The organism is Amycolatopsis pittospori (genome assembly GCF_013870525.1).
GTDB classification, from domain to species: Bacteria; Actinomycetota; Actinomycetes; order Mycobacteriales; family Pseudonocardiaceae; genus Amycolatopsis; species Amycolatopsis pittospori.
This window is the reverse complement of record NZ_JACBXD010000044.1, coordinates 1-57,136: the sequence shown is the minus strand read 5'-3', so window position 1 is coordinate 57,136 and position 57,136 is coordinate 1. Positions and strand designations below refer to the sequence as shown.

General features: G+C 68.7%; 53 protein-coding genes, 1 pseudogene and 1 riboswitch (1 of these 55 cut by a window edge). Of the genes and pseudogenes, 16 read left to right on the top strand and 38 right to left on the bottom strand.

Translation table 11 applies throughout. The features are described from left to right. From H5J31_RS23800 to H5J31_RS23770, 7 genes are all read right to left on the bottom strand, one after another. Positions 1 to 267: the start of a CoA-transferase subunit beta gene (locus tag H5J31_RS23800; RefSeq protein WP_181774851.1), read on the bottom strand. Its footprint begins 489 nt before the window's first position; 267 of the gene's 756 nt are visible here — the first part of the coding sequence; its start codon is at positions 265 to 267; its stop codon lies beyond the left edge, outside the window. After that, positions 264 to 1,073, bottom strand: a complete 810-nt coding sequence (locus H5J31_RS23795; RefSeq protein ID WP_181774850.1) for a CoA transferase subunit A — start codon at positions 1,071 to 1,073, stop codon at positions 264 to 266. Before H5J31_RS23795 ends, H5J31_RS23800 begins: the two co-directional genes overlap by 4 nt. A gap of 500 nt (positions 1,074 to 1,573) precedes the next feature. Next, entirely contained in the window at positions 1,574 to 2,893 is a 1,320-nt protein-coding gene (locus H5J31_RS23790; RefSeq protein ID WP_236005348.1) for a glycoside hydrolase family 27 protein, read from the bottom strand. A 21-nt stretch (positions 2,894 to 2,914) separates the two neighbouring features. Continuing rightward, positions 2,915 to 3,772, bottom strand: a complete 858-nt coding sequence (locus H5J31_RS23785; RefSeq protein ID WP_181774849.1) for a carbohydrate ABC transporter permease — start codon at positions 3,770 to 3,772, stop codon at positions 2,915 to 2,917. A gap of 1 nt (position 3,773) precedes the next feature. Then, entirely contained in the window at positions 3,774 to 4,745 is a 972-nt protein-coding gene (locus tag H5J31_RS23780; protein ID WP_181774848.1) for a carbohydrate ABC transporter permease, read from the bottom strand. Next, entirely contained in the window at positions 4,742 to 6,022 is a 1,281-nt protein-coding gene (locus tag H5J31_RS23775) for an ABC transporter substrate-binding protein (RefSeq protein WP_207898606.1), read from the bottom strand. Before H5J31_RS23775 ends, H5J31_RS23780 begins: the two co-directional genes overlap by 4 nt. Before the next feature lie 9 nt (positions 6,023 to 6,031). Further along, entirely contained in the window at positions 6,032 to 7,201 is a 1,170-nt protein-coding gene (locus H5J31_RS23770; protein WP_207898604.1) for an ROK family transcriptional regulator, read from the bottom strand. A 76-nt stretch (positions 7,202 to 7,277) separates the two neighbouring features. Here H5J31_RS23770 and H5J31_RS23765 point away from each other — a divergent pair, with 76 nt between their 5' ends. Genes H5J31_RS23765 through H5J31_RS23755 form a run of 3 tightly spaced genes read left to right on the top strand, consistent with a single transcriptional unit; the run spans position 7,278 to position 11,544 of the window. Beyond that, positions 7,278 to 9,407 (top strand): alpha-galactosidase, encoded by a 2,130-nt coding sequence (locus H5J31_RS23765; protein ID WP_181774847.1) that lies wholly within the window; start codon positions 7,278 to 7,280, stop codon positions 9,405 to 9,407. A 50-nt stretch (positions 9,408 to 9,457) separates the two neighbouring features. Further along, a complete protein-coding gene (locus tag H5J31_RS23760; protein WP_181774846.1) occupies positions 9,458 to 10,423 on the top strand; it encodes a 2-hydroxyacid dehydrogenase in 966 nt (321 codons plus the stop codon). Next, positions 10,420 to 11,544 (top strand): glycerate kinase, encoded by a 1,125-nt coding sequence (locus tag H5J31_RS23755; protein WP_181774845.1) that lies wholly within the window; start codon positions 10,420 to 10,422, stop codon positions 11,542 to 11,544. Before H5J31_RS23760 ends, H5J31_RS23755 begins: the two co-directional genes overlap by 4 nt. Positions 11,545 to 11,667: 123 nt before the next feature. On the opposite strand, the gene H5J31_RS23750 is transcribed toward H5J31_RS23755, so the two are convergent. Beyond that, entirely contained in the window at positions 11,668 to 11,979 is a 312-nt protein-coding gene (locus H5J31_RS23750) for an iron-sulfur cluster biosynthesis protein (protein ID WP_181774844.1), read from the bottom strand. Between the two features lie 96 nt (positions 11,980 to 12,075). Continuing rightward, positions 12,076 to 12,276: pseudogene (locus H5J31_RS23745) on the bottom strand (hypothetical protein); the annotation flags it as partial. Between the two features lie 168 nt (positions 12,277 to 12,444). On the opposite strand from H5J31_RS23745, the gene H5J31_RS23740 reads away from it, so the two are divergent. The 4 genes from H5J31_RS23740 (at position 12,445) to shbA (ending at position 14,499) form a co-directional block, all read left to right on the top strand. Next, positions 12,445 to 12,900 (top strand): GtrA family protein, encoded by a 456-nt coding sequence (locus tag H5J31_RS23740; protein ID WP_181774842.1) that lies wholly within the window; start codon positions 12,445 to 12,447, stop codon positions 12,898 to 12,900. A 10-nt stretch (positions 12,901 to 12,910) separates the two neighbouring features. Beyond that, positions 12,911 to 13,264 carry a YidH family protein gene (locus tag H5J31_RS23735; RefSeq protein ID WP_181774841.1) on the top strand — a complete coding sequence of 118 codons (354 nt, stop codon included), beginning with the start codon at positions 12,911 to 12,913 and terminating at the stop codon, positions 13,262 to 13,264. 31 nt (positions 13,265 to 13,295) lie between these two features. Beyond that, positions 13,296 to 13,592 (top strand): DUF202 domain-containing protein, encoded by a 297-nt coding sequence (locus tag H5J31_RS23730; RefSeq protein WP_181774863.1) that lies wholly within the window; start codon positions 13,296 to 13,298, stop codon positions 13,590 to 13,592. Positions 13,593 to 13,842: 250 nt separating this feature from the next. After that, complete coding sequence (gene shbA, locus H5J31_RS23725; protein ID WP_181774840.1) at positions 13,843 to 14,499, top strand: RNA polymerase sigma factor ShbA; 657 nt, start codon at positions 13,843 to 13,845, stop codon at positions 14,497 to 14,499. A gap of 222 nt (positions 14,500 to 14,721) precedes the next feature. On the opposite strand, the gene H5J31_RS23720 is transcribed toward shbA, so the two are convergent. The 3 genes from H5J31_RS23720 to H5J31_RS23710 are packed head-to-tail and all read right to left on the bottom strand — an operon-like array spanning position 14,722 to position 16,822. After that, positions 14,722 to 15,555, bottom strand: coding sequence for an amidohydrolase family protein (locus H5J31_RS23720; protein WP_181774839.1), 834 nt, complete (start codon positions 15,553 to 15,555; stop codon positions 14,722 to 14,724). After that, a complete protein-coding gene (locus H5J31_RS23715; RefSeq protein WP_181774838.1) occupies positions 15,552 to 16,523 on the bottom strand; it encodes an aldo/keto reductase in 972 nt (323 codons plus the stop codon). Before H5J31_RS23715 ends, H5J31_RS23720 begins: the two co-directional genes overlap by 4 nt. Continuing rightward, entirely contained in the window at positions 16,520 to 16,822 is a 303-nt protein-coding gene (locus H5J31_RS23710) for an L-rhamnose mutarotase (protein ID WP_181774837.1), read from the bottom strand. Before H5J31_RS23710 ends, H5J31_RS23715 begins: the two co-directional genes overlap by 4 nt. Before the next feature lie 106 nt (positions 16,823 to 16,928). Between H5J31_RS23710 and H5J31_RS23705 the strand changes: the two genes are divergently transcribed. Beyond that, positions 16,929 to 17,639 carry a FadR/GntR family transcriptional regulator gene (locus H5J31_RS23705; RefSeq protein ID WP_181774836.1) on the top strand — a complete coding sequence of 237 codons (711 nt, stop codon included), beginning with the start codon at positions 16,929 to 16,931 and terminating at the stop codon, positions 17,637 to 17,639. Positions 17,640 to 17,721: 82 nt separating this feature from the next. Here the strand turns inward: H5J31_RS23705 and H5J31_RS23700 are convergent, their stop codons facing one another. From H5J31_RS23700 to H5J31_RS23675, 6 genes are read right to left on the bottom strand one after another with little or no spacing between them, the layout of a single operon-like run. Next, positions 17,722 to 18,741 (bottom strand): ABC transporter permease, encoded by a 1,020-nt coding sequence (locus H5J31_RS23700; RefSeq protein ID WP_181774835.1) that lies wholly within the window; start codon positions 18,739 to 18,741, stop codon positions 17,722 to 17,724. Then, on the bottom strand, positions 18,738 to 20,261 hold the full coding sequence (locus tag H5J31_RS23695) for a sugar ABC transporter ATP-binding protein (protein WP_181774834.1): 1,524 nt from the start codon (positions 20,259 to 20,261) through the stop codon (positions 18,738 to 18,740). The genes H5J31_RS23700 and H5J31_RS23695 overlap by 4 nt, the downstream gene beginning before the upstream one ends. Further along, positions 20,258 to 21,301 carry a sugar ABC transporter substrate-binding protein gene (locus H5J31_RS23690; protein ID WP_328701587.1) on the bottom strand — a complete coding sequence of 348 codons (1,044 nt, stop codon included), beginning with the start codon at positions 21,299 to 21,301 and terminating at the stop codon, positions 20,258 to 20,260. The genes H5J31_RS23695 and H5J31_RS23690 overlap by 4 nt, the downstream gene beginning before the upstream one ends. 28 nt (positions 21,302 to 21,329) lie before the next feature. Further along, positions 21,330 to 22,088: an SDR family NAD(P)-dependent oxidoreductase gene (locus tag H5J31_RS23685; RefSeq protein WP_181774833.1), complete on the bottom strand. Its 759-nt coding sequence runs from the start codon at positions 22,086 to 22,088 to the stop codon at positions 21,330 to 21,332. After that, complete coding sequence (locus H5J31_RS23680; protein WP_181774832.1) at positions 22,081 to 23,385, bottom strand: enolase C-terminal domain-like protein; 1,305 nt, start codon at positions 23,383 to 23,385, stop codon at positions 22,081 to 22,083. The genes H5J31_RS23685 and H5J31_RS23680 overlap by 8 nt, the downstream gene beginning before the upstream one ends. Next, entirely contained in the window at positions 23,385 to 24,245 is an 861-nt protein-coding gene (locus tag H5J31_RS23675) for a fumarylacetoacetate hydrolase family protein (protein WP_181774831.1), read from the bottom strand. The genes H5J31_RS23680 and H5J31_RS23675 overlap by 1 nt, the downstream gene beginning before the upstream one ends. Positions 24,246 to 24,475: 230 nt before the next feature. On the opposite strand from H5J31_RS23675, the gene H5J31_RS23670 reads away from it, so the two are divergent. Further along, positions 24,476 to 25,720, top strand: coding sequence for a Bcr/CflA family multidrug efflux MFS transporter (locus tag H5J31_RS23670; protein WP_181774830.1), 1,245 nt, complete (start codon positions 24,476 to 24,478; stop codon positions 25,718 to 25,720). Between the two features lie 77 nt (positions 25,721 to 25,797). Here H5J31_RS23670 and H5J31_RS23665 read toward each other — a convergent pair whose 3' ends face one another. After that, positions 25,798 to 27,021: an NAD(P)/FAD-dependent oxidoreductase gene (locus H5J31_RS23665; RefSeq protein WP_181774829.1), complete on the bottom strand. Its 1,224-nt coding sequence runs from the start codon at positions 27,019 to 27,021 to the stop codon at positions 25,798 to 25,800. 202 nt (positions 27,022 to 27,223) lie between these two features. Here H5J31_RS23665 and H5J31_RS23660 point away from each other — a divergent pair, with 202 nt between their 5' ends. From H5J31_RS23660 to H5J31_RS23650, 3 genes are all read left to right on the top strand, one after another. Further along, entirely contained in the window at positions 27,224 to 27,457 is a 234-nt protein-coding gene (locus H5J31_RS23660; protein ID WP_181774828.1) for a hypothetical protein, read from the top strand. 59 nt (positions 27,458 to 27,516) lie between these two features. Next, entirely contained in the window at positions 27,517 to 29,490 is a 1,974-nt protein-coding gene (locus tag H5J31_RS23655; RefSeq protein ID WP_181774827.1) for an SDR family oxidoreductase, read from the top strand. A gap of 112 nt (positions 29,491 to 29,602) precedes the next feature. Then, positions 29,603 to 31,411, top strand: coding sequence for a hypothetical protein (locus tag H5J31_RS23650; protein ID WP_181774826.1), 1,809 nt, complete (start codon positions 29,603 to 29,605; stop codon positions 31,409 to 31,411). 250 nt (positions 31,412 to 31,661) lie between these two features. Here H5J31_RS23650 and H5J31_RS23645 read toward each other — a convergent pair whose 3' ends face one another. Then, complete coding sequence (locus H5J31_RS23645; protein ID WP_181774825.1) at positions 31,662 to 32,990, bottom strand: aminotransferase-like domain-containing protein; 1,329 nt, start codon at positions 32,988 to 32,990, stop codon at positions 31,662 to 31,664. Positions 32,991 to 33,097: 107 nt separating this feature from the next. On the opposite strand from H5J31_RS23645, the gene H5J31_RS23640 reads away from it, so the two are divergent. The 3 genes from H5J31_RS23640 to H5J31_RS23630 are packed head-to-tail and all read left to right on the top strand — an operon-like array spanning position 33,098 to position 35,794. Continuing rightward, positions 33,098 to 33,925 carry an ABC transporter ATP-binding protein gene (locus H5J31_RS23640; RefSeq protein ID WP_181774824.1) on the top strand — a complete coding sequence of 276 codons (828 nt, stop codon included), beginning with the start codon at positions 33,098 to 33,100 and terminating at the stop codon, positions 33,923 to 33,925. A 28-nt stretch (positions 33,926 to 33,953) separates the two neighbouring features. Then, a complete protein-coding gene (locus tag H5J31_RS23635; RefSeq protein ID WP_181774823.1) occupies positions 33,954 to 34,610 on the top strand; it encodes an O-methyltransferase in 657 nt (218 codons plus the stop codon). After that, on the top strand, positions 34,610 to 35,794 hold the full coding sequence (locus tag H5J31_RS23630) for a serine hydrolase domain-containing protein (protein WP_181774822.1): 1,185 nt from the start codon (positions 34,610 to 34,612) through the stop codon (positions 35,792 to 35,794). The genes H5J31_RS23635 and H5J31_RS23630 overlap by 1 nt, the downstream gene beginning before the upstream one ends. A gap of 13 nt (positions 35,795 to 35,807) precedes the next feature. Here H5J31_RS23630 and H5J31_RS23625 read toward each other — a convergent pair whose 3' ends face one another. From H5J31_RS23625 to H5J31_RS23550, 16 genes are all read right to left on the bottom strand, one after another. Beyond that, positions 35,808 to 37,757 (bottom strand): transglycosylase domain-containing protein, encoded by a 1,950-nt coding sequence (locus tag H5J31_RS23625; RefSeq protein ID WP_181774821.1) that lies wholly within the window; start codon positions 37,755 to 37,757, stop codon positions 35,808 to 35,810. Positions 37,758 to 37,910: 153 nt separating this feature from the next. Further along, the gene (locus H5J31_RS23620; protein WP_181774820.1) at positions 37,911 to 38,633 is read right to left on the bottom strand and encodes a FadR/GntR family transcriptional regulator; all 723 of its coding nucleotides are present in this window, start codon (positions 38,631 to 38,633) and stop codon (positions 37,911 to 37,913) included. 44 nt (positions 38,634 to 38,677) lie between these two features. Then, positions 38,678 to 39,061, bottom strand: coding sequence for a peptidase inhibitor family I36 protein (locus H5J31_RS23615; RefSeq protein ID WP_181774819.1), 384 nt, complete (start codon positions 39,059 to 39,061; stop codon positions 38,678 to 38,680). 8 nt (positions 39,062 to 39,069) lie between these two features. Then, positions 39,070 to 39,933 carry a hypothetical protein gene (locus tag H5J31_RS23610; protein ID WP_181774818.1) on the bottom strand — a complete coding sequence of 288 codons (864 nt, stop codon included), beginning with the start codon at positions 39,931 to 39,933 and terminating at the stop codon, positions 39,070 to 39,072. Then, a complete protein-coding gene (locus H5J31_RS23605; protein WP_181774817.1) occupies positions 39,930 to 40,319 on the bottom strand; it encodes a peptidase inhibitor family I36 protein in 390 nt (129 codons plus the stop codon). The genes H5J31_RS23610 and H5J31_RS23605 overlap by 4 nt, the downstream gene beginning before the upstream one ends. 195 nt (positions 40,320 to 40,514) lie before the next feature. Beyond that, complete coding sequence (locus H5J31_RS23600; protein WP_181774816.1) at positions 40,515 to 41,888, bottom strand: L-serine ammonia-lyase; 1,374 nt, start codon at positions 41,886 to 41,888, stop codon at positions 40,515 to 40,517. Positions 41,889 to 41,904: 16 nt separating this feature from the next. After that, a complete protein-coding gene (gene lipA / locus H5J31_RS23595) occupies positions 41,905 to 42,906 on the bottom strand; it encodes a lipoyl synthase (RefSeq protein WP_181774815.1) in 1,002 nt (333 codons plus the stop codon). Further along, on the bottom strand, positions 42,903 to 44,171 hold the full coding sequence (glyA, locus tag H5J31_RS23590; RefSeq protein ID WP_181774814.1) for a serine hydroxymethyltransferase: 1,269 nt from the start codon (positions 44,169 to 44,171) through the stop codon (positions 42,903 to 42,905). Before glyA ends, lipA begins: the two co-directional genes overlap by 4 nt. A 1-nt stretch (position 44,172) precedes the next feature. Continuing rightward, a complete protein-coding gene (gene gcvH / locus H5J31_RS23585) occupies positions 44,173 to 44,550 on the bottom strand; it encodes a glycine cleavage system protein GcvH (RefSeq protein WP_101609772.1) in 378 nt (125 codons plus the stop codon). 17 nt (positions 44,551 to 44,567) lie between these two features. Next, complete coding sequence (gcvT, locus tag H5J31_RS23580) at positions 44,568 to 45,659, bottom strand: glycine cleavage system aminomethyltransferase GcvT (protein WP_181774813.1); 1,092 nt, start codon at positions 45,657 to 45,659, stop codon at positions 44,568 to 44,570. Between the two features lie 8 nt (positions 45,660 to 45,667). Beyond that, positions 45,668 to 48,499, bottom strand: coding sequence for an aminomethyl-transferring glycine dehydrogenase (gene gcvP, locus H5J31_RS23575; RefSeq protein ID WP_181774812.1), 2,832 nt, complete (start codon positions 48,497 to 48,499; stop codon positions 45,668 to 45,670). A gap of 43 nt (positions 48,500 to 48,542) precedes the next feature. Next, a riboswitch (glycine riboswitch) is annotated at positions 48,543 to 48,647 on the bottom strand. Between the two features lie 215 nt (positions 48,648 to 48,862). Next, a complete protein-coding gene (locus tag H5J31_RS23570) occupies positions 48,863 to 49,225 on the bottom strand; it encodes a hypothetical protein (protein WP_236005347.1) in 363 nt (120 codons plus the stop codon). A gap of 319 nt (positions 49,226 to 49,544) precedes the next feature. Beyond that, complete coding sequence (locus tag H5J31_RS23565; protein ID WP_093932918.1) at positions 49,545 to 50,312, bottom strand: 3-oxoacyl-ACP reductase; 768 nt, start codon at positions 50,310 to 50,312, stop codon at positions 49,545 to 49,547. Positions 50,313 to 50,355: 43 nt separating this feature from the next. Then, positions 50,356 to 51,756, bottom strand: coding sequence for an aldehyde dehydrogenase family protein (locus tag H5J31_RS23560; protein ID WP_181774810.1), 1,401 nt, complete (start codon positions 51,754 to 51,756; stop codon positions 50,356 to 50,358). Further along, the gene (locus H5J31_RS23555) at positions 51,753 to 52,466 is read right to left on the bottom strand and encodes a gamma-glutamyl-gamma-aminobutyrate hydrolase family protein (protein WP_181774809.1); all 714 of its coding nucleotides are present in this window, start codon (positions 52,464 to 52,466) and stop codon (positions 51,753 to 51,755) included. The genes H5J31_RS23560 and H5J31_RS23555 overlap by 4 nt, the downstream gene beginning before the upstream one ends. Next, on the bottom strand, positions 52,447 to 53,811 hold the full coding sequence (locus H5J31_RS23550; protein WP_181774808.1) for a glutamine synthetase family protein: 1,365 nt from the start codon (positions 53,809 to 53,811) through the stop codon (positions 52,447 to 52,449). The genes H5J31_RS23555 and H5J31_RS23550 overlap by 20 nt, the downstream gene beginning before the upstream one ends. Before the next feature lie 228 nt (positions 53,812 to 54,039). On the opposite strand from H5J31_RS23550, the gene H5J31_RS23545 reads away from it, so the two are divergent. Then, positions 54,040 to 54,564, top strand: a complete 525-nt coding sequence (locus H5J31_RS23545) for a general stress protein (RefSeq protein WP_181774807.1) — start codon at positions 54,040 to 54,042, stop codon at positions 54,562 to 54,564. An 87-nt stretch (positions 54,565 to 54,651) separates the two neighbouring features. Here H5J31_RS23545 and H5J31_RS23540 read toward each other — a convergent pair whose 3' ends face one another. Both H5J31_RS23540 and H5J31_RS23535 read right to left on the bottom strand, forming a co-directional pair. Beyond that, positions 54,652 to 55,587 carry a hypothetical protein gene (locus tag H5J31_RS23540; protein WP_181774806.1) on the bottom strand — a complete coding sequence of 312 codons (936 nt, stop codon included), beginning with the start codon at positions 55,585 to 55,587 and terminating at the stop codon, positions 54,652 to 54,654. 112 nt (positions 55,588 to 55,699) lie between these two features. After that, positions 55,700 to 57,136: helix-turn-helix transcriptional regulator (locus H5J31_RS23535; RefSeq protein WP_236005346.1), on the bottom strand; the 1,437-nt coding region annotated here is incomplete at its 5' end.

The window sequence follows — 57,136 nt, the reverse complement described above, 5'->3', positions numbered from 1 at the left end:
CAGCCAGTAGTTGAAGACCTCGGGGACACTGACCACGGCGTCCGCGGTGTCGGCCAGTTCGCCGTCTCCGATCGACAGCGGGAGCCGGGTCGGTTTGGCGCCGAGGCAGCCGGATTCGTAGATCAGCGTCAGATTCGGCGCGTGGCCACGGCGGGCCAGGTTCGCGGCCGTACTGGGCAGGCCGATGCCCACGAAACAGGACGTCCCGTCGCCGAGCGCACGAGCGGCGGCGACGCTCATCATCTCGTCGGAGGTGTACTCGGTCATGCCTTCACTCCCGTCAGCTCGTCGAGCCAGCGGGTGAAGCTCTCCCTGTCCCGGCCGATCGCGTCCCATGCCTGGTAGGCGTCGTTGTCCCGTTCGTAGTACCCGGCCGCGTAGGACGGGCTCGCCCCGCCGGGCACCTCGGCGACGGCCGTGACCGCCCACGACGGCAGCACGATCGCGCCCGGCCGCGGCTCCAGTTCGTCCACGACCTCCTCGACGGTGACCAGCGACCGCTTCGCCGCCAGCACCGCCTCCTTCTGAACGCCGGTGATACCCCAGATCTGGACGTTGCCCGCACGGTCGGCACGCTGCGCGTGCACGATCGTCACGTCCGGGTTCAGCGCGGGGACGGCGGCGAGCTGTTCACCGGTGAACGGGCAGGTGATGGGCTTGATCGTGTCCGTCCGCGAAGGCAGATCGGTGCCCGTGTAACCGCGAAGTACCGCGAACGGGAGACCCGACGCCCCGGCGACGTACCGGTTCGCCATCCCGGCGTGACTGTGTTCCTCTATCTCCAGCGGTACCGGCCACTCGTACTGGACCGCGTCGCGGAAACGGTGCAGCGAGCCGACACCGGGGTTACCGCCCCACGAGAAGATCAGCTTGCTCGCGCAGCCCGCGCCGATGAGCTGGTCGTAGACGATGTCCGGGGTCATCCGGACCAACGTCAGGCCGGTGCGGCGCTGACGGATGATCTCGTGGCCGGCGGCTACGGGAATGAGGTGCGTGAAGCCCTCGAGCGCGACGGTGTCCCCGTCGTGCACCAGCCGTGCCACGGCCTCCTTCAACGACAGCAGCTCCGCCATCCCCACTCCCGGCCTGTTCGTATCGCGCACACTTGTTCTTCATCTGAACATAGCACGGTTCGGGCGGCCGGGGCACTCCTTCTTTGGGGCGGTCGCGTTTAGCCGACTACTTGCGATCGCCGGCGCGAGTCGAGAAGGGCCCCTTCCAAGTACATATGGGCAAGCAGGGCGCCGGTATCGAGTCGGTACTTTCGCGTGACTGGGCGGACGGCACGTGTGATCAGACGGACGACACTCGGCGACGGCCGAGTCCTGCCGTGTCGTCCGTCCAGTCACGCTTGCCGTCCGTCCAGTCACGCGCGTCGTCCGTCTGATCACGTGTGTCGTCCCGCCAGCCACGCGAAACGCCCGACCGGTGGGTACCTGAGACACGGTTGGCCCTGACCCGAATCGCCACTCACGACGACCCGCACCGAACGCGATGAAGGGACCCCTCCTCACGAAGTTCGCGACGAAAGGCCCCTTCATCTCACCCCGCGGGCCGCCACCCGCGGGAAGACCTACCGCACCTGGATCAACCGCGACCCGTGCGCCGGAACCGCCGACGCTGTCCAGGAACCGGAGAACTTCCCGAGCTCCGAACGGGAAACCAGGTCTCGCACCTTCTTCTTCCCGTGCAGCCCGGCGTCGCCCCACTTCACGGTGATGTCGGCGGGCGAGGACCCCAGGTTGTAGACGGCCAGCGCCCAGCTGCCGTCGCGCAGTTTCTTCTTCCACACCTGCAGATCCCCGCCGGTCACCCGCGTCGGGTACGTGCCCGACTGGTCGACCGAGATGACTTCGGGGTTCGTGAGGATCGAGACGGCCTTGTCGTCCAGGAAGTAGATGTCGCCGCCGACGTACAGCGGCGCCGAAGCCATCGACCAGAACGTCATGACGCTTTGGCGCTCGACGTCGTCGATGCCGTCCTGGATGCCGTTGCCGACGTTGTTCGAGATCGGCATCGAGTCCAGGTCCGCACGGTAGTCGCGGCCGAAGATGCCGAGCCAGTTCGGCAGGTCCGCCCAGCGGGCCTTCACCGAGCTGTCCCAAGAGGACACCGTGTCGCAGTAGCACTCGATGTCGGTGTCGACGCGGACGCCGTTGACGTGCGGGGCGAGCCGCTCGCCGATCGAGCGCGGGACCGGCCAGGCGCTCGCGGTCAGCCACATCCCGCGGCCCGACCGGTCGATGGCCTTGGACCAGGCGGCGAGGTCGCCGACGTTGTCCTCGGTCGTCCCGTCGACCTTGATGAAGTCGACGCCCCACGAAGCGAACTTCGCGACGATCGAGTCGTAGTACTGCTGCGCGCAGGGGTTCCGGTAGTCGATCTTCCAGTTGCCGCCCCACATGTTCGACGGCGTCAACGGCCTGAAGGCGATGTCCTGCGCCCGGCAGGAAGTCCCCGCGATGGGCGCGTTCTTGTCGTAGACCTCTTTCTCCAGCCCTGTCACCGAGTACAGGCCGAGCTTCAACCCCTTGCCGTGCACGTGATCGGCCAAGGCCTTGATCCCGCTGGGGAACCGCGACGGCTCCGGATCCGGGATCCCGTTGGCGTCGGTGTGGAAGACCCAGTCGGCCGTGGCGTTCCAACCCGAGTCGATGTTGATGTGGTCGTACCCGGCCCGCTTCAGTTTGCCCGCCATCGCGTCGGCGGCGTCGCGGATGTGGTTCTCGTTGAGCCAGCCGGTGCCGTAGCCCGGCCTCGTCGACGACTGGACGCTCCAGCTGCTCCAGCCCATGAACGGTTTCACGAAAGCGGTCTTCGCCTCGGCGACCGGCACGGCGACGGCCGAGAAGATCACCAAAAGCGCGACGCAAAGACGGCGGAGAAAGCGCATGTCGTCTCCTCGTTGAGAGAACTACTCCTTGAGCCCGCTGGCGGTGATCCCGCGGACGATGAAGCGCTGCGCGACCAGGAACATCGCGACGAGTGGGGCGATGGTGACCAGTGCACCCGCGAACAGCGCGGGCAGGTTCACCGTCTGCGCGGTGAGGAACGTCGACAGCGCGATCTGCGCGGTCCACGACGCCGGGTCCTGCCCGATGACCAGCGGCCACAGGAAGGCGTTCCAGCTCTCGATGAACAACAGCGAGCCGAGCGACGCGAGCATCGCTCCCGAGTTGGGGAGCACGAGCCGCACGTACACGCCGAGGTACCCGAGTCCGTCGAGACGGCCGGCTTCCTCGATCTCGGCGGGGAACCGGAGATAGAAGTTGCGGAACAGGATCACCGCGAAGGCGTTGAAGAGGTTCGGCGCGATTATCCCCCATGGGGTGTTCACGCCGCCCATCGCGCCGACCACGACGAACGTCGGCACGAATGTCACCGACTGGGGGATCATCAGCGTCACCAGGACGAAGGTGAACACCGCCCGCCGTCCGGGCACCTCGATCCGGGCCAGTGCGTAGCCCGCCATCGAACCGAGCAGCGTCGCGATGGGCGCGGTGACGATCGCGATCAGGAACGAGTTCCCCAGCGAACTCGCCATCGGCACCGATTCGTCGGCGAACAGATCACCGAAGTTGGCCCAGCTCAACGGATCCGGCAGCCATTGCCAGTCCGCCGACGTCGCCTGGTCCGGGGTCACCAGCGCGTTGCGCACCATCAGGTAGAACGGCAGCAGGAAGATCAGTGAGAGCACAGTCGCCAGCGCGTAGCCGCCGACGTTCTTCTTACGGCGCACGCGGGCAGGCGCGGTGGAGGTCAGGACGGCCATGTCAGTCCTTCTTCCCGAAGCCGACGATCCGGCCCTGCAGCAACGTGACCGCCACGATGATCAGGGTCAGCACGAACGCGCCCGCCGAACCGAGCCCGTAGTTCTGGTCGCCGAGCGCGGAGTCGTAGAGGAACACCAGCGGCGGCCGCACCGGCGCGGTGGCGTTGCCCGTCTGCACCGAGCTGAACAGGTTGTAGAACTCGTCGAAGGCCTGGAACGCGGCGATCAGGATGAGCAGCAGGACAGCGACCGAGGTGTTCCTCAACTGCGGCAAGGTGATGTGCCGGAACGCCTGCCACCGCGAAGTCCCGTCCAGTTCCCCGGCCTCGTACAGCGACCGCGGGATCGCCTGCAGCCCGGCCAGGAACAGGATCATGTAGAGCCCGACCTGAAGCCACAGCCTCAGCGTCACCACCGCGATCCAGTACAGCGGTGGGCTCGTCTCGGAAAGCCACGCGACCGGCTCCATGCCGAAGAGGCCGCCGAGCGTGTTCGCGACACCGGTCGGGAGCCCGTTGAACAGCGCCATCCGCCACACCAGCGCGGCGACCACGTAGGAAACCGCGGCCGGGATGAGGAAGGCCGTCCGGAAGAACGCGCGGCCCTTGCCGATGCCGTTCACCAGTACCGCAAGCCCGAGCGACATCGCGAACGTCACCGGCACGATGAACAAGGTGAACAGGCCGATCGAAGTCAGCGAGGACAGGAAGGCCTCGTCGGCGAGCAGCGTGGTGTAGTTGTCCAGGCCGACCCATTCGCCGAGGTCGAGGGTGCCGCGCGCGTCGTTGAAGCTGAGCAGGAAGCTCCAGCCGATCGCGACGTATTTGAACAGGCCCAGGCCGAGCACCGTCGGCCCGGTGAGCACGGCGAACGCGCCGATCGCCCGCCAGTCCACCCGTTTCCTGACCCGCTTGGCCCGGGCCGCCCGTCCGGCGAGGCGGGCCCGGGCAGGCGGGGTCACGGTCGACGTCATGCCAGCTGCTTGTCGACTTCGGCCTGGACCTTCTTCGCCGCGTCCGCGAGTTCGGGGCCGGCGGCGGCCTCCCCGTTCGCGATCTTCACGACCGACTGCAGAAGCAGGTTCTGCGACGCCTTGTTCCACAACGCCGGGAAGGTGTGCCCGTTCTGCTGCGAGATGGCGACGGCGTCCTTGGCGGCGCCCTCGGCGAATTCCGTGGTCTGCGCCGCGATCGGCTTACGCGCCGGGATGTGGAAGCCGTACTTGACGCACCAGTCCTTCTGCAGTTCCTGCTGCTGGATCCACAGCCAGTTCACGTACTCCTTGGCCGCGTCCACATGGGACCCCTTGGCGTTAACGAGCTGCGACCAGCCGCCGACGCGAGCGGCCGGACGTCCCGCGTCGCCGAACTTCGGCCACGGCACCACGCCGAAGTCGTCGCCGAGCGACTTCTTGATCTGCGGCATCGCCCAGAGTCCGCACCACTGCATGGCGACGGCCTTGTCCTTGAACGCGCCGGGATCCGACCAGTCGGTGGTGTAACCCTTCAGCAGTCCGCCGGAATCGTGCAGCTGCTTGAGTCCTTCGATCGCGGCGACGGCCCGCGGACCGTCGAAGGCGACCTTCTCGCCACTCGCGTCGAACAGATCGACGCCCGCCGACCAGAGCAGCAGGTACGCCGAGTCACCGACGCCGTCGGTGCCGAGATACAGGCCGTTTTGCTTGTCGGCGTTGAGTTTCTTGGTCGCTTCGAGCAGCTCCGCGAACGTCTGGGGCGGCGCGATCCCGGCCGCCTGCAGGACACTCTTGCGGTAGAAGAGCATCATGACGTCGTCCATCATCTTGACGCCGTAAAGCTTCCCGTCGACGGTCACCATGTCCAGCGCCGCCTGACTGAATTCGCCGCGCACCGGCGCGACGATGTCGTCCAGCGGGGCGAGCAGGCCGTTCTTGACGTTCTGGTACCGGAAGTCGCCGAGTTCGAACAGATCCGGCGCCTGCGAGGTGAGCAGCGCGGAGTTCAGTTTGGTCTCGTAGTCGCCCGCGATCCAGGTGATGTTGACGGCGATGTCGGGGTTGGCCTTGGTGAATTCCCGCGCGTACCGCTTGACCGCTTCCTGCGTGCCGTCCTCGCCATAAGCGTGATACCACTGGTTCAACGTCACCTTGGCGCCGGAAGAGTTCCCGCCCTTGTTGAGCGGATCACCGGTGGCACAGGCGGAAACGACCGCACCGCCGGCGAAGAGCATCGAGCCGACAAGGAAATCGCGGCGGGAAATCGGAGCTGGCATGTCGAACTCCTAAAGGCGGTCGGGGACGAAAAGACCTTGTACGGCGACGGCGGCTGCGCCCCGCGCCCATTCCTCGAACGGCAGCGGCCGGATCACCAGACCGCACCGGCCCGCGCTGCCGAACGCCTGCACGGCGAAGGTCCGGCGGATCTGCTCTTCGAACAAGTCGTACGTGGCGACGCCTTCCCCGGAGACGACCACACGCTCCGGGCCGAAGAGGTTGACCAGCGCGGCCAGCCCGAGCCCGATCGCGTGACCCGCGCCGGCGAACACCTCGCGCAGGGACTCGTCTCCCCCGCGTGCCCTGGCGACGGCGTCGTCCATGGTCAACGCGGGTTCGCCCGCCGCCTCCCTCGCCGCGGTCAGTATCGCCTCGGTGGACGCGATCGCTTCCACGCAACCGGTTCCGCCGCAATGGCAGGCCGGTCCGCCGTCGGCGATGGGGACATGACCGATCTCGCCCGCCACCCCGTGTGCTCCGCTGACCAGCTGACCGTTGACCACCAGCGCGCTGCCGATGCCGGTCCCCACGGTGACCAGCGCGAACGACGACGCGCCGACGCCTTCGCCGAACCACTGCTCAGCGACGGCGAGCGCCTTGACGTCGTTCTCCAACGTCGTCTTCAGACCCGTCGCCTCGTCGAGGAGTTCGGCGAGCGGAACGTCTCGCCAGCCGAGGAAAGGCGAGTAGCGGACGAATCCGGTCACCCGGTCGACGTCACCGGAGATGGCGACGCCGAGGCTGTAGGCCCGGTCGCGGTAACCCTCGTCCAGGAGTTCGCCCACCAGATCCGCGAGCGCGGCCACGACGTGCTCGGCGTCGTGCTCGCGCAACGGATGGTGGCGGGAGGTCAGGATCCCGGCGCGAAGGTCGGTGACGACGCCGATGAGGTCGTCCGCGGTGATCTTCACGCCGACGAAGTACTCGCGGTCCGGCCGGATCGCGAGGGGGTTCGCCGGACGGCCCGCCCCCGGCCCGGTCCGTTCCTCCGACGCCAGTTCCTCCAGGTAACCGGCCTCGATGAACGGCCGCGCGGCCTTGGTGACGGCCGCCGAGGAGAGGCCCGTCCGGCGGGCCACGTCCACGCGGCTGACCGGCCCCTGCGTCAGGACCGTGGTGAACACGGTCGCCGCCGCGGGACTGGTGATCGGCGCCCTTGCCGGTGCACTGCGTGGCATGGCCGGTACGGTACGACGAATAAATTAACTTCGTCAAGAATTTATTTTTTCCCTGGTCAGCTCTACGCTCGGGTGCATGTCGAGGATCGAGTTCGACCCCGCCCAGCGCCTCTGGCTGCTCAGCACCCCGGGCACTTCGTACGCGTTGCGGCTCGACGCCGCCGACCGGCCGGGGCATGTGCACTGGGGTCCCCCGCTCACGCTCGAACAGGCGAAGTCGATCGCGGCCAGGCGGAGCCCGGCGGACAGCAGTTTCGACGAGCCCGGCGACGACCGGCCCGAACTCCCGGCCGAGGGCGGCGCGGCGTTCGGCGTCTCCGGTCTGCAGGTGCGATTCCAGGACGGGACCCAGGCGATCGAGTGGAGTTTCGCCGGCCACGAAAGCGAAAACGGGGAGCTGACCGTCCGCCTGCGCGACCGGCACTACCCGCTCGAAGTCGAGTTGCACTACCGCGTGCACGACGACTCCGACGTCATCGAGCGCTGGACGACGCTGCGGCACACCGGCGACGACGCCCCCATCACCTTGTCCCGCACCGATTCCGCCGCCTGGACACTGCCGCGACGCGCCGATTACCGGCTTTCGCACGTGTCCGGCGCGTGGAGCGCGGAGTTCGGCGTCCGCCGCGAACCGCTGTCCGTCGGCGAGACGACCTTGACCAGCAGGCGCGGGGTTTCCAGTCACCAGGCCAACCCCTGGCTGATGCTCGACGCGGGTGACGCCGTCGAGAACCACGGCGAGGTGTGGAGCACCGCGCTCGCGTGGAGCGGCAGCTGGCGGATCACCGCCGAGCGCTCGCACACCGACCGCGTCACCTGGACCGGCGGCGTCGGCCACGAGGGACTGACGCGGTATCTGCGGCCCGGCGAGACCTGGGAGACGCCGATGTTCGCCGGACTCTACGCGGCCGACGGCTTCGGCGGCACCAGCAGGCGTTGGCACGCCTACGTTTCCGGGCACGTCCTGCCGCATCCCGAGGAGCTGCGGCCGATCGTCTACAACTCGTGGGAGGCCACCGGCTGGGACGTCGACGAGGAGAAGCAGAAGGCGCTCGCCGTGGCCGCGGCCGAACTGGGCGCGGAGCTGTTCGTCATGGACGACGGCTGGTTCGGCGGACGCGTCGACGATTCCGCCGGGCTCGGCGACTGGACGGCCAACGCCGAACGCTTCCCGCACGGACTCGACCCGCTCATCGACGAGGTCCACCGGCTCGGCATGCGGTTCGGCATCTGGGTCGAGCCGGAGATGGTGAACCCCGACAGCGATCTCCACCGCGCGCATCCGGAGTGGGTGCTGCGTATGGACAATCGCGAGCGGACGACGTTGCGGAGCCAGCTCGTGCTGAACTTCGCGCGGCCGGAAGTGGCGGACTGGGCGCACAAATGGCTCGACAACCTGGTGGGCACACACGAGATCGACTTCCTCAAATGGGATATGAACCGCGCGTTCACCGAAGCGGGCTGGCCGGAACGCGGCGAGGACGCGTCGCGGTTGTGGATCGACCATGTCCGCGCGGTGTACGCGGTGATGGACCGGCTGCGCGCGGATCACCCGCGGCTGCGGATCGAATCCTGCGCGGGCGGTGGCGGCCGGGCCGACCTGGGCATCCTCGCCCGCACCGACGAAGTGTGGACGTCGGACAACACCGACGCCTTCGACCGGATCGGCATCCAGCACGGCTACAGCCAGCTCTACCCGGCGGGCACGATGGCCGCCTGGGTGACCGACAGCCCGAATCCGCTGACCGGACGGGCGATCCCGCTGCGGTTCCGGTTCCACGTCGCGATGGCCGGCGTACTCGGCCTCGGCGGCGACCTTCCACTGTGGACGTTCGAGGAACGGCGCGAGGCCGCCGCGCTCGTGGCGCTGTACAAGGAGATCCGCCCGGTCGTCCAGCACGGCGCGCAGTACCGGCTGGGCGAACCGGAGGACTCCCCCTTGACGGCGGTCCAGTATCTGTTCGAAGACCGCGTGGTCGTGCTCATCTGGCAACGGCCGGCGGAGTACGGCCGCGCGCTCGTCCCGCCGCGGCTCGCCGGCCTGGACCCGGACGCGCGATACCGCGACGCCGACACCGGCGAGATCCACCACGGGGCCGTGCTGCTCTCGCACGGGATCGACCCGAACCTGCCCGGAAAGGACTACGCGAGCGCCCTGATCCGCCTCACCCGGGTCCCCCGCGCAGGGGAAGAGCATCCCTCATGACGGGGATTCTCAGGTTTGGGATACCAACCGCCGGGCACTAGGCTGAGTGGGTGCCCTCGACGATCGCGGTGACCCGGTGGATTCCCGACGAAGCGGTGAAGGTGCTCGCCGAAGTCGGGGAGGTGAAACTGTCCCGCGCCGACAGGCCGCTCACGCCGGACGAACTCCGCGAGTTCGTCCGGGGCGCGTCCGCGGTCGTCGGCATGCTGCACGACCGGATCGACGGCGAGGTCGCCGAAGCGGCGGGCCCGGATCTGAAGGTCGTGGCGAACGTGGCCGTCGGCTACGACAACGTCGACGTCCCGGCGCTGGCCGAACGCGGCGTCACCGTCACCAACACACCCGGTGTGCTCACCGACGCCACCGCGGATCTGGCGTTCGGACTGCTCCTCGCGGTCACGCGCCGGCTCGGCGAGGGCGAACGGCTGATCCGCTCGCGCACGCCGTGGTCGTTCCATCTCGGCTTCCTGCTCGGCTCCGGCCTGCAGGACAAGACACTCGGCGTCGTCGGACTCGGCCAGATCGGGCAGGCGATGGCGCGACGGGCGCTCGGTTTCGGCATGCGGATCGTCTATTCAGGACGGTCTCGCTTGTCCGAAGAGGTCGAGAAGACCCTGGGCGCCGAGTACGTCTCCTTCACCGAACTGTTGGAACGTTCCGACGTCGTTTCACTGCATTGCCCGCTGACGCCGGAAACGCGGCACCTCATCGACGCGGACGCGCTGAAGACGATGAAACCGGGCGCCTACTTGATCAACACCACGCGCGGGCCGGTCGTCCACGAGGCGGCGCTGGCGGACGCGCTCGAAGCCGGTGAGATCGCCGGAGCCGGCCTCGACGTGTTCGAGGCGGAGCCCGAGGTCGAACCGCGACTGCTGGAACTCGAGAACGTCGTCTTGACGCCGCACCTCGGATCGGCGACGGTCGAGACCCGTACCGCCATGGCCGTGCTCGCGGCCGAAAACGTCGCGTCGGTGCTCACCGGCGGAAACCCGCTGACGGAGGTTCGTCCATGACTCGTGTGGTCATCGCGCCCGACAAGTTCAAGGGAAGCCTGACCGCGGTCGAGGCCGCGGAAGCGATCGCCCACGGCGTCCGCGACGCGTTGCCCGAGGCCGAGGTCTCGTCCTGCCCGGTGGCCGACGGCGGCGAAGGAACGCTCGACGTCCTCCTCGCGGCAGGCGGACGTCTCGTGGAACTTCCGGTCCGTGGCCCGCTCGAAGACACCGTCGAAGCGCGCTACGTGGTCCTCGACGGAACGGCCTACATCGAATCGGCCCGCGCGTGCGGGATCGAGTTCGTCGAGCCGAGCCCGGACGTGGCACTGACCGCGCACACCTGGGGCGTCGGCGAACTCCTCGCCCACGCGCTCGACAACGGCGCGCGGAGGTTGGTCCTGACCGTCGGCGGAACCGCGAGCACCGACGGCGGCGCCGGGATGCTGGCGGCCCTGGGCGCCGGGGTGTTCGACGCGTTCGGCGCCCCGGTCGGCTTGGGTGGCGGCACGCTGGGCCGCGTCGCTTCGGCCGAACTCGGCCCGGTGCGCGACAGGCTCGGCTCCGTCGAGGTCGCCGTCGCCACCGACGTGACGAACCCGCTGCTCGGACCGCGCGGCGCGGCCGCGATCTTCGGTCCGCAGAAGGGTGCGGGACCGCGTGAGGTCGAGCAGCTGGACGAGGCGCTGGCCCGTTGGGCGCAGGCACTGGTGAACGCCGGAACCCCGGACGTCTCCGACATCCCGGGAGCGGGCGCGGGTGGCGGCGTGGCCGCCGGGGCGATCGCCGGACTCGGCGCGAGCGTCGAATCCGGTTTCCAGCTCATCGCCGGACTCACCGGCGTGGCGGGCGCGATCGAACGGGCCGATCTGGTCATCACCGGCGAGGGTTCCTTGGACGAACAGAGTCTCGACGGCAAGGCTCCGGCGGGTATCGCGGCCCGTGCGCAGGAGCACGCGGTACCGCTGATGGTGCTGGCCGGACGCATCCAGCTGGATCAGAGCCAGCTCGCCGGCCTCGGGGTCGTGGGCAGCGCCGCCCTGATCGACCACGCGCCCTCACTCGACCACGCGCGTGCGCACGCGGCGGAACTCCTGCGCGAGCGGGCCGGCGAGCTGGTCCGTGCCTGGGCCCGGACTTGAGCCCGAACGTCAAGACCGTCAGTCCGTGAAGGACTCCTTGAGGGACCCTGGGTCCCTCAAGGAGTCCTTCACGGACCTCAGGACCGGGCGTTCGGTGCTTCTCGAAGTCTGAACTCGCGCAGCTCAGCTGCCGGGCTGCGGGTGTGCCTGCGGGAGTACGGCGAAGGCGACTTCGCCGGTTTCGTCCTGCTGTACGTCGAGCACCTTGTCGTCGAGCAGCGCGGCGGCGTCGGGTTCCAAGAACACCTTCGGGCCGTCCTCGGCGCCGAGCACCTGATCACCGTTTTCGGGCTGCGGAGCAACCGAAACGGCGAGCTGGGGACTATCCCCCTCCAGGGAATGCATCGCGAAACGCAAACCACTTCCGCCTTGCGTTCCGTCCTGCCCGGTCAGTGCGGTGATCGCCTCGGCGGCGGCTTCGGTGACAGTAAGCATCTTCGGCCTTCCTTCGTCGCGGTCTTGCACTTGACGGACCACGCTAGGGGGTCCGGACTTGGCCCGCCGTCTGAGTGAAGATCATTTTTCGCCCACGTCCGGGACCTCTTCGGCCAGCCGCTGGGCATGGGATTCCCCTTCGCGGATCTCCGCCGGAGTGGTCCCGAACCGATCGGCTCCACTCCAGTGCTCGGGCGGCTCGATGCCTTCCTCGAGCGGGTCGACGCGGAGTTCGTCCTCGTCGAGAGCCTCGCTGGGCGTCAGTGTTTCCGGTTCGGCCGTCTCACGATCGCTCACCGGCCTCTTCCTCCTCGTCGGACGTCGACCGGGCCGTGCTGTACTCGACCCGGTCCCTGTGGCTTACCCGACGCCCTTCTCGGTGAAACGGTGCCCTGTCGCGGGGATCACAGTTCCCAGCAGGTTTAGTAGCTTCACAAGTTTGTGAAACGGAGTAGCGTCGTTCGCATGACCACCACCAGGTGGGCGCCAGGGCACCGGATCATCCGGCGCGCGCCGGAGCGACATCACGAGCTGGGCCATCACGCCGCCTGGTACGTGGTCGCCGGAGTGGCCGCCACCGGTCTTCAAGCGGTGCTGTTCCTTGTCTTACAGCCGATACTGGGTCCCCAGCCGGCCAATCTGGTCGCGCTCGCCGTCACGACCATCGGGAACACCGAGTTCCACCGCCGGGTCACCTTCGCCACCCGGAAGAGTCATCCGGGCAAGCGGCACTTCCAGGACCTGGTGACGTTCGCCTTTTACGCGGCGTACGGCTCGATCGTGCTCGCGTCCCTCGACGCGGTGATCAGCGAACCGACCGCACTGGAGCAGACGGGCGCGTTGCTCATGGCCAGCGTCGTGGGCGGCATCGCACGCTTCGCGGTCCTTCGCTGGTGGGTCTTCCCTCGCCAGAAGGCTTAGTGTTCGTCGGGTGGCAGAGATCAACGGCGGACCGCACGACGGTGGCGCGGAACCCGACTACCGATTCACGCTCGCCAACGAGCGGACCTTCCTCGCCTGGCTGAGGACGGCACTGGGCCTGCTCGCCGGCGGCGTCGCGGTGCATCAGCTGGTTCCGGACCCGTCCGCGTTGAGCACCGTGCTCGCCGGACTGTGCGTCGTACTGGCCGCCGTCCTCGCGGCGGCCGCGTACCCGCGCTGGCGGCAGGTGCAGACCGCGATGCGCACGGGACGGCCGCTGCCGAAGAGCGGGATGCTGCTGTTCCTGACCGCCGGAATCCTGGTCATCACGCTGACGGCCGCGGCCCTGGTGGTGTTCTCGTGATCACGGCCGGATCTTGAGCGCGCGGCCGCACGTGCGCGATCACGGAGCGCAAGCGGAACGGACCGGGCTGGCCTGGCGCCGGACGGCGCTCGCGGCTACTGCCTGCACACTCCTCTTACTGCACATGGCCGCACGACGAGGCTGGGGAACGGCGGTCATCCCGGTGGCGTTCGCCGGAGCCACCGTGGTGGCCCTGGTCGTCATCGGCTCCGTTCGTGAACGGGCACTGCGCGGACCGGGAACCCCGAAACCTCTTAACCCAGCCTTTGCTGTCACCGCATCAGCACTCGTCGTAGCGACCGCGGCCGCTTTGATCGCGGTGCGCTAAAGGCCGCATACGTCCTGCGATCGCGACCGCTGTTTCGCTGACGCAGAGTCTCGGTTGTATTAAGCCGACTCCGTCTAATGGGCTATCTCTAGTTGAAATCTTTACTGCCGTCCGATCGGCGCCTACGATTACGCTGCGTCGCAACGGCGGCAGGTGAATCTGATCTTACGGAGCATCTGCCGCCCTCAATCGTTACGGAGTGTTGGCCCCTCGACAGCGACGGTCGCAGGGTCGGCCGGGGAGGACGACCATGCAAGCAACTTCCAGCGCGTCCAGAACCGTCACCCCCGATGCGGTCCCCGGATATACGACTCCGGAGAACCTGCCTCGACCGGGAGGACGGCTGACGAAGGAAGATCTCGATCCCCTCGTCAGGGACGCGGGAGACGGGAATCCGGCGGCGATCCAAGCGCTGCTGCGGATGATCGGTCCCGTCGTGGTGCGCTACTGCCGCGCCAGGATGGGCGGACGCGACCTGTCCTACCTGTCGGCGGACGACGTCGCGCAGGAAGTGTGCATGGCGGTGCTGAAGGCCTTGCCCGGCTACCAGGATCGCGGCGGCTCCTTCCTCTATCTCGTGCACGCCATCGCCGCCAACAAGGTCGCCGACGCCTACCGCGCGGTCTCCCGTGACCGGTCGGAGCCGGTGCCGGAACTGCCGGAGCGGCCCTTCGCCGACAACGAGCCGGAAACGCACGCCCTGCACCTGGACCTCGGCGCCCGGCTCAGCCGCCTCCTCTCCACTCTCCCGCGAGTGCAGCAGGAAATCCTCGCCCTCCGCATCGCAGTCGGCCTCTCCGCGGCCGAAACCGCCGAAGCACTGGGCATCTCCGCAGGCAACGTGCGCGTGACGCAGCACCGCGCATTGGCCCGCCTGCGCGGGATGGTCAACCAGGACGAGTTCTGACCTTCCTTCCCCCCTGCCGCAGGTCGTCGATCAGCGGCTCTCAGGCGCCTGGACCCCGCGCCGCCCACTTTCTTCCTCCCACCGGTTTCGAACCGGTGATTTGTCGTATGTCCCGGCGGTTTCCGCGTGTTGCGAAAGCCACTTTCGCAACGTTGAAGGTTGCGAAAGTGGCTTTCGCAACCTTGCTCTGACCTACCACTGGCCCCAGGTGCTCGTGAGCCGCTATGTCGCGGTGGGAAGCCGGTACGCCCGCCGTGCGGTGCCGTCGAAGAACTCCAGCCGTTCCGAGTCGCTCAACGAGCCGGTCAGCGAGAACGCCGTGTCCACGACGACCTCGTACGCCGCCGCCAGTTCGCAGACCGGCCAGTCGGAGCCGAACATCAGCCGCGAGGCCCCGAAAGAGTCGATGACGTGCTCGGCCCATCTCGCGAGGTGCCCGACCTTCCACTGTGCCCAGTCGGCTTCGGTGACCAAACCGGAAAGCTTGCAGTACACGTTCTCCAAGGCTCCCAACGCCGCGATGCCGTCCGCCCAGGGCTGCCATTCCCCGGAGGCGATCGGCGGTTTCGCGGCGTGGTCGAGGACGAAAACCTGATCCGGCAACGCCGAAGCGGCGGCGAGAGCGGCCGGAAGTTGCGGCGGCTTCACCAAAAGGTCGTACGCCAAGCCGGCCTCGCCAAGGGCCGCGAGACCACGTAAGACCTCGGGCCGGGTCAGCCACGCGGGGTCCGGCTCGTCCTCCACCTGATGCCGGATTCCCACCAGGGGCCCGGAAAACGCGGCGAGCCGGTCTGCCACATCGGGTGCGGTGAGGTCGACCCAGCCGACCACCCCGGCGATCAGGGGCTCGGCCGAAGCGACCGCAAGGAACTCGCGTGTCTCCTCCTCCGAGGAGACCGTCTGCACCAGCACGGTCGCCTTCACCCCGGCCGTCTTGGCCACCGTACGGAGATCGTCCACTGTGTACGGACGGCGGATCGGTCCCAGTGCCTCACCGGTCATCCACGGGTAGTGCCGTCGCGAGGGGTCCCAGAGGTGGTGGTGCGCGTCGATCACGACTGTCCTTCCGGTCGCAGCACGGTGTCCTCCCGCAACAGTCCCGCACGGATCAGCTCCGTCCACAACTCGCGCGGCACCGGACGGCGGAATCGCGTGGCGTTGAGCCGGACCTGGCCGGGATCGTGCGCGCCGACGACGACGGAGACCACCGCCGGATGCGCGGCGGGCAAGGCCAGCGCGGCCTGAGGCAGTTCGACACCGTGCCGTTCGCAGACTTCCGCGATCCGCCGCGCGCGATCCACCAGTTCCGACGGCGCCTCGGCGTAGTCGTACATCGTGCCCGGCGTGGCGGTGGCGAGGATCCCCGCGTTGAACGCTCCCCCGGCGACGACGTCGACCCCGCGTTCCTGGCACAGCGGCAGAAGATCGTCGAGAGCGGGCTGGTTGAGCAGCGTGTACCGCCCGGCGAGCAGGATGACGTCGAGGTCGAACCGGCGGACGAATTCGGCGAGCATCGGAGCCTGGTTCATCCCGGCCCCGATGGCGTCGACGACGCCTTGCTCCCGCAGTTCGAGCAGCGCGGGGAACGCGCCGTTCACGGTGTCCTCGAAGTGTTCGTCCGGATCGTGCACGTAGACGACGTCCACGCGGTCCAGGCCGAGGCGTTCCAGGCTGTCCTCAAGCGACCGGAGGATCCCGTCGCGGCTGAAGTCCCAACGGCGTTTGTAGGCCGCGGGCACCACGAAACCCTGCGAGTCCGTGCGTGACGCGCCGTCCGGATGGGGTTCCAGCACGCGACCGACCTTGGTGGACACCACGTAGTCCGAACGGGAATACGCCGAAAGGGCCGCGCCCAGCCGTCGTTCCGAAAGGCCGAGACCGTAGTGCGGCGCGGTGTCGAAGTACCGGATGCCTTCGTTCCACGCCTGACGGACGGTCTCTTCGGCCGTTTCGTCGGTGATGGCGTGGTACAGATTGCCCAGCTGCGCACAGCCGAGCCCCAGTGGGGACAGGGAGAGCTTCACGGAAGCTCCCATACGAGACCGAGGCCGGAATCGCCACCCGAATAGTCGTCCTCGACGTCGAGCAGTTCCGACATCCGTGCCTGCCAGGGAATGTTGGCCGGATGCTCGCGCAGGATCGCCCGCATCTTCGCGTAGTCCTCGACCTCCACCAGGTGGAACAGATCGAGACCGTCACGCCAGATCCGCCACGATCCGACCCCGGCGGCCCGCAGCGCCTCGTCGAGATCGGGTGGGATGACGGCGTGGACCGACTCGTATTCGGCCTCCTTGCCCGGCTTCAACCGGGTGTGGAGTGCCACTCTTTGTAGTGCGACACCGTGGGTCACCGCGCCTCCTCAGCTCGAAACATGGCACTCTGTCAACTAACACTCAAACATCCGAGGTCTTCGGGGAGGGCGGTGGAACATGCCGGTCACCGATGTCGCGATCGACAAGATCAAGGACATGATCATCTCCGGCGAGCTTGCTCCTGGCGACAGGCTGCCGAAAGAGGCCGAATTGGCCCAGCGGCTGGGCCTGTCCCGCAGTTCGCTGCGCGAAGCGGTGAAGGCCCTGTGCCTGATCCGCGTGCTCGACGTCCGCCAGGGCGACGGCACGTACGTCACCAGCCTCGAACCGAATCTCCTCCTCGACGCGATGACGTTCGTGGTGGACTTCCACCGCGACGACACCGTGCTCGACTTCCTCGCCGTCCGCCGGATCCTCGAACCGGCGGCGACGGCGATGGCCGCGATGCACATGAGCGACGAGGACATCGCGGAACTAGGCCGCCTGCTCGACGAACTCGCCGACTCGCCGACGGTGGAGGCGCTGGTCGCGAACGACCTGCAGTTCCACCGCAAGATCGCCGACGGCTCCGGGAATCCGGTGCTGTGCTCGCTGCTCGACAGCCTCTCCGGCCCCACCGCGCGTGCCCGGATCTGGCGTGGGCTCACGCAGGAGGGCGCTGTCGCGAAGACGCGCGAGCAGCACTCGGCGATCTACGAGGCCATCGCGAACCGCGAACCGGAACTCGCCCGTTCCTGGGCCACCGTGCACGTGGCCGGGGTCGAGCAGTGGCTCCGCAACGCCCTCGGCACCGCCGACGACCCGACCGCGGCCGCCGAAGCTTCCTGACACAGCTACCTCCACTGATGGTCCGTGAAGGCCTCCTTCCCTACTTTCAGGGTAGGGAAGGAGGCCTTCACGGACTTTCGGACTAGGTCTGGGCTTTCCCGCTGGCGTAGCGCGAAATGATCAACGCGACCAGGATGATCACGCCGTAGATCGCCTTCAGCCACTCCGGCGGCACCTGCGCGACCTGCAGCAGGTTGGTGACCGTCTGCAGGAGCAGCACGCCGGTGAGCGCCCCGACCAGCGTGCCCTTCCCACCGTCCAGGGAGACACCGCCGATCACCGCGGCTGCGAACACCTGAAGGATCAACCCGTCGCCCTGGTCGGCGCCGAGCGCGCCGACGTATCCCGTGTACGCGAGACCGCCGAGCGCGGCCAGCACGCCGGCCACGACGAACACGCCCCACGAGATGCGGTCGACCCGGATACCGGCGGCCCGCGCGGCGGCCCGGTTACCCCCGATGGCGTAGAGGGACCGGCCGATCCGGTGGTAGCGCAGGCCCAGCCCGAACACGGTGAACAGCGCCGCGGCGAGCCACACCGACATCGGCAGGCCGATGAACGTGGTCGTCGCCATCGCGGTGAACACGTCCAGCTGGTCGAACAGCGTCTTGCCTTGGGTGGACCCGATCTGCGTGCCGCGCAGCACGGTCAGCATCGCCAGCGTGACGATGAAGGCGTTCAGCTTCAGCTTGACGATCAGGAACCCGTTCACGAAGCCGACGGCCGCGCCGGCCACGAGTACGGCGAGAACGCCCACGAAGCCGGGGATTTCGGTGCCGAAGCCCGAAGACGCCACCGGGATCACCAGCATCGCGCCCAGCGCGGGCGCCATCCCCATGGTGGATTCCAGCGACAGGTCGAATTTCCCGGTCAGCAGCACGAGCGATTCGCCCAGCACCACCATCGACAGCGCCGCCGAGGCGGACAGGATGCCGACGATGCTGCCGAAGGTCAGGAACGTGTCACTGATCAGTCCTCCGATGATCAGCACCACGACGAGCGCCGGCACCAGGGCCAGTTCCCGCAGCCAGCGGAACTTCCGGCGTTTCGGCGGTGGCGGCGCCAAGGACGCCGTCTTCGGATCCGTCATCAGTTCGGTCATCCGCGCTCGACTCCTTCGATGTCGGCCACGAGGTCGCCGTCGGACCAGCCGGCCTGGTGTTCGGCGACCACGGCACCGGCGCGCAGCACCAGCACCCGGTCGCTCAGGCGCAGGTCGTCCAGCTCGTCGCTGACGATCAGCACCGCCTTGCCCTCGGCCCGCACCCGGTCGACGACCGCGAGCAGGGCCTCCTTCGATTTCACGTCCACCCCCGCGGTCGGGTTGATCAGCACGACCAGCCGGGGATCCCCGGCGAGCGCGCGGGCCAGGACGACCTTCTGCTGGTTGCCGCCGGAAAGGTCGGACACCGGTTGCTCGGCGTCGGCCGCGACGATGTCGTAGTCCTTCAGCGCTCTCGACGCCCGCTCGTACCGGGCGCTCGGCGCGGCGATGCCCGCCTTGCCCATCCGATCCAAAATGGACAGTGTGGCGTTGTCCATGATGGAGTGGTCGAGCACCAGGCCCTCGTGGTGCCGATCCCGCGGTACACAGCCGATTCCCGCGCGGATCGCCGCCGGGATGTCACCCGGCCTCAGCGGTTCGCCCGCGACCCGCATCGTGCCGGAGGTCGCCGAGCGCAGTCCGTACACGGTTTCGGCGACCTGGTGCTTGCCGCTGGCGTTGCTGCCCGCGAGACCGATCACCTCACCGCGGTGCACCCGCAAGGTCACGTCGTGGAAGCCGTCACCGGACAGGCCGTCGACGGTCAGGATCTCGTCCGCGTCGGCGGCCAGAGCGTCGCGGGTCGTCGCGTCGCGGACGGAAAGCCCGCCCTGTTCCCCGGTCATCGCGTCGATCAACTCGGCGCGACCGACTTCCGAGACCGGCGCGGTGAGGATGTGCTTGGCATCGCGCAGCACGGTGACCGCCTGGCAGACCTCGTACACCTCGTGCAGATGGTGCGAGATGAACAGGAACGTCACCCCGTTCGCCTGCATCTGGCGCATCCGGTCGAAGAGCCGCTCGATCGCCTGGCTGTCCAGCTGGGCGGTCGGTTCGTCGAGCACGATGAACCGGGCGCCATAGGAGAGCGCCCGCGCGATCTCGACGAACTGCCGGTCCTCGACCGAGAGTTCCCCGGCAGGGGTGTCGACGTCGACGTGCACGTCCCAGGATTCCAGCAGGTCCCTGGCCTGGCGGCGCAGACGCTGCCAGCCGATCGCGAATCCCTTGCCGGACTGGCGGTTCAGAAAGAGGTTCTCCGCGACGGTCAGCTGCGGGACGACCATCGCGTGCTGGTACACGCAGGCGACCGCGCGTTTCCAGTCGTCCTGTTTGGACAGTGGCGGGGCGGGGACGCCGCCGAACTCGACCCGCCCGGTGTCCGTCTTGGACAGTCCGGTGAGGATCGAGACGAGCGTCGATTTCCCCGCACCGTTGCGGCCGACGAGCGCGTGCGACTCGCCGGGGTTCACGGTGAGGCTGACGTCGGACAGCGCCACGGTCGGGCCGTAGCGTTTACCGACGCCCTGTGCGCTGACCACCGGTACGGCGGCGGAGCCGGCGGGCAGCGCGCTCACAGGTTGTTCCCCCAGAGGGCCTTGTCGTCCACGTTGTCCTTGGTGACCACGGGCGCGGGCAACTGGTCTTCCAGGATCCCGGGCCGGACCTCGACGACGGTGCTGCCGTGATCGGTCGGCCCGGCCTTGAAGGTCTCCCCCGCCATCGCCTTCTTGATCCAGTACATGCCGAACTTGGCGTAGTCGTCGGCGGGCTGGGAGACGGTCGCGTCGAGTTCGCCCGCGCGGATCGCGGCGAGTTCCTGCGGGATCCCGTCGTTGCTGACCAGCACCACGTGTTTCGGGTCGCCGACCGGGAAGTAGAGGTTCTTGCGCTTGAGTGCCTGCTGTGTCGGCGCGAGGTAGACGCCGCCCGCCTGCATGTAGACGGCCTTGATGTCCGGGTTGGCGGTCAGCAGGCTGTCCAGACCGGACGACGCCTTGTCCGCCTTCCACTCGGCGGCGATCTCCAGCACCTGGACGCCGGGGAACTTCGTCTTCATGCACTGCCGGAAGGCCTCGGAGCGGTCGCGTCCGTTGACCGAGGCGAGGTCGCCCATGACCTGCACGACCTTGCCGGACGTGACCTTCGCGCCGATCGCCTCGCAGGCCTTGGTGCCGTACGCCTTGTTGTCCGCGCGCACCACCATCGCGACCTTGCCGCTCTCCGGCGCGACGTCGACGGCGATCACCGGGACGCCCTTGTTCTCCGCGGCCTTCAGCCCCGCGACCACCGCGGCGGAGTCGATCGGCGTCACGACGAGACCCTTGACGCCCTGGTTGAGCAGGGTGTTGACGTCGGTGATCTGCTTCGCCGAGTCACTGTCCGCGTTGACCGTGGGCAGCGCGTCGACGCCTTGCTCCTTCGCCTTTAGCGGCACGTAGTTGTTGTAGGCCTGCCAGAACGGCGAAGTCAGCAACGGGATCGTCGCCCCGACCTTGCCGCCCTGGGCCCCGCCGCCACCCGCCGTGGGCGCGTTGTCCTTCGTGGACCCACAGGCCGACAGGGCCAGCCCGAGCGCGGTGGCCGCGGCGGCCACCTTGATCACCCTCGTACGCACCGCATCCTCCTTGATGACAGCGGGGAACCTACTTCTGGACCGGGCCGCGCGGGCGCAGCCCGTACATACCGCCGTCCACGGCGAGCGCCGTGCCGGTGGTCGAAGCCGAAAGCGGACTGGCGAGGTACACGATCGCGTTCGCGACCTCGTCCGCGGTGACCAGCCTGCCCATCGGCTGCCGGGCGGCCAGCGCGGCCCGCTCGGCGGCCGGATCGCCCGCCGAGTCGAGCAGCCTGCCGACCCACGGGGTGTCCGCGGTGCCAGGGCAGACGCAGTTGACCCGGATCTCGTCGGCGAGGTGGTCGGTCGCCATCGCCAGCGTCAGCGAGAGCACCGCGCCCTTGCTGGCCGAGTACAGCGCGCGGTTGGGCAGGCCCGCCCACGCCGCGATCGAGCAGGTGTTGACGATCGCGGCCGACGGCGATTTCTTCAGATGCGGCAACGCGGCCCGCGCGAGCCGCACCATGCCGACGACGTTGACGTCGAGCACTCGGTGCCATTCGTCGTCGTCGTTGGCGGTGACGTCGCCCTGCGCGCCGATACCGGCGTTGTTGACGAGGATGTCGAGCCTGCCGAAGCGTTCGACGACGGATTCGATCGCCGAACGCACTTCGTCGTCGGAGCCGACGTCGCACCGGAATCCGGTGAAGCCCTCGGGGAGGTCGTCCGGCTTCAGGTCGAGCACCGCGACCGTCGCCCCGCGAGCGGCGAGCAGTTCGGCGGCGGCCCGGCCGATCCCGGACGCGCCACCGGTGACGGCGGCGACGAGGCCTTCGAATTCACTCACTTGCAGTCTCCGTCCACTCTGGACCGTCGGGGAACCGGAACCGGCGCAGGGTCGCGTCGTGCATCCGCGCGGAGAACCCCGGCGCGGACGGGGCGAGATACCGCCCGTCGGCCACGACGGCCGGATCCGTGAAGTGCTCGTGGAGGTGGTCGACCCATTCGATGGACCGGTCGACGTCCGAGCCGGACACCGCCACGAAGTCGAACATGGACAGGTGCCGGACGAGTTCGCACAGCCCCACACCGCCGGCGTGCGGGCATACCGGGACGCCGAACTTGGCCGACAGCAACAGGATCGCCAGGTTCTCGTTGAACCCGCCGACCCGGGCGGCGTCCAGTTGCAGCACCGAGATCGCGTCCGCCTGCAGCAACTGCTTGAACACCACGCGGTTCTGGACGTGCTCGCCGGTGGCCACGCGGATCGGGGAAAGGGCCTTGGCGATCGCGGCGTGCCCGAGCACGTCGTCCGGCGAGGTCGGCTCCTCGATCCAGTACGGGTCGTACGGCGCGAGCGCGGTCATCCAGGTGATCGCGGCCGAGACGTCCCAGCGCTGGTTCGCGTCGACGGCGACGCGGATGCCGGTGCCGACGGTCTCGCGGGCGAGCTTCATCCGGCGGACGTCGTCCTCCAGGTTGCCGCCGACCTTCAGCTTGATCATCTCGAAGCCGTCGGCGACCGCCTGCTCGGCGAGGCGGACGAGTTTCGCGTCCGAGTAGCCGAGCCAGCCGGGGGAAGTGCTGTACGCGCGGTACCCGTCGCGCTCGATCCGGGCGATCCGCTCCGCACGGCCGGGTTCGGCGGCACGGAGGATCTCCAGCGCCTCCTCCTCCGTCAAAGCGTCGGAGAGGTAGCGGAAGTCGACGAGGGAGACCAGGTCCTCGGGCGACATCTCGGCCGCGAAGCGCCAGACCGGCAGTCCGGCGATACGGGCGGCGAGATCCCAGGCGGCGTTGACGACCGCGCCGATCGCCATATGCGCGACGCCCTTTTCCGGGCCGAGCCACCGCAGTTGCGAGTCGCCGACCAGTGCCCTCGACAGATCGCCGAGCGCGGCCGCGTCCGTGGGGACGTCCCGGCCGACGACATGCGGTTCGAGCGCGCGGATGGCCGCGGCCTGGACGTCGTTACCGCGTCCGATGGTGAAGGCGAGCCCGTATCCGTCGGGGCCGCCGTCGGTGTGGAGGACGACGTACGCGGCCGAGTAGTCCGGGTCCGGGTTCATGGCGTCCGAACCGTCCAGCTCCCGCGAAGTGGGGAACCGGACGTCGAGCACCTCCATGCCCACGATCTTGGCCATCACGCCTGCCTCGCGGTCTGACGCTGGCGGCCGAGGCCGTCGATCTCGAGCTCGATGACGTCACCTTCCCGCAGGTACGGCTTGGGCTCGGGCCGGCCGAGCGCGACGCCCTGCGGAGTACCGGTGTTGATGAGGTCTCCCGGGCGCAGCACCATGAACCGACTCAGATAGTGCACGATCTCGGCGACCGTGAAGACCATGTCCTTGGTCGACGAGTCCTGTTTCTTCTCTCCGTTGACCCACAGCCGCAGGCCGAGGTCCTGCGGGTCGGGCACCTCGTCGGCGGTGACCAGCCACGGGCCGAGCGGGTTGAAGTTCTCGCACGACTTGCCCTTGTCCCACTGGCCGCCGCGTTCGAGCTGGAACTCGCGCTCGGAGACGTCGTTCGAAACGGTGTACCCGGCGACGTACTCGAGGGCTTCTTCGACGCTTTCGAGGTACCGCGCGGTCTTGCCGATGACGACGCCGAGCTCGACCTCCCAGTCGGTCTTGGTCGAGTTCCGCGGCACGAGCACGTCGTCGTCCGGGCCGACGACGACGTCGGACGCCTTCATGAAGACGACCGGCTCGGTCGGCACGGCGGCACCGGACTCCTCCGCGTGCTGCCGGTAGTTGAGACCGATGCAGACGACCTTGCCCGGCCGCGCGATCGGCGAACCGACCCTGGCGGCGGCGAATTCCGGACCGGCTTCGGGCAGCTCACCGGCGGCCAGCGCGGCCGCGACCTTGGCGACACCGTCGCCCGCGAAGAAGCTGCCATCGATGTCGGCGGTCAGTCCCGCGAGGTCGCGCAGCGTGCCATCCCCGGCACGTACGAACGGACGCTCACTTCCCGGCTCCCCGAGACGCAACAGCTGCACGGATTTTCCCTTCCGGCCGAACCGTCAAGAATCAACGGCTCCAACAGCAACGAACAGACATCCGATGTATACCTGACGACCTTCGACCAGATCTAGAGCTCACCCGGATTTGTCTCGAAAATTGATCGGATCAGTCTTGCGAAACCTGGGTGGCAAGACTCACAGCGGGAATAGTTACCTACTCTAAGCAAGTTGTTCCTCGCGGAACCATGACTGGGGAAGGAACGAGCATGACCATCGCGCCCGAGCGAGTGGAAGAACCCGTCGCGCGACCGATCACCACCGGACGCGCCCGCTTCGTCCTGATCCTCGGCGGCCTGTCCGCCTTCGGGCCCCTGTCCATCGACATGTACCTGCCCGCGCTGCCGCAGATGGCCGGCGAACTCCGCGCCGCGGACGCGACCGTCCAGCTGACGCTGAGCGCGTTCATCATCGGGCTCGCGCTCGGGCAGCTGATCCTCGGACCGCTGTCCGACGCGATCGGCCGCCGCAAGCCGCTCGTCGCCGGTCTCGCGCTCTACATGGTCGGCTCGGTGCTGTGCGCCATCGCCCCGAGCGCCGACCTGCTCATCGCCGCCCGAGGCGTTCAGGCCTTCGGCGCCGCCGCCGGGATCGTGATCGCCAGGGCGACCGTGCGCGACCTCTACTCCGGTACCGCGATGACGAAGTTCTTCTCGCTGCTCATGCTGGTCAACGGGCTCGCCCCGATCCTGGCGCCGATCATCGGCGGCCAGATCCTGAACTGGACGTCGTGGCGCGGGGTGTTCGTCTGCCTGACCGTGTTCGGCGCGATCCTGCTCGCCGTCGTCTTCTTCCTGCTGCCGGAGCCCCTGCCCGAGGAACGCCGCACGCCGGCGCGCTTCGGTTCGGTGATGCGGACCTACGCGAGCCTGCTCCGCGACCGGAGCTTCCTCGGCTACGCGCTGGCCTCCGGTCTGATGTTCGGCAGCCTGTTCGCCTACATCTCCGGCTCGTCCTTCGCGCTGCAGGGCGTCTACGGCCTGAGCCCCCAGGCGTACAGCCTGGTGTTCGGCCTCAACGGCATCGGCATCGTGCTCGTCGGCCAGCTGAACGGCCGCATCGTCGGTCGCTTCCCGGAGCGGAAGCTGCTGACCATCGGCCTGATCGTCGCGGCCGTCGCCGGATTCGGCGTACTGACCGCGGTCGCGATGGACCTCAGCCTGGTCGGACTGCTGATCCCGTTGTTCATCCTGGTGTCGAGCATCGGCATGGTGGCGCCGAACGCGAGCTCGCTGGCGCTGGCCGAACAGGCGCGCTCCGCCGGTTCGGCGTCGGCGCTGCTGGGCGTGCTGCAGTTCGTCGTCGGCGGGCTGGCGACGCCGCTGGTCGGACTCGGCGGCGCGGGCACCGCGATCCCGATGGGGATCACGATGGCGGGCTTCGGCGTTCTGGCCCTGCTGGCCTTCGCGACCATGACGAGGCCTTCGCGGCTCTTGGTCGCTCAGGAGGTTTAAGCCCTCGCGCGCTGCTATGAACGGCCCGTTACTTGCAAATTTTGCCAGTAACGGGCCGTTCATAGCACCGGGGAGAGTCACCCCAAAGTCTTGAGCTCGGCCGTCCTCAGCTGATCCGCGGTCACCGTGGCCCGTCCGTCGACGAGCGCCTTCAACGCGTCGCCGTCATCCCACTGGTTGACGTTCATGGCGGCGGTGACCTGGCCGTCGCGTAACCAGAAAGCAGTGAAGTCCCGCGCCGCGAGATCCCCTCGGACGACGAGTTCGTCGGTTTCGGGGTCGGCGAGTCCGCGGTATTCGCAACCCAGGTCGTACTGATCCGAGAAGAAATACGGGCTCTTCAGGTACGGCTCGTTCTCCCCGAGCAGGTTCCCGGCGACGTGCAGGCCCTGCCACTTCGCGTTCGACCAGTGCTCGACGCGGACGCGTTTTCCGTAGCGGGGATGGAAATGCGCGGCGATGTCGCCGATCGCGTAGACGTCGGGCGCGGCGGTCCGCAGTCCGGCGTCGGCGCAGACACCGCCGTCGTCGGACAGTTCCAGACCGGCGGCGTGCGCGAGATCGACCCGCGGCGCGGCGCCGACGGCCACCAGGACGACGTCCGCCGGAAGTTCGTCACCACTCTTCAGGCGTACACCGGTCACGCCGTCGAGTCCTCCGGTGAACTCCGCGACGCCGTCACCCAATCTCCAATTCACGCCGTGCTCGGCGTGGAGGTCCTTGAACACCGCGGACACCTGCTCGCCCAGCACCGCGAGCAGCGGTGAGCCGACCTGGTCGACCACGGTCACCTCGGCGCCGTGTTCCCTCGCCGCCGCGGCGGCCTCGGTCCCGATCCAGCCCGCGCCGACGATCACCACCCGTTCGGCGTCCTTGAACGCCGAACGCAGCGCGAGCGCGTCATCGAGGGTGCGGAGGGTCCGCAGTCCGGGCAGGTCGCCGCCGGTCACCGGGAGCGGGCGCGGCTGCGAGCCGGTGGCCAGTACGAGCCTGTCGAACCGGTACTCACCGCCCACGTCGTCGAGAACGAGCCGGGAGCCCAGTTCGATCCTGGTCGCCGTCGCCCCGGGCTTGTGCTGGATTTCCTTCTCTTCGTAGAACCCCGCTTCGTGCACCCAATCGGGCTCATCGGTATTGCCCAGCAGAAGTCCTTTGGACAAGGGCGGTAATTCGTACGGGCGATGCCGATCGCTGCCGAGCAACAGGATTTCCCCTGTGTAGCCACGCTCTCGCAGCGCCCCGGCGGCCGTCGCTCCCGCGAGACCGGCGCCGACGATGACGATCTTCCTGGGTTCGGACATCAAGACCTCCCAAGCAGGCTCTCTCGCGGACGCTACTCCCGATCGGGGTGCCTCGCCCAGCTACGGAAGCCCGTCCGGACTAGCGCGAGCGGAAGTTGATCACGATCAGCAGGCACGGTTAACCCATCAGTAGGAATGTCGGGTAACCCGCGTCACGGCCCCGAAAGGTCCCCGTCCCAGCCACGGACGAGAAAGGGAGATCATGAGCACTGGAAGGATGAGGACCTTGGCACCCCGGGACGAATGGTCGGTCGGCTGCCGGGACCTGGCAGGCAGGCGCAGGGACGTGACGGTATTCGTGAGCAGCGACAAGATCGTGCTCGTGGCGCCGCCCGGAGAGGCCGCCGTACTCGGGCCGCTGGACGTGGGGCGATTGCGCGCCGCACTCCGCGACGCCGTGGTCGCGGTGGCACAACATCCGGACCACAGTGAATGACAACTACCGTTCCTACTTCTGAGTAGGTTACAGTCGGCTCACTACGGAAGGAGCCGGCCATGACCACCTACTTCGTGACGGGCGCGACGGGTTTTCTGGGAAAACGCCTGGTCGCGCGCCTACTACGGCGTCCGGAGACCGTAGCCGTCCAGGTACTCGTGAGGGAGACCTCACGCGGGAAGCTCCCGAGCCACGAGAAGCTCGTTCCCGTCACCGGCGATTTGACCGAACCCACGCTGGGCGTCGACCCGGCCAAAGTGGGACCCCTCGACCACGTCGTGCACCTCGGCGCGATCTACGACCTGACCGCGGACGAAGCGGCCAACCGCGCGGCCAACGTCGACGGCACCCGCAACGTCCTGGAGTTCGCCGCCGCGGCGAACGCCGGGATCCTGCACCACGTCTCCTCCATCGCGGTGGCCGGGCAGTACGCCGGCCGTTTCACCGAAGCCGATTTCGACCTCGGCCAAGGCTTCGCGTCGCCGTACCACGCGACGAAGTTCGAGGCCGAGAAGCTCGTGCGCCGTCACGGGAAGACGCCGTACCGGGTGTACCGGCCGTCCGCCGTCGCCGGTGATTCGCGCACCGGCGAGATGGACAAGATCGACGGCCCGTACTACTTCCTCCCCGCGATCTCGCGGCTCGCCGCGCTGCCCCGCCGTCTCCCGCTGGCCGCGCCGGATCTCGGCGCGACGAACCTCGTCCCGGTCGATTACGTCGTCGAAGCGATCGAGCACCTGATGCACGCCGAGGCGCCGAGCGGCAGCACCTATCACCTCGCGTCGCCGCGCCCCCAGCCGCTGCACGAGGTCTACAACGCCTTCGCGCGCGTCGCGGGCGCGCCGAAGATCTCCGCCGTCCTTCCCTCGCGGCCGTCCGGAGCGCTGAAGCGCGCCGGAACCCGCCTGGCGAGGTCCGCCGCGGCAGGGTTCGACCGCGTCCCGGGCGGACGTTCGGCCCGCGCGGCGGTACTGAAGGAACTGGGCATCCCGCTCGAAGTCCTGCCGCATCTGAGCATGGAGGTCGACTTCGACACCAGCGCGACCACGGCGGCCCTCGAAGGCAGCGGGATCTCCCTGCCCCCGTTGAAGGAGTACGCCGGTCCGCTGTACCGGTACTGGCTAGAACACCTGGACCCCGATCGCGGCCGCCGTCGTCCGGGGCCGGAACCGTTGAGCGGCCGCAAGGTGCTGATCACCGGCGCCTCCTCGGGCATCGGGCGCGCGTCAGCGCTGGCCGTCGCCGCGAAGGGCGGCGAGGTGATCCTCGTGGCCAGGCGGGCCGACGAACTCGAAGAGGTCCGTGAACAGATCGCCGCGGCGGGCGGGAAGGCGTCCGCGTACCCGTGCGACCTCACCGACGGTGGCGCCGTCGACGCGCTGGTCAAGGACGTCCTCGCCGCGCACGACGCCGTCGACATGCTGGTCAACAACGCGGGCCGCTCGATCCGCCGCTCGCTTTCGCTGTCCACCGAACGGTTCCACGACTTCGAACGCACCATGGCGATCAACTACTTCGGACCGGTGCGGCTCATCCTCGGCCTGCTGCCGTCGATGACCGAACGCGGCTTCGGCCACGTCGTCAACGTGACCACGCAAGGACTGCAGACCGACACACCGCGGTTTTCCGCTTACCTGGCTTCGAAGGCCGCGCTGGAGGAGTTCGGGCTGACCGCCGGAAGGGAAACGCTTTCCGACGGGATCACCTTCACCTCGGTGCGGATGCCCCTGGTGCGCACCGACATGATCGCGGCGACGAACTCCTATCGCGGCATGCCGGCGAGTTCGCCCGAGCGCGCCGCCGGACTCGTCGTCAAGGCACTCGAAGAGCGACCGGAGATCCTGAACCTGCCCGAAGGCAAGGCCGCCGAATTGGTGACGCTCGTCGCACCCAAGACGACGCGGTTCGTCGCGCACCTCGTCTACCGGGTGATGCCGGAGTCCGCGCCGGAATCCCGTGGCCTGCCACGGAAGGCTCCGCTCGCCTCGGTGGCGGGCGCGGTCACCAGGCTGGTCTGGCGCCGCCGTCCCTGACGTCCCCGCGGCCGGGCTCGATCGGGGGACGCCCCCGGCCGCTACCATCGGTTTCCGATACGCCGGGGTCGGCGGGCACGGGCCGAGGTAGGGACGAGCGGGAAGGGGCAGTGTGGACGTCGCCAGTCCCCCGCTGTCGACCGGACCGGACACCGCAGTGGTACGTCCGTCCAGGACAGTGCTGCGGCTTTCCCTGCACGCGGCCTGGGTGCTCGCGCTCGCCGTCGTCACCGAACTCCGGGTGGGGCGCTTCGGTTTCCACCCCTCGGACCAGGGATTCATCCTCGCCCAGGCGTGGCGGGTGCTGCACGGCGAAGTCCCGCACTCCGACATCATCTCCGCACGGCCGCTGGGTTCGGCGTACCTGCACATGGTCGACTTCGTCGTGCCCGGACCGCTGTTCTTCGTCTCCAGCGTGCTCAGCATGCTGGAGATCATCCTGGCGACCATCGCGTTCACGGTGCTGGTCACGCGGCGTCGCGTCCGTGACTGGGGACCGGGTCTCACCGGGCTGACGGCGGCCGCGTCGCTGCTGAACCTCAACGCGTTCCCGCTGATGGCGTGGCATACCGTCGACGGGATCTTCCTGACCGCGTGCGGCGCCTGGGCGCTGGATTCCGGGCTACGCGGTGGCAAGGCGTGGCCTCGGCGGCTCGGCCTCGTACTGCTGGGCACGGCGGTGTTCGTGAAGCAGAGTTTCGCGCCGGTTCCGGTGATCGCGCTGGTTTGGCTGCTGCTGCACCCTTCGATGCGGGAAGGCGCGTTCCGCACGCGCCGCTGGTGGGGGCGGCTGGCCTGGGATCTGGTCGCGCTCGGCGCCTTTCTCGTGCTCTACATCGGAATCGTCACGATCGACGGCGGTCTCGGCGCGATGGCCGAGCAGCTCACCGGCGGCCTGCCCGCGTACGGCGAACGACTTCTCGGGCTGTGGCTGGAGAATCCCGAAACCCTCACACGGCCACCGGTGCGCGGACTGACCTTCTTCGCGATCGCCGGCGTACTCCTTGCCCTGGTAGGGATCTTCCGCGAACGGGTGGGGTCCGCCGGCGCGATCTTCGCGCGGTTGCTGCTCCTGGCCGGGGTGGGAGTGGTGGTCGGCACCGTCGTCGACGGGCATTTCACCGGCGCGTCGCGCTGGGCCGACGTCCTCTGGTGGATCCTCGGTGTCGCGCTGCTGGTGAACTGGGCGTCGACGCGGCGGTTCCCGCGGATGGGCGCGCTGGTCTTCGCGACCGGGTTCATGACCAGCCTGTCCTGGGGGAACGACACCCCGACACTGTTCACCGGGACGCTGGCGCTGACCGCGATCCTGCTGCTGGCGGAGGCGCTGCCCCCGATACCCGAGCCGCCCCGATGGGCCGCTCTGACCGCCGCGACGGCGACGGGACTGGTCGCGGTGCTGGCCTCCGGCTGGGCCGTCGTCGCGCATCACGACGAAGCCGCGTACCTCGACATGGCGCACGAGAAACTGACCGGGGACCTCGGCACGGTGACGCCGTCGATGCGCGGGATCCGGACGAACCCGGGCACCTTCGCCTACGTCTCCCAGATCCGTGACTGCGTCACGCGATTCCCCGCCGGACGCACGGCGGTCCTGCCCGACAACCCGTTCGCCTACCCCGCCTTCGGCCTGCGCAACCCGTTCCCGCTGGAATGGCCGCTACCGCTGGAGATCGTCGCCGACGCGCCGCAACGGATGCTCGCGACCGCGGACGACCTCAACCGCGACGGCGACTACCTCGTGCTGTTCCAGACCGTGGACATGCCGACGTTGACCCGCGGCGGTCCCGTCCCCGCCGAGGTCCGGCCGGACACGCCGATCTTCGACTACCTGGGGATGGAGAAGGCGCTGCAGTCGCGCCTCACCGGGCAGACCGTCACCTGTGGAAGCTTCATCGGGAAGTGGGCGCCCCGCCCCTGACGCGTTCAGTCCTCGGTCAGGTATGGGGTCGTGAGTGATAAAGAGGGTTAGAACGACACTTGCCACTCACGACCCCCTCGACCCTTGCGGTCCGTCGGGAACCAGGTGTTGCGAAAGCCACTTTCGCAACCTTCAACGTTGCGAAAGTGGCTTTCGCAACACCTCCGCGAGACAGCCCTGACGCGTTTAGTCCTCTGAATGCGGTAGTTGCACGCGCAAGTACCGCATTCAGAGGACGAAACGCGGGGGGTCAGTCGACGCCGGCGTCTTCGGGGCGGCCGGCGGCGAGTCCGGCGAGGACGTCCAAAGCGGCCGAAAGCGTCTCCAGCGGCGGCGAGGACACCGCGAGCCGGACCGCGTTCGGGGCGTGCCCCGGGACGACGGCGAACGCGGCGGCGGGGGTCACCGCGATCCCCCGGCGCGCGGCAGCGGCGACGAAGGTTTCCGCGCGCCAATGTTCCGGGAGTTCCCACCAGCAGTGGTACGCCTGGGGATCCGCGCGCAGTGTGAACCCGGCCAGTCGCGCCGCCGTCACCCGCTGGCGTTCCGCGGCGTCGAGGCGCTTCGCCCGTTCGACGGTTTCCAGTGTGCCGCCGGTGATCCACCGGGTGGCGGCTTCGAGGGCGAACCTCGGCGCGACCCAGCCACCCGAGCGCACCGACGCCGCCAGTCGCTCCGTCCATTCCGCCGGAACGGCAAGGAATCCGGTGGTCAGGCCGGGGGCGAGTCGTTTGGACATACTGTCGGTGAACACCGTGCGTTCCGGCGCGAACGTCGCGAACGGATGGATCTCGGGCCGCAGGAAGGTGTAGATGCCGTCCTCGATCACCGGGATGTCCATGCGCCGCACGGTTTCCGCCAGTTCGGCCCGCCGCCCATCGTCCATTGTGGACCCCAGCGGGTTGTGCAGCGTCGGCTGGACGTACAGCGCGCGCACGGGTGCGGCGGCGTGCGCGGCTTCGAGCGCTTCGGGCACGAGGCCCTGGTCGTCGGTCTCGATGGGCGCCAACTGGACGCCGAGCCGCCCCGCGAGCGCCTTGACCACGGGGTAGGTGATGGCCTCGACGGCGAGTCGTTCCCCCATCGGCACGAAAGCGGCGATGGCGGCCGCGATGGCCTCGCGCCCGCTACCGGCGAAGAGGACTTCAGGCGTCCAACCGTCCTTCGCGAACAGTCCGCCGACGGCTTCCCTGGCCTGCTTCGAGCCGGTGACGCTCCCTGGCCGCAGTGCCGCTGTCAGGACGTCGTCGCGCAGGAGTGGTTCCAGTGCCTTGCCGACGAGCGCGGATTGCTCCGGGAGGACGGCGAAGTTGAGTTCGAGGTCGATCGTCGCACCGCCCGGCTCGGCGAGCGCGGTCTCCAGTGGCGGCCTCGCGGCGCGGACATACGTGCCACGGCCGACCTCGCCGACCACGACACCCCGGCGCACGAGTTCGCCGTAGACCCTGGCGGCGGTCGAGTTGGCGATCCCGCGTTCGCGGGCGAACCGCCGCTGCGGCGGCAGCCGGTCGCCCGGACGGAGCCTGCCGGCCTCGACGTCGGCGGCGATCTCGTCCGCGACTATCCGGTAGTCCTCCATACATCACCCTCGATCGCACCGAGACCGCTCGGAACATTGCACTCGGATGATGTCATTGCGACCCACGGGACACCACAACGGCGGGTCGCTAGGTTAGCCTAACCTGTGTGGAGACCGTGGAAACCCTCACCGAGCAGAGCACGACGTCCCGCCTGCACGCGGACGCGCTGACGCTCGCCTACGACGGCCGGACGGTGGCCGAAAATCTCGGCGTGGTCATCCCCGACCGGTCGTTCACCGTCATCGTCGGCCCGAACGCCTGCGGGAAGACGACCCTGCTGCGCGCGCTCGCGCGCATGCTCAAGCCCCGCACGGGTTCGGTGTTCCTCGACGGTCAGGTGATCACCTCCTTCCCCGCCAAAGAGGTCGCGCGCCGGCTCGGCCTGCTGCCGCAGAGTTCGATCGCGCCCGACGGCATCACCGTCGCCGACCTGGTCGCCCGCGGCCGGTACCCGCACCAGCGCCTGCTGCGCCAGTGGTCCCGTGAGGACGCCACCGTGGTCTCGGAATCCCTGCGCGCCACCGGGGTCGACGACCTCGCCGAGCGGCTGGTCGACGAACTGTCCGGCGGACAGCGGCAGCGCGTGTGGATGGCGATGGCGCTCGCGCAGGAGACCGATCTCCTGCTGCTCGACGAGCCGACGACCTATCTGGACATCGCCCACCAGATGGACATCCTCGATCTGTGCGCGCAGTTGCACCAGGAGCAGGGCCGGACGCTGGTCGCGGTGCTGCACGACCTCAACCACGCGGCGCGCTACGCGACCCACATGATCGCGATGCGCGACGGTGAGGTCCTCGCGACAGGCACGCCAGAAGAGGTCGTGACCGCCGACAACGTCGAGAAGATCTTCGAGCTGCCGTGCCGGGTCATGCCCTGCCCGGAGACCGGGACCCCGCTGGTCATCCCGAAAGCGGGCCGCCGCGCCGCCTGAGTCCGAGTAGGTTGGCGGCGGAGGTGCCATGTCACAGCAACTGTGGTCCGAAGTGGACGACTACCTCACCGGGGTCCTCGTCCCGTCCGATCCCGCCCTCGAAGCCGCGCTCCTCGCCTCTCAGGAGGCCGGGCTGCCGTCGATCGCCGTCGCGCCGAACCAGGGAAAACTGCTCAACCTGCTCGCCAGGATGATCGGTGCCCGCTCCATCCTGGAGATCGGCACACTCGGCGGCTACAGCACGATCTGGCTCGCGCGCGCCCTGCCGCCGCAGGGCAGGCTCGTCACCCTCGAATACGACCCGAAGCACGCCTCCGTCGCCCGCGGCAACATCGACGCGGCCGGGCTCGGCGGCCTGGTCGACGTCCGCGTCGGCGAGGCGCTGGACCTCCTGCCCGGCGTCGAGGGCCCGATCGACCTGGCGTTCATCGACGCCGACAAGGTCAACAACCCCGCCTACTTCGAGGCGTCGCTGAAGCTCGTCCGGCCCGGCGGCGTGATCGTGGTCGACAACGTCGTCCGCGGTGGCGCGGTGGCGAACGCCGCCAGCGAGGATCCGAACGTCCAAGGGATCCGGCGGCTGCACGAGATGATCGCCGCCGAGCCACGTGTCGACGCGACGGCGTTCCAGACCGTCGGCGCGAAGGGCTACGACGGGCTGACCATCGCCTTGGTCAAGTCCTGATGAGCCGATTCGACCCGGCCGGACTCGAGCGGGGGCGGCGCGTCCTTTCCGGCTACGTCGAACGCGGCGAGGTTCCAGGACTGGTGTCCCTGGTGGCCGCGGGCGACGAAGTCCACGTGAATGCCTTGGGAGACAAGGCGATCGGCGGGACTCCGATGGAACGCGACAGTCTCTTCCGGATCAGCTCGATGACCAAACCGCTCACCGCGGTCGCGGCGATGATGCTCGTCGAGGAGTGCGGCCTCCGGCTCGACGAGCCCGTCGACGACCTGCTGCCCGAACTCGCCGGCCGCCGGGTGCTGCGCCGGATCGACGGCCCGCTGGACGACACCGTCCCGGCCGCGCGCCCGATCACCCTGCGGGATCTGCTGACCTTCCGGCTGGGCTTCGGCATCGTCCTCGCGCCACCGGGTTCGACGCCGATCCAGCGCGCGATCGACGACCTCGAACTGGTCATCGGCCCGCCGAAGCCGACGACGCCGCATCATCCGGACGAGTGGCTGCGCCGCTTCGGCACGCTGCCGCTGCTCCACCAGCCCGGTGAGCGGTGGATGTATCAGGTCGGCTCGGAGGTACTGGCGATCCTGATCGCCCGGGCCGCGGAGATGCCCTTCGAACGCTTTCTGGCCGAACGGATCTTCGAACCGCTCGGGATGGTCGACACCGGTTTCGTCGTCGCGGCCGATCGGCTGCACCGGTTCACGACGTCGTATCAAGCCGACGAGGCCACCGGCGAACTACACGTCTACGACGCTCCCGACGGCCAGTGGAACGCGCCGGTGCCGTTCCCCTCGGGCGGCGCCGGGCTCGTGTCCACCGCCGACGACTACCTCGCGTTCAGCCGGATGCTGTTGTCGGGCGGCGTCCACGACGGCGAGCGGCTGCTGTCCCCGAGGTCGGTCGCGCTGCTCACGGCCGACCACCTCACCGCGGAACAGGCCGCGAGCGGCGCGCCGCTCCTGTCCCCGGGGCTCGGCTGGGGATTCGGGCTCGCCGTGGTCAGTCGGGACGACGGGCTCGCGGCCCGCGGCCGTTACGGCTGGGACGGCGGGCTCGGCACGTCGTGGGCGGCGGCTCCGGCCACGGGACTGACCGGGATCCTCCTCACGCAACGCGCCGACTGGCCGGCCCCCTGGCATGCGCGCGAGGACTTCTGGACGACCGCGCAGACCGCGCTGCGCTGAATCACCGGGTGCATCACCGGGGCGGTGCCTGAGCCGGCCGCGGGTCGGCGGGCTCGGGCCACCGCACCGGCAGCCCTTGGTGATAGCCGCTCATGAAGCGCTGCCACATCTCGGACGGGATCGTCTTGCCCGTCAGCTTCTCCCCGGCGGCGTCCCGCATCCGGCGTGGTTCGTCCGGTCCGACCCAGACCGCCGTCGAAAGCTGTGGCGTGTACCCGACGGCCCAGGCACCGGCGTTGTCCCCGGTTTCCTGGAAGCGGAAGTCACCGGTCTTCAACGCCGCCGGACGGTCCTTCAGTCCGGTGATCAGCACACGGCCGATCGTGCCGGCGATCCGGCGGCTCAGCTCCTCGTCGCCGTCGAACGCGGGCGCCCTGTCCGAAGGCCACTCCCAGACGACCTCGCCGTGCTCGTCGCGGATCTTCGACACCAGGTGCGGGGTGGCGCGCATACCCTCGGCGGCGAAGGTCGCGTAGGCGCCCGCCATGTCTCTGACGCGCAAGGGATAGCGGCCGACCGCGATCCCGGGGCCGATCAGGAAACCGTCCTTCTCGCGCAAGGTCACCTCGCCGTCCACGGTCTCCGGGATGCCCGCCGCCCGGGCCCCGTTCCGGACCTCTTCCGCGCCGAGTTTCTTCGCCAGCTCGACGAACGGCCCCTGCGCGTCGCGCCCGAACGCCTCGCGAAGCGTGCACTTCCCGGCATCGCCGCACTGGTCGTCGAATTTGAAGGTCTCGCCGAGGAAGTCGACCTCCTTCGGCAGCTTCACCGGCTCGTCCACGCTGACGCCCTGCCGCAGACCGGCCGCGAGCGTGAACGGATGGAAGGCCGACCCGGTGCCGTACGGGGTGCCCGCGTAGTCGTGCACGCTCCAGCCTCCGCCGTTGTAAGCGCGGATCGCGCCGGTGCCGGGTTCGACCGCGACCAGAGAGGCCCGGAAATGCTCGGGCTGGCCCTGCAGCCGCTCCTTGACCGTCTTCTCGGCCTCGGCCTGCGCACGCGGATCGATCGTCGTCTCGACCTTCATCGCGCCGCCGCGGAGCCGGTCCAGCGGGAAGCCGGCCTGCTCAAGCTCGGCGAGAACCTGCTGCTTGAGGTGGTACTTCTCGTAGGTGACGCGGCCCGCCCGGGTCTCCGACGGTGCCTGGATCGCGTCCTCCGGATAGGTCATCGTGACCGCCTCGGCCTGGCTGACGTAACCGCGGGCGACCAGCTTGTTCATCACGTACGACCAGCGCTTCATCGCGTGCTCGTGGGTGGAGGCGTACGGGTCGTGCACCGACGGCGACTGGATCATCCCGGCGAGGAAGGCCGCCTCGCTCCAGCTCATCGAGTCGTCGAGTTTGCGGCCGAAGTAGGCGTTCATCGCCGACGCCGGGCCGTAGGTGCCGCGGCCGAAGGAGATGATGTTGATGTAGCTCTCGAAGATCTCCTTCTTGGTCTGCTGCTGGGTGATCTTCGTGGCGAGCACCAGTTCGGAGAATTTGCGGACGAGGGTGGCGTCCTCGTTGCCGGTGGACTTCTTGATGTACTGCTGGGTGATCCCGGATCCGCCGCCGACGCCGGTCACCAGCGCCCGGCCGAGTCCGGTGAGGTCGAAGCCCTCGTTGTCCCAGAACGTCGGGTCTTCGGTCGCGACGATCGCGTCGCGCAGCTTCGCGGGGACGGCGTCGTAAGGCACGAACAGCCGGTCGCCGCCCGGCGGGACCACCTTGAGCAGTTCGGAGCCGTCCGCGTTCTGGAGGACGACGGTCTTGTCGAGGTCGGCCAGTACCTCCTGCGGGCTGCGGACGTCGAGCAGGACGTACGCGATCCCGAACGCGACCACCGGGATGCCGATCAGGAGGCCGAGCGACCAGGCGCCGATCCGGCGTACCCGCCGCCACCTGCGTTTCTTCCTCTCCGGCTCCGGGGTGGCCGTGGTTTCCGACTCGGGTGCGGTTTCGTCATCCGGGTTTTCCACGACACTAGAGACGCCCGGACGGGTGAAAAGGTTGTGGGAAAATCACCGAATCGTGTCATCGCCCTGCCCACCCGTCGCGTTTAGTCCTCTGGATGCGGTAGTTGGCGATGCGAACTACCGCATTCAGAGGACTAAACGCGGGAGTGGGTGGGGTCAGGCGAGGAAGGCGCGAAGTAGCGAAGCGGTGCCTTCGACGTGCTCCGTCATCGCCCGCCGGGCGGCCTCGGAGTCGCCGGCGAGGATCGCGTCGACGATGGCCTCGTGCTGCGCGTTGGAGTGCTCCAGGTTCGGTTCCAGCAGCGGGATCATGTCGAGCAGCTGGTTGACCCGCATCCGCGCGTCGGCCATCGCCGTGGTCAGCGAGCCGGACGCGGTGACCTCGGCGATCGCCAGGTGCAGCCGGGAATCCTTGCGCCGGTAGTCGCCGACGTCGGCCGCCGCGGCCTCGGCGAGCGTGCTGGTCAGGTGCTGCCGGTCGGCCGGGGTGAGCGAACGGGAAGCCGCCATCTCGGCGGCGCCGGTCTCCAGGACGTGCCGCAGCCCGAGCGCGTCCTCCAGGGTGGCGTTGTCGACCTTCCGGCCGTCGGCGGCGGGTGGATCGGGCAGGACGTCGTTGACGAACGTGCCGCCGTAGCGGCCGCGCCTCGACTCGACGTACCCGGCGTCCGCCAGCGCGCGGATCGCCTCGCGCAACGTCACCCGGCTGACGCCGAGCCGCTCCGAGAGTTCCCGCTCCGAAGGCAGCCGCTCCCCCGCGCCCACCACGCCGAGCCGGATCGCCTGAAGCAGCCTTTCGACGGTCTCCTCGAAGGCGTTGCCCGCGCGCACCGGGCGGAACAGCGCGTCACCCGCGTTCGCGACCGTGCTCGACTCCACGGTGCGAGTTTAAGGCTTTCACGGTGACGCGCCGTTCCCGCCGCTCAGATCCGGAAAGCGTGCGAGCTCGCCTGGTTGTCGTACGCCATCTGGTCCTGCACATCGCCGGGACCGACCCTGGTGAGCAGCCTGCCGCTCTGGTTGGCGTGCTCGAAGAGGTAGACCGGGATCCAGTTCGCCTTGTTGATCAGCGACGACGCGTTGTCGTTCAGCGACACCCAAGGGACGCCGACGAAGCTGAAGGAGCGGTAGTCGTTGACGTCTCCGTCGAAGTCGGCCATACCTCCCTGGAAACCGCGATTCTCGTAGACGCAGACCTCCCCGCTGTCACAGCGTCCGTCATAGGTGGCGGCTTGAGCGGGAGCCACCGTGACCACCGTGGACACGCCCGCCGCGAGCACTGCCGCGGCGATGATGCTCTTTCGCATGTTCATCCTCACTTCGTGTCGGTGATCCGGGCGGCGTTGCCGAGCATGGTCTGGACGGCACCCTTCACGTTCTTCAACGCTTCGGCGTTCTCAGCGATCTTTCGTTCCTGGTACGCGGCCTCCACGGACGCCCAGACGCCGACGAGGTCCACCTCGCGTTTGCACCGCACGTCGGCCGTGGCCGTGGCGATCTCCCGCTGGCCGGCATCCTGCCCCTGGAACTCGGGGTTGTCGTTCGGCTTCCACGGATCGGCGTAGTCGAACCCGGCCCGCGTCATGCACGCGCTCCAAGCCTGGAAAGCCGCCTTCACCCGGCTGTCGGCTTCGGCTTGCTTCCCCGCCTCGTCGCCGAGGCGCAGCACGAGCCTCTCGTCGTGAGCGGCCCCCTCCGCGACCTTGCGCCCGGCCTCGCCCTGGCAGCCTCCTTCGGGCACGGGCTTGCCCTTGTAGGTGCGCTCACCCTTTCCGGAGGCGATCGGACGTGCTTCCGGGGGAATGTCGGGCTGCGGCGGCTTGGGTTGCGGGGCGGCCGTGTACCCGGTTGCCCGCGCCTTGACCTCGTCGGTGAGGCCGTAGCGGAATTCGTTCACCCCAGCGGTTTCAGGCGGACTTTCCGGTAGCGCGCCGATGTCGAAACCGAATCCGAGCAGGCATTCCTTGAACGCGGCGAACCGGGCTTTTCCGATGGCGGCGTTCTCCGCGCGGCTCGGCGTGTAGGTGTCCAACGGCAACGCGAACCGTTTGAGATCGGTGGTGTCCACCCGCGCCGGTGCGGGCTCGGCGGGAGGCGGCGCGCTTTGCGCGGTCGCCGCGCATCCCGCCACCACCAGCACCACACCGGCACAGAGGGACAACCGGACGAGAGACCTCATCCGGTGATGAACTGGTGGGAGCTGGCCGTGTTGTCGTAACCGGGCAGGGTGTCCTTCACCGTGTTCCGCCCGATGAGGTCGAGCAGCCTGCCGGTGTAGTTGGCGTGTTCCCAGATCCGGACCCGGAGGATGTTGCCCTCGTTGTGAATCGAGGACACGTTGTCGTTCAGCGTCGTCGAAGAGCCGTAGAAGGTCCACTGCGAGTAGTCGGGGGCGCTCCACTCGAAGTCCGCGATACCTCCGGAACGATAGGCGTCCCGGTAGACGCAGACCTCGCTGTCCTCGCAGACGCCGTTCAATTGGCCGGCCTGCGCGGGTGCGGAGGCCAGGACCGTGCCCCCGGCCGCGATCAGTGCGGCCAGAATCCCGATGACAATTCTTCGCATTTTCACCCCAGATCAGTGCGAATGTATCCAGGGTTTTCTAGCGGCCTCCGCTGTCTGATCGCTGTCTGCCGGTGCCGTTCGGTGCGTCCGGCGGCGCCACGGGGCGTTGCGAAAGCCACTTTCGCAACGTTGAAGGTTGCGAAAGTGGCTTTCGCAACACCCCCGCAGGACGCGACCGCCCTGCGGGGCTCCCGCTCAGCACTCGATGACGTTGACGGCGAGGCCGCCGCGCGCGGTCTCCTTGTACTTGACGCTCATGTCGGCGCCGGTCTCGCGCATGGTCTTGATCGCCTTGTCCAGCGTCACGACGTGCGAGCCGTCGCCGCGCATCGCCATCCGCGCGGCGTGGATCGCCTTCGACGCGCCGACGGCGTTGCGCTCGATGCACGGGATCTGCACCAGCCCGCCGACCGGGTCGCAGGTCAGGCCCAGGTGGTGCTCGACGCCGATCTCGGCGGCGTTCTCCACCTGCGCCGGCGAGCCGCCGAGGACCTCGGTGAGCCCGGCGGCGGCCATCGCGCTGGCCGAGCCGACCTCGCCCTGGCAGCCGACCTCGGCACCCGAGATCGAGCCGGTCTGCTTGAGGATCGAGCCGATCGCGCCCGCGGTGAGCATGAACGTCACGATGCCGTCGTCCGAAGACCCGCGGATGAACCGCTGGTAGTAGTGCAGGACCGCCGGGATGATCCCGGCGGCGCCATTGGTCGGCGCGGTGACGACGCGCCCGCCCGCGGCGTTCTCCTCGTTGACCGCCAGCGCGTACAGGCTCACCCAGTCCATGGCGTACAGCGGATCGCCGACGCCGTCTTCGGCGAGCAGCTTCTCGTGCAACGCCTTGGCCCGGCGCGGCACCTTCAGCCCACCTGGCAGCACTCCCTCGTGCTCGCAGCCGTTGTGCACGCACTCGACCATGACCTGCCAGATCTCCAGGAGGCCCTCACGGACCTCCTCGCGCGTGCGCCACGAGAGTTCGTTGCGCAGCATGATCTCGCTGATCGGCAGCCCGGTGTCCTCGCAGTGTTTCAGCAGGTCCGCGCCGGTGCGGAAGGGGAACTCCAGCCGAGTCGAGTCCTCGACGACGACGGTGTCGGTCTCGTAGGACTCGTCGCGAACGAACCCTCCGCCGACGGAGTAGTAGGTCCGCTCGCGCAGCACCTTCCCGTCGGCGTCGAAGGCGCGGAAGATCATCCCGTTCGGATGCGCCGGCAACGACTTCCGCCGGTGCATGGTCAGGTCGGTGTCCTCGGTGAACACGATCTCGTGCTCACCGCGCACCTTCAGCAGACACGACTCCCGGATCTCGGCGATCTTGCCGGGCACCGTGTCGGTGTCGATCTCCTCCGGACGCTCCCCGGACAGCCCCAGCAGCACGGCCTTGTCACTGCCGTGCCCGAACCCGGTCGCGCCCAGCGAACCGAACAGTTCCGATTGGACACGCGTGGTGGCGGCAAGTTCACCGTCGTCGGCGAGACCGTCCACAAAGGTCAGTGCGGCGCGCATCGGGCCCACCGTATGGGAGCTGGAGGGGCCGATGCCGATCGAAAACAGGTCGAAGACGCTGATCGCCATTGATCTGCCCTCCTTCCTATCTGGCCAGCAGTGAGCTGGCTTCTTGGGCCGCGGGCCCTTCGGCGGCGAGATGGGCCAAGTTCTCCGACAGCGCTTCGCCGCGGTGGGCCTTCGTCTGTGCGAACAGACGACCGGCCCGATACGACGAGCGCACGAGCGGTCCCGCCATCACACCGGCGAAACCCATCGCCTCGGCGGCGTTGGAGTGCTCGACGAACTCCTCCGGCTTGACCCAGCGGTCCACCGGATGATGCCTCGGCGACGGCCGCAGGTACTGCGTGATCGTCAGGATCTCGCAGCCCGCGTCGACCAGGTCCTTCATCGCCGGAGCCACCTCCTCCGGCGTCTCGCCCATTCCGAGGATCAGGTTCGACTTCGTCACCAGACCCGCCTCACGAGCCCGCGTGATCACTTCGAGCGAACGCGCGTACCGGAAACCGGGCCGGATCCGCTTGAAGATCCGCGGCACCGTCTCGACGTTGTGCGCGAGCACCTCCGGCCGCGAACCGAACACCTCGGCCAGCTGGTCGGGATCCGCGTTGAAGTCCGGGATCAGCAACTCGACACCGGTACCCGGGTTCAACGCGTGGATCTGCCGCACGGTCTCCGCGTACAACCACGCGCCGCCGTCCTCCAGATCGTCGCGCGCCACACCGGTCACCGTCGAGTAGCGCAGACCCATCGCCTGCACCGACTCCGCCACCTTGCGCGGCTCGGTCGTGTCCAGCGCCGCCGGCTTGCCCGTGTCGATCTGGCAGAAGTCACACCGCCGCGTGCACTGATCGCCACCGATCAGGAACGTCGCCTCACGGTCTTCCCAGCATTCGTAGATGTTGGGACAACCGGCCTCCTCACACACGGTGTGGAGGCCTTCACGCTTGACCAGGCCCTTGAGCTCAGTGAACTCCGGGCCCATCCGCGCGCGGGTCTTGATCCACGGCGGCTTCTTTTCGATCGGGGTCTGCGCGTTGCGGACTTCGAGCCGGAGAAGTTTGCGCCCCTCGGGGAGCGCGCTCATCGGTTGAGGTCCGCGTACAGCGGGTGCTTCTTCGCCAGCAGTTCGACGCGGGCGGACAGCGACTGGCGCAGGGCCTCGTCGAAGTCCGGGCGCAGCGCCTCGGCGATGACGTCGGCGACCTCGGCGAAGTCTTCGGCGCCGAACCCGCGGGTGGCCAGCGCCGGGGTGCCGATCCGCAGGCCCGACGTGATCATCGGCGGCCGCGGGTCGAACGGGACGGCGTTGCGGTTGACCGTGATGCCGACCGAGTGCAGCCGGTCCTCGGCCTGCTGACCGTCCAAAGTGGAGTTGACCAGATCGACGAGCACCAGGTGCACGTCGGTGCCGCCGGTCAGCACCCGGACGCCCGCTTCGGCGCAGTCCGTGCGCGAAAGGCGGTCGGCCAGGATCTTCGCGCCTTCGAGGACACGCTGCTGACGCTCGCGGAACTCCTCGCTCGCGGCGACCTTCAGCGCGACGGCCTTGGCGGCGATGACGTGCTCCAGCGGACCGCCCTGCTGACCGGGGAACACCGCCGAGTTGATCTTCTTGGCGAGTTCCTGGCGGCACAGGATGATGCCGCCGCGCGGGCCGCCGAGGGTCTTGTGCGTGGTCGTGGTGACGATGTCCGCGTAGGGCACCGGGCTCGGGTGCAGCCCGGCGGCGACGAGACCGGCGAAGTGCGCCATGTCGACCATGACCTTCGCGCCGACCTCGTCGGCGATACGGCGGAACTCGGCGAAGTCGAGCTGACGCGGGTACGCCGACCAGCCGGCGATGATCAGCTTCGGCTTGTGCTCCTTGGCGAGGCGCTCGATCTCCTCGACGTCGACGATCCCGGTCTCCTTGTCGACGTGGTACGCGACGACGTTGTAGAGCTTGCCGGAGAAGTTGATCTTCATCCCGTGGGTCAGGTGACCGCCGTGGGCGAGGTCGAGACCGAGGATGGTGTCGCCGGGGTTGAGCACGGCGACCATGGCGGCGGCGTTGGCCTGCGCGCCCGAATGCGGCTGGACGTTGGCGTGCTCGGCGCCGAACAGGGCCTTCGCGCGGTCGATCGCCAGCTGCTCGATGACGTCGACGTGCTCGCAACCGCCGTAGTAGCGGCGGCCGGGGTACCCCTCGGCGTACTTGTTGGTCAGCACGGAACCCTGCGCTTCGAGCACGCCCACCGGGGCGAAGTTCTCCGACGCGATCATTTCCAGGGTCGACTGCTGACGGTCGAGCTCGGCGGCGACGGCCGCGGCGACCTCGGGGTCCACTTCGGACAGGCTTGCGTTGAACATCTCAGCTCTCCTGGGTGAGCACGGCGTAGGCCTGGGCGTCGAGCAGGGCGGGCACGTCGCCGGACAGACGCACCTTCAGGAGCCATCCTTCGGCGTACGGGTCCGAGTTGATCAGTTCGGGGGTGTCCGTTGTGGCCTCGTTCACCTCGACGACCTCGCCGTCGACGGGCGCGTACAGCTCGCTGACCGACTTGGTCGACTCGACCTCGCCGAACACCTCGCCCGCGGTGACGGTGTCGCCGACCGAGGGAAGCTGGACGAACACGATGTCACCGAGCGACTCGGCGGCGAAGGCGGTGATGCCCACGGTGGCGACGCCGTCGACGACGTTCAGCCACTCGTGTTCCTTCGTGTACTTCAGGTCCTGGGGGATGCTCATGGGTGCGAAAGGGCCTTTCAGGCGCGGGAGTAGAAGGGCAGGGCGACGACCTCGACGGGCTCGATACGGCCCCGGATGTCGACGGAAAGCTCGGTGCCGGGCTCGGAGTGCTCCCGGTCCACATAGGCCATGGCGATCGGGTAGCCCAGGGTCGGCGACAGGGCGCCGCTGGTGACCTCGCCGATCTCGGTCTCGCCGGCCAGGACGGTGTAGCCGTGACGCGGTGCGCGGCGGCCGGAGCCCTTGAGGCCGACGCGAACCCGGGGAACGTCCTTCTTGGACAGCTCCTCCAGCGCGGCCTTGCCGACGAAATCGCCCGGCTTCTCGAACTTGACGACGCGGCCGAGACCGGCCTCGAACGGGCTCAGCTGGAGGCTGAGTTCGTTGCCGTACAACGGCATTCCGGCTTCGAGACGCAGCGTGTCGCGGCAGGCGAGACCCGCCGGGAGCAGGCCGTGCGGCTCGCCGGCCTCGGTGAGGATGCGCCAGACGGCGGGAGCCTCACCGGCCGGTACGTACAGCTCGAAGCCGTCCTCGCCGGTGTAACCGGTGCGGGCGAGCAGGACGTCGTGACCCTTCACGACGGCCGGGACACTCGCGTAGTACTTGAGCGCGCCGAGGTCGGCGTCGGTGACCGCGCCGAGGATCTCGACGGCCTTCGGGCCCTGGACGGCCAGCAGCGCGACGTCCTCGGACTTGTTGTCGACGACAGCGTCGAATCCGGCGACCCGCTCGGCCAGCGCCGCGGCGACCACGTCGGCGTTACCCGCGTTGGCGACGACCAGGAACTTCTCGTCCTCGAGGCGGTAGACGACCAGGTCGTCGAGCACGCCGCCGTCGGCGTCGCAGATCATCGTGTAGCGCGCCCGGCCCGGCTTGACGCCGGACAGGTTGCCCACCAGCGCGAAGTCGAGGGTCTCGGCGGCCTGGGGGCCGGTCACCTCGATCTCGGCCATATGGGAGAGGTCGAACAGCCCGGCCGTCTCACGGACCGCCTTGTGCTCCGCCAGTTCGCTGGAATAGCGCACCGGCATCGACCAGCCGGCGAAATCGGTGAACAGCGCACCCAGTCCTTTGTGGACTCCGTGCAGGGACGTCTCTTTCGACATCAAGTGCCTCAGTTCTCGTAGGCGTTGAGCGGCGGGCAGGAGCAGACGAGGTTACGGTCCCCGCGCGCGCCGTCGATGCGACGCACCGGGGGCCAGTACTTGGCCTTGCGGTTCACCCCGGCGGGGTACACCGCGAGTTCGCGGTCGTACGGCAGATCCCAGTCGCCGACCAGCGTCTCGGCGGTGTGCGGGGCGTTGCGGAGCGGGCTGTTGTCCGCGGTCCAGCGGCCCTGCGCGACAGCGTCGATCTCGCCGCGGATGGCGATCATCGCCTCGATGAAGCGGTCGATCTCGCCGAGGTCCTCGGATTCGGTCGGCTCGACCATCAGCGTGCCGGCGACCGGGAACGACATGGTCGGGGCGTGGAAGCCGTAGTCGATCAGGCGCTTCGCGACGTCGTCCACGCTGACGCCGGTCTCCTTGGTGAGCCCGCGCAGGTCGAGGATGCACTCGTGCGCGACCAGGCCGTCCTGTCCGGTGTAGAGCACCGGGTAGTGCTGGTTGAGGCGTTTGGCCACGTAGTTCGCGGCGAGCACGGCGACCTGGGTCGCGGCGGTGAGCCCGCCCGCGCCCATCATCCGGACGTACGCCCACGAGATCGGCAGGATCGACGCCGAGCCGAACGGGGCGGCGCTGATCGGGCCGACACCGGTTTCGGGACCGGCCTTCTCCAGCAGCGGGTGGTTCGGCAGATACGGCGCGAGGTGCGCGCGCACCGCGACCGGGCCGACGCCGGGACCGCCGCCACCGTGCGGGATGCAGAAGGTCTTGTGCAGGTTCAGGTGCGAGACGTCGCCGCCGAACTCACCCGGCTTCGCCAGGCCCAGCAGGGCGTTGAGGTTCGCGCCGTCGACGTAGACCTGGCCGCCAGCGTCGTGGACGATCTTGGCCAGTTCGTCGATGCCGTTCTCGTACACGCCGTGCGTCGACGGGTAGGTGACCATGATCGCGGACAGCGTGTCGCGGTTGGCCTCGACCTTGGCACGCAGGTCGTCGAGGTCGACGTTGCCCTCGTCGGTGCACTTGACCACGACGACGCGCATCCCGGCCATCACCGCGGAAGCGGCGTTCGTCCCGTGCGCGGACGACGGGATCAGGCAGACCTCGCGCTCGGCCTGGCCGTTCGCGTGGTGGTACGCGCGGATCGCGAGCAGACCGGCGAGCTCGCCCTGACTACCCGCGTTCGGCTGCAGCGACACCTTGTCGTAGCCGGTGACCTCGGCCAGCCAGGTCGAAAGCTGCTCGACCAGGACGTGGTAGCCCTCGGCCTGGTCGGCGGGGGCGAACGGGTGGATACCCGCGAACTCGCGCCAGCTGATCGGCTCCATCTCGGTGGTGGCGTTGAGCTTCATCGTGCAGGAGCCGAGCGGGATCATGCCGCGGTCGAGCGCGTAGTCCAGGTCGGACAGGCTGCGCAGGTAGCGCAGCATCGCGGTCTCGGAGCGGTGCGAGTGGAAGACCTCGTGGGTGAGGTACTCGCTTTCGCGGTGCAGGCCGGCGGGCAGCGCCTGGGCTTCGGCAGCCGCGGTGTCGATACCGAAGGCGTTGAGGACCTTGGCGATGATCGCGGGCGTGGTGACCTCGTCGACGGCGATGCGGACGTGGTCGGCGTCGACCGGGCCGAGGTTGATCCCGCTCTCCCGCGCGACCGCGACGACGGCTTCGGCCTGGCCGGGCATGCGGGCGAGGACGGTGTCGAAGAAGCCTTCGTGGACGACCTCGACGCCACCGGTGCGGAGGGCGTCGGCGAGGCCGGCGGCGAGCTCGTGGACGCGGGTCGCGATGCGCTTGAGGCCGTCCGGACCGTGGTAGACCGCGTACATCGCGGCGAGCACGGCGGGAAGCACCTGCGCGGTACAGATGTTGGACGTCGCCTTCTCACGGCGGATGTGCTGCTCACGGGTCTGCAGCGCGAGCCGGTACGCGGGGTTGCCGTCGGCGTCGACCGAGACACCGACGAGACGGCCCGGCAGCGAACGCTCGAGCCCGGCGCGGACGGCCATGTACCCGGCGTGCGGGCCGCCGTAGCCGAGCGGGACGCCGAAGCGCTGGGTGGAACCGGCGGCGATGTCCGCGCCGAACTCGCCCGGCGCGGTGACCAGCGTGAGGGCGAGCAGGTCGGCGGCGACCGTGTACAGCGCGCCGGCGGCCTTCGCGGTCTCGGAGATGGCGGAGTAGAAGCCCGCGCCGCGCAGCACGCCGGAAGCGCCCGGGTACTGGACGACGACGCCGAAGAACTCCTCCGGCAGGCCGGTGAGCAGGTCACGGACCTCGACCTCGATGCCCATCGCCTCGGCGCGCGTGCGCACGACGGCGATCGTCTGCGGCAGGCATTCGGCGTCGAGGACGACCTTGTCGGACTTCGACTTCGACACGCGGCGCATCAGCATGACGGCTTCGGCGACCGCGGTGGACTCGTCGAGCAGCGAGGCGTTCGCGGTGGCGAGACCGGCCAGCTCCGAGACCATGGTCTGGAAGTTGAGGAGGGCTTCGAGGCGGCCCTGCGAGATCTCCGGCTGGTAGGGCGTGTACGCCGTGTACCAGGCCGGGTTCTCCAGCACGTTGCGGCGGATGACCGCCGGGGTGACCGTGTCGTGGAAGCCGAGACCGATCATCTGCGTCATCGGCTTGTTGAGGGCGGCGAGCGCGCGGAGCTCGGCGATGGCGTCCTCTTCGGACGCGGCGGGGGGAAGTTCGAGATCGCGGGTGACGCGGATCGCGGACGGGACGGCGGCCTGCACCAGGGCGTCGAGGCTGCCGTAGCCGACCTCGGCGAGCATCTTGGCCTGCTCGGACTCCGAGGGGCCGATGTGCCGGTCGTCGAAGGACGTACTGGTCAAGGGAGCTCCTTGGGTCAGGCGCCGGATAGACCGGTGCGCTGGGAACTCCCCCTCTGTCATGGCACCTGAGAGTTTCACCGCCCGTGAAGGGGACGGCTTTCACCTTGGGTGAGGCGCACTTGCGCGCCTGCTTTCCAGAGTGGCCTCGCGGAAGCGGTAGTGGGTACCTGAGAGATTCCGGGGAGTTTGCTCCTTCGGTGCCCCACCACGTTCGTGGGGGCTCTCCCGCTCCAGCTCAACGGCCCTGTCTGCAGTTGTGCGCACACCGTACCTGGCGTGTTCGGCGCGCGTCTACTTCTGGCCGAGCACGTCACTTGTCCCGTTCGGCCGGACACCCGTCGTGCCCGGCCGGCCGGGTCGAGGCTAGGCGTTCTCCATCATCATCTCGGCGGTGATGGTGCCGCAGAGCTCGGCGCAGCGCATCATCATGTCCGCGGCCCCGGCGAGGTCGGCGTCACCGGTCCTGGCGCATTCCTCGGCGCACATGCGCATCATCTGCGAGGCCAGGCCGCACATCTTCGCGCACATGCGCATCATCTCGAGGTCGGCGACCATGGCCGAACAGCGCATCATCATGTCGCCGCACATGCGGGACATGTCCGCGCAGGTGACCATCATCATCCCGAGCTTGGCGCCGCCCATCTCCATGCAGCGCGACATCATCTCCTCGCACATGACGTGGCACTCGTTGCACAGGTCGATGCAGTCGCGCATGGCGGTGCTCATCTGCCGGGTCATCCTGGGGCCTCCGCGCTTCTCGGATCGCGGAACCGTCCGGCCCCGCGTCTCAGAACTACAGCGCAGGTCAGCGCGCCGCCATCCCGGCCACCGGGACGAGTGACGGACCGGTGCGCTCCCCCACGTCTCGCGGTGCGCGAGTGGCGGTCTCGCGTGACTGGATGGACGACACACGTGATTAGACGGACGGCACACGTGTCCAGCGGGACGACTCGCCACCGAGCCCGGGATCACGCGTGCCGTCCGTCGGATCACGCGTGCCGTCCGTCGGATCACGCGTGCCGTCCGGTCCGGTCCGGATAGTCGGTCACAGGGGGGTGACGTAGGCGCCCGAGATCCCGCCGTCCACCAGGAACTGCGAAGCGGTGATGAACGAGGCGTCGTCGCTGGCCAGGAAGGCGACCGCGCCCGCGATCTCCTCCGGCTCCGCGAACCGCCCGACCGGCACGTGCACCAGCCGCCGCGCGGCCCGCTCGGGGTCCTTCGCGAACAGTTCCTTCAGCAGCGGCGTGTTCACCGGTCCCGGACAGAGCGCGTTGACCCGGATGTTCTCGCGCGCGAACTGCACGCCCAGTTCGCGGCTCATCGCCAGTACCCCGCCCTTCGACGCGGTGTAGGAGATCTGCGACGTCGCCGCGCCCATCACCGCGACGAACGAAGCGGTGTTGATGATCGAGCCCTTGCCCTGCCGCCGCATATGCGGCAGCACCGCCTTGCAGCACAGGTACACCGAGGTCAGGTTGACCTTCTGCACCTTCTCCCACGCGTCGATGCCGGTGGTCAGGATCGAGTCGTCCTCGGGCGGGGAGATGCCGGCGTTGTTGAACGCGACGTCGACCGAGCCGAAAGTGTCCACTGTGGTCTGGAACAGGGCCTCGACCTGGTCGGCGTCGGTGACGTCGGCCTGGACGAACAAGCCGCCGACCTCGTCCGCGGCGGCCTTGCCCGCCTCGGCCGAGATGTCGCCGATGACGACCTTCGCGCCTTCGCTCGCCAGCCTGCGGGCGGTGGCAAGACCGATGCCGCTGCTGCCGCCGGTGATGACCGCGACGCGGCCCTCGAAACGCTGAACCATTCCTAATTCCTCCGTGCTGATGGTCCTGATACGAAAAGAACGCTCACTCTGTGCTGATGAAGACGTTCTTGGTCTCGGTGAAGGCGTCGACGGCGTCCGGGCCGAGTTCGCGGCCGAGTCCGGACTGCTTGAACCCGCCGAACGGCGTCCAGTACCGGACGGACGAATGCGAGTTGACCGAAAGGTTCCCGGACTCGACGCCGCGCGCGACGCGGAAGGCGCGGCCGACGTCGCGGGTCCAGATCGAGCCGGACAGGCCGTACTCGGTGTGGTTGGCCATGGTCACCGCGTCCGCCTCCTCGGCGAACGGGACGACGGCCACGACCGGGCCGAAGATCTCGTCGGCGGCCAGCGGATGCCCCAGGTCGGGCGGGGTGACGACGGTCGGCGGGAACCAGTAGCCCGGTCCGGCGGGTGCGCTCCCCCGGAACGCCACCGGCGCGCTGTCGTCCACATAGGACGACACCTTCGCGTGATGCCCGGCCGAGATCAGCGGCCCCATCTCGGTCACCTCCAGGCGAGGATCCCCGACGACGACGCCGTGCACGGCGGGCTCCAGCAACTCCATGAACCGGTCGTACACGCTCGCCTGTACCAGGATCAGCGACCGCGCGCAGCAGTCCTGCCCGGCGTTGTCGAATACGCCGTAGGGCGCGGTGGCCGCGGCCTTCTCCAGGTCGGCGTCGGCGAAGACGATGTTCGCGTTCTTGCCGCCGAGTTCCAGCGTCACCCGTTTCACCTGCGCGGCGCAGCCCGCCATGATCTGCTTGCCGACCTCGGTGGAACCGGTGAACACCACCTTCCGCACCGCGGGGTTGTCCACGAAGCGCTGCCCCACCACGGATCCCTTGCCGGGGAGCACCTGGAAGACGTGCTCGGGGATCCCGGCCTGGCGGGCGAGTTCGCCGAGGCGGATCGCGGTCAGCGGGGTGAGTTCGGCGGGTTTGAGCACGACGGTGTTCCCGGCGGCGAGCGCGGGTGCGAAGCCCCAGCCCGCGATCGGCATCGGGAAGTTCCACGGCACGATCACCCCGACCACGCCGAGCGGTTCCTGGAACGTCATGTTGACGCCGCCGGGCACCGGGATCTGCTTGCCGCTCAACCGTTCCGGCGACGCCGAGTAGTACGTCAGCACGTCGCGGACGTTGCCCGCCTCCCAGCGCGCGTTGCCGATCGTGTGCCCGGAGTTCGTGACCTCCAGCTGGGCGAGATTCTCGATATCGGCATCGACGGCGTCGGCGAACCGGCGCAACAGCCGTGCCCGGTCGCTCGGGGAGACCGCTCGCCAGGCCGGGTACGCCGCCTGAGCGCGCGCGATCGCCGCGTCGGTCTCCTCGGCCGAGGTCGGCGCGACCGAACTCACCACCTCTTCGGTGGCGGGATTGATCACCTCGAACACCGCCGACGTGTTCCCTCCCGCGGAGGCGGCGTCGTACTCGGTCATCCATTCTCCTTAGCCGCTGCTACGAGTGCCTCGAAAAGCCTGATGTCGCCGGGATTCTGTTCGGGATGCCATTGGACTCCGAGCACGAAGCCGTCTCCCGGCAGTTCGGCCGCCTCGATCGTTCCGTCGGCGGCCCAGCCGACCGGGACCAGCCCGTCACCGAGCCTGTCGATGGCCTGGTGGTGGTAGCAGGGCACCTTGGTCTCGGTGCCGAGGATCGACGCGGCGCGGCTGCCCTCGGCAAGAGTCACCGTAGTGGTGCCGAAGGTCGCCGGCGCGGGCTGGTGATCCGCACTGTCCAAAGTGTCCGGCAGATGCTGGGCGAGCGTCCCGCCGAGCGCGACACTGAGCACCTGCAGACCCCGGCACACGCCCAGAACCGGCTTGCGCGCGTCCAATGCGGACTTCAGCAGACCGAACTCGAAGGCGTCCCGATTCGGCCTGGTGTAGGTGGTCGCGTGCTGTTCCTGGCCGTAGCGGGCCGGGTCGATGTCCGCGCCGCCGACCAGCACGAGACCGTCCACAGCGGACACCAGCCGATCGTGCGCCTCGCTCACCGGCGGCAGCAGGACCGGGACCCCGCCCGCCGCCACGATGCCGTCGACGTAGACGCGGTGCAGCAACGCGGCTTCGGTCTCCCACACCAGGAACTTCGCGGGCTCCAAGTAGGACGTGAGCCCGATCAGAGGTTCAGAGACGTTCGAACCCACGGATCCTCTCCCAGTCGGTGACGGCGGCGTCGTACGCGGTCAGCTCCACCTTGGCCGCGTTCAGGTAGTGGTCGACGACCTCGTCCCCGAACGCCGACCTGGCGAGTTCGCTCCCGTCGAGCAGCGCCGCGGCCTCGCGCAGGGTCGTCGGCACGGTCGGCTTGTCGGAGCCGTAGGCGTTGCCCTGGAACTCCGGCTCCAGCTTGAGTTCGTTCTCGATGCCGTGCAACCCGGAGGCGATCAGCGCGGCGACCGCGAGGTACGGGTTCACGTCGCCGCCTGGCACGCGGTTCTCCGTGCGCAGGGAGTCCCCGTGCCCGACGACGCGGAGCGCGCAAGTGCGGTTGTCCGTGCCCCACGCGACCGCGGTGGGCGCGAAACTGCCGGGCACGAAGCGTTTGTAGGAGTTGATGTTCGGCGCCAGGAAGTAGGTGAGTTCTCGCAATCCGGCGAGCTGCCCGGCGAGGAAGTGTTCCATCATCGGCGAGAACCCGCCGGGGCCGTCGCCGGCGAGCACGGCTTCGCCCTCGGTGGAGCGCAGGCTGATGTGGATATGGCAGGAGTTGCCCTCGCGTTCGTTGTACTTCGCCATGAACGTGAGGCTCTTGCCCTCCTGCGCGGCGATCTCCTTGGAGCCGGTCTTGTAGATGCTGTGGTTGTCGCAGGTGGTCAGCGCGTCGGCGTAGCGGAAGGCGATCTCGTGCTGACCGGGATTGCACTCGCCCTTGGCGGATTCGACGTACAGCCCGGCGCCGCCCATGTCGTTGCGGATCCGGCGCAGCAGCGGCTCGATCCGCGAGGTGCCGAGCATGGAGTAGTCGACGTTGTACTGGTTGGCCGGGCGGAGACCCTGGTAGCGCTTGTCCCAGGCCGACTCGAAGGTGTCGTCGAAGACGATGAACTCCAGTTCGGTGCCGACGTAGGCGCCGAGGCCGAGCGCGGCCAGCCGGTCGAGTTGCCCGCGCAGGATCTGGCGGGGCGACGGGGCCACCGCTCCGCCCTGCACCCGTTCGAGGTCGGCGAGGACGAGCGCGGTGCCCTCCTGCCACGGGAGCAGGCGCAGCGTTTCGAAGTCCGGGCGCATGACGAAGTCGCCGTAGCCGGTCTCCCAGGACGACATCTCGTAGCCGTCGACGGTGTTCATGTCGACGTCGACCGCGAGCAGGTAGTTGCACGCTTCGGTGGCGTGCGAGACGACCTCGTTGAGGAAGTACTCGGCGGCGCAGCGTTTGCCCTGCAGCCTGCCCTGCATGTCCGTGATCGCCACCAGGACCGTGTCGACGGTCCCGTCCGCGACCAGTTCCCGGAGCCGATCCAGTGTGAGCATGCCGCGCCTGTTCGCCATCAGCCTCACCTAAAGGTTCGAAGCGGTCCCTTTGCGGCTTCTTCCTACCGGGTCGACCGGACCCGGTCAACTCGACCAATGGTCTAGTTCGTTATCCATTGCGGACTGTAGTTGATCCCTGGGCGGATTGTCTGCGATGCCCGGCTGAGAAGATGCTGTGAATCCCGCCGGACCGGGAGGAGATCCGTACCTCCGGAACGTTGTACGGATCAAGAGAGGTGAGAAGGAATGACACAGGCATTCACGCAGCAGTCCACGTTCACCGAGCCCCAGGGACGGGCTCAGCTCCCGACGCTGCCCAGCGGATGGCCCATCGGCTCCTACGAGTCGTACTCCGAGGCGCAGCGTGCGGTCGACCACCTCGCGGGGACGGACTTCCCGATCACCGACGTGACCATCGTCGGTGTCGAACCGATCCTGGTCGAGCGGATCGCCGGACGGATGGGCTGGAGCAAGGTACTGACCAGCTCGGCGCTCTCCGGCGCGATGTTCGGTATGTTCCTCGGCCTCGTGCTGAGCCTGCTGAACCCGGGCGCCGGACTGGTGCCGATCCTCGTCGGCCTCGTCGGGGGTATCGGGTTCAACCTGCTGTTCGGGGCGCTGGGGTACGCCGCTTCGAAGAACAAGCGCGGGTTCATCTCGCAAAGCCAGCTGGTCGCCCGGCGCTACGACGTCCTGGCCCAGCCGCGCAACGCCGAGAAGGGCCGCGCCCTGCTGGCCGACCTGGCCGCCAGGAGCGCGTTCCTCCACTGAGCCGGAAAGCGTTTCGTCCTCTGAATGCGGTAGTCGTCAGTACGAACTACCGCATTCAGAGGACGAAGTGCGAAGAGAGGGCCGGGGTCAGGGGGTGGGGGCGCTCATGTCGAACCAGTTGAAGTTCTCGATCATCTGCCGCGTGGTGCCGATGTACTGCGGCCCGGTGAGTTCCCACCGCACGACCGACCGGTAGGTGCCCGGCTTCAGGCTCTCGTCGACGCCGGTGTCGGGGTCGTCGGTGACCGGGCGGTACTCCCAGATCGTCTTCTTCTCCAGCGTGACGTCCAGCAGCTGGTACTCCGACTGCGTGCCCAGGTAACCGGGCTCCTTGTGGTCCCCGGCACGGCCCGGGTCGGACAGCTTCAGCTGGACGGTGTTGCCGTTGAACGATCCCTTCGCCGCGACGACGGTGACGATGTGGCCGCCGCTGCGCTGCAGGCTCCCCGCCGTCGGCCCGGCCTTGTACCGGCCGTACGCGATCTGCAGCGGTCCCTCGTTCAGTTTCTTCGCCAGTTCCCCGGAGAAGTCGGTCGTATTCGCGGTGCTCATGTTCCCGACCGACGTCGACCAGCCCGCGTCGCGCGCCGGTTTGGTCGCGATGGTCCACGCCGTCTGCAGGTTGCTCAGGCTCGTCCCGCCGTCGTACTTCGAGTCGACGCCGATGCGCCCGATCGAGTTGGTGATGACGTTGTAGTCGGCCGGATCCTTCGGGTCGAGCTGGCCGACTCTGGTGGTCACCCACCCGACCGGCGCCTTCCGTACATGGCCCCAGTAGTGCAGGACGTTATACAGCGAAGCCGGTCCGCAGTAGGCGTTGCCGTCGTTCTCCAGTCCGGCGCGGAACTGGTCGACGTCGCTGACCCCGCACTGCTTGACGTCGAAGTCGGCACCGGAGATGTCGGTCGCCTTGACGCAGGGCGCGGGGGTCCCGATCTTGTCCGCCGACGCGGTGCCCTGGAAAGTGGCGACACCGGTGAGGGTGGCTGCGGCGGCGAGGATCAGGCTGGTCTTGCGGATCATGGCTCCTACCTTCGGGTTCGTCCGGCTTGGTAGGTAAAGACTGATCTTCCGGACCCCCTGAACGCATGAGGGGTGATCCCTCAACTCTGCCGAGCCGCACCCTGGGGGTCCCTCACGAAAGGACGCGGGACAGCTCGCGCCGTCCGGTGATGCCGAGTTTCGTGTAGATCCGGCCGAGGTGGTTTTCGACCGTCTTCGGGGTGACGAACAGTTCCTGCGCGATCTCGCGGTTGGCCCGTCCGGACGCCGCCAGGTCCGCGACCCGGCGTTCGCTCGCGGTCAACGAGGCCGGGCCGCCGACGATCATCCGCCGGGGCCGGTCGCCCAGTGCTTCCAGTGCCTCGACGGCGCGGGTGCGCAGTACGACGGATCCGCATTCGGTGGCCAGTTCGATCCCGCGGTTGAGCGGGGTGCGGGCGTCCGTGCGCCGCCGCGCGACCCGCATCGCCTCCCCGAGATCGATGAGCGAACGGGCCAGGTGCAGCCTCGCCGGAGACCTCTCCAGGACCCCGACGGACTCGGTCAGCAGATCCAGCCGCCGGTCGCCGTCGGCGTGCGCGAGCAGCCTCAGCGCGGCGCCGATCTCCGTGGCCGTCCCCCATTTCCGCGCGATGATGACCTGTTCGTTGGCCAGCTCCAGCGCGTGGTCGGACTCGCCGAGCAGCATCGCGGCGCGGACGGCGGGGACCCGCCACGGGATGGTCGGCGGATCGACCCCGGCCGCGACCATCTCGTCACGCTGCAGGAACGCCTGCGTCCTGGCGAGAACGGGATTCCCGACGGCGAGCGCGATCAGCGCGCGGGGCTCGTGCAGCCACATCGTCGGCATCATGCTCGGCCCGTCGCCGTGGTCGGCGTCGAAACGCGCCAGCACCTCGGCGGCGGCTTCGAGGTCGCCCCGCTCCAGAGCGGCGTACGCGAGGAAATGGGTCGACGTCGCCCGAAGCGCGACCACCTGAGGCAGCGGCTCCTCGGCCCCGATCGCGGCGAGCGCGCCCTCGGCTTCGGCCTCCATGACGCTCACGTTGCCCAGCCGCCAGTTCAGGAACAGCGCGGCGTTGGCGACCATCGCGAACTCGACGGGCGACCCGTGCGCCCGCACCCGCTGCCGCGCCCGTTCGATCTCGCGGCGTGCCTCGTCGATGCCGTCGGCCGAGATCAGCGCGAGCATCGCCACCACCCAGCCGACCATCACGTCGATGCTTCCGGTGGCGTCTTCGAAGTACGCGCCGTGCGAAAGCGCGCGGCAGGCTGTCGCGGCGACTTCGTCCGCGGGCCGGACCTCGTATCGGCCCATCTGCGCGAGCAAGCCCAGCAGGGTGCGCTCGTCGGGCGTGACGCCGCTCAAGCCCGCGTACGCGCTCAGGTGATCGGACGCCACCCGCCGGTGGTGCGGCAGGAACGAACGGATCACCGCGAGCCGCGCTTCGAGATGCATCCGGCCGGGATCCTTCGGACCACCGGGGCGAGCGGCGATGGCCTCGCGGAGTTCGGCGACAGCGGCTTCGGGACCCTCGACGACGGCGGTGGCCGACGCGGCGGCCGCGAC

Coding starts and splice junctions, on each gene's coding strand:
- gcvH (WP_101609772.1), bottom strand. CDS start 44,550: ATGAGCATCCCCCAGGACCTGAAGTACACGAAGGAACACGAGTGGCTG.
- H5J31_RS23645 (WP_181774825.1), bottom strand. CDS start 32,990: ATGGAGGACTACCGGATAGTCGCGGACGAGATCGCCGCCGACGTCGAG.
- H5J31_RS23795 (WP_181774850.1), bottom strand. CDS start 1,073: ATGGCGGAGCTGCTGTCGTTGAAGGAGGCCGTGGCACGGCTGGTGCAC.
- H5J31_RS23775 (WP_207898606.1), bottom strand. CDS start 6,022: ATGCCAGCTCCGATTTCCCGCCGCGATTTCCTTGTCGGCTCGATGCTC.
- H5J31_RS23605 (WP_181774817.1), bottom strand. CDS start 40,319: ATGCGAAGAATTGTCATCGGGATTCTGGCCGCACTGATCGCGGCCGGG.
- H5J31_RS23545 (WP_181774807.1), top strand. CDS start 54,040: ATGACACAGGCATTCACGCAGCAGTCCACGTTCACCGAGCCCCAGGGA.
- H5J31_RS23655 (WP_181774827.1), top strand. CDS start 27,517: ATGACCACCTACTTCGTGACGGGCGCGACGGGTTTTCTGGGAAAACGC.
- H5J31_RS23740 (WP_181774842.1), top strand. CDS start 12,445: ATGACCACCACCAGGTGGGCGCCAGGGCACCGGATCATCCGGCGCGCG.
- H5J31_RS23635 (WP_181774823.1), top strand. CDS start 33,954: ATGTCACAGCAACTGTGGTCCGAAGTGGACGACTACCTCACCGGGGTC.
- H5J31_RS23770 (WP_207898604.1), bottom strand. CDS start 7,201: ATGCCACGCAGTGCACCGGCAAGGGCGCCGATCACCAGTCCCGCGGCG.
- H5J31_RS23755 (WP_181774845.1), top strand. CDS start 10,420: ATGACTCGTGTGGTCATCGCGCCCGACAAGTTCAAGGGAAGCCTGACC.
- H5J31_RS23700 (WP_181774835.1), bottom strand. CDS start 18,741: ATGACCGAACTGATGACGGATCCGAAGACGGCGTCCTTGGCGCCGCCA.
- H5J31_RS23610 (WP_181774818.1), bottom strand. CDS start 39,933: ATGAGGTCTCTCGTCCGGTTGTCCCTCTGTGCCGGTGTGGTGCTGGTG.
- H5J31_RS23705 (WP_181774836.1), top strand. CDS start 16,929: ATGCCGGTCACCGATGTCGCGATCGACAAGATCAAGGACATGATCATC.
- H5J31_RS23615 (WP_181774819.1), bottom strand. CDS start 39,061: ATGCGAAAGAGCATCATCGCCGCGGCAGTGCTCGCGGCGGGCGTGTCC.
- H5J31_RS23780 (WP_181774848.1), bottom strand. CDS start 4,745: ATGACGTCGACCGTGACCCCGCCTGCCCGGGCCCGCCTCGCCGGACGG.
- H5J31_RS23680 (WP_181774832.1), bottom strand. CDS start 23,385: ATGGCCAAGATCGTGGGCATGGAGGTGCTCGACGTCCGGTTCCCCACT.
- H5J31_RS23665 (WP_181774829.1), bottom strand. CDS start 27,021: ATGTCCGAACCCAGGAAGATCGTCATCGTCGGCGCCGGTCTCGCGGGA.
- glyA (WP_181774814.1), bottom strand. CDS start 44,171: ATGTTCAACGCAAGCCTGTCCGAAGTGGACCCCGAGGTCGCCGCGGCC.
- H5J31_RS23550 (WP_181774808.1), bottom strand. CDS start 53,811: ATGGCGAACAGGCGCGGCATGCTCACACTGGATCGGCTCCGGGAACTG.
- H5J31_RS23790 (WP_236005348.1), bottom strand. CDS start 2,893: ATGCGCTTTCTCCGCCGTCTTTGCGTCGCGCTTTTGGTGATCTTCTCG.
- H5J31_RS23565 (WP_093932918.1), bottom strand. CDS start 50,312: ATGGTTCAGCGTTTCGAGGGCCGCGTCGCGGTCATCACCGGCGGCAGC.
- H5J31_RS23750 (WP_181774844.1), bottom strand. CDS start 11,979: ATGCTTACTGTCACCGAAGCCGCCGCCGAGGCGATCACCGCACTGACC.
- lipA (WP_181774815.1), bottom strand. CDS start 42,906: ATGAGCGCGCTCCCCGAGGGGCGCAAACTTCTCCGGCTCGAAGTCCGC.
- H5J31_RS23630 (WP_181774822.1), top strand. CDS start 34,610: ATGAGCCGATTCGACCCGGCCGGACTCGAGCGGGGGCGGCGCGTCCTT.
- H5J31_RS23570 (WP_236005347.1), bottom strand. CDS start 49,225: ATGAGCACCGCCATGCGCGACTGCATCGACCTGTGCAACGAGTGCCAC.
- shbA (WP_181774840.1), top strand. CDS start 13,843: ATGCAAGCAACTTCCAGCGCGTCCAGAACCGTCACCCCCGATGCGGTC.
- H5J31_RS23540 (WP_181774806.1), bottom strand. CDS start 55,587: ATGATCCGCAAGACCAGCCTGATCCTCGCCGCCGCAGCCACCCTCACC.
- H5J31_RS23560 (WP_181774810.1), bottom strand. CDS start 51,756: ATGACCGAGTACGACGCCGCCTCCGCGGGAGGGAACACGTCGGCGGTG.
- H5J31_RS23765 (WP_181774847.1), top strand. CDS start 7,278: ATGTCGAGGATCGAGTTCGACCCCGCCCAGCGCCTCTGGCTGCTCAGC.
- H5J31_RS23670 (WP_181774830.1), top strand. CDS start 24,476: ATGACCATCGCGCCCGAGCGAGTGGAAGAACCCGTCGCGCGACCGATC.
- H5J31_RS23600 (WP_181774816.1), bottom strand. CDS start 41,888: ATGGCGATCAGCGTCTTCGACCTGTTTTCGATCGGCATCGGCCCCTCC.
- gcvT (WP_181774813.1), bottom strand. CDS start 45,659: ATGTCGAAAGAGACGTCCCTGCACGGAGTCCACAAAGGACTGGGTGCG.
- H5J31_RS23785 (WP_181774849.1), bottom strand. CDS start 3,772: ATGGCCGTCCTGACCTCCACCGCGCCTGCCCGCGTGCGCCGTAAGAAG.
- H5J31_RS23660 (WP_181774828.1), top strand. CDS start 27,224: ATGAGCACTGGAAGGATGAGGACCTTGGCACCCCGGGACGAATGGTCG.